The organism is Streptomyces sp. NPDC015144, from assembly GCF_043079735.1.
GTDB lineage: Bacteria > Actinomycetota > Actinomycetes > Streptomycetales > Streptomycetaceae > Streptomyces.
On the sequence record NZ_JBIBUU010000017.1, the window covers coordinates 122,102 to 172,501 of the forward strand.

The 50,400-nt window shown below is 72.8% G+C and carries 53 protein-coding genes; 23 read left to right on the plus strand and 30 right to left on the minus strand.

Translation table 11 applies throughout. The features are described 5' to 3' along the window. Nucleotides 1-202: 202 nt before the first annotated feature. The 7 genes from ACF08W_RS26240 to ACF08W_RS26270 form a co-directional block, all read right to left on the minus strand. On the minus strand, nt 203-1,864 hold the full coding sequence (locus tag ACF08W_RS26240; protein ID WP_392280718.1) for a dipeptide ABC transporter ATP-binding protein: 1,662 nt from the start codon (nt 1,862-1,864) through the stop codon (nt 203-205). After that, entirely contained in the window at nt 1,861-2,850 is a 990-nt protein-coding gene (locus ACF08W_RS26245) for an ABC transporter permease (protein WP_392280719.1), read from the minus strand. Before ACF08W_RS26245 ends, ACF08W_RS26240 begins: the two co-directional genes overlap by 4 nt. Beyond that, entirely contained in the window at nt 2,847-3,830 is a 984-nt protein-coding gene (locus ACF08W_RS26250) for an ABC transporter permease (RefSeq protein WP_392280720.1), read from the minus strand. The genes ACF08W_RS26245 and ACF08W_RS26250 overlap by 4 nt, the downstream gene beginning before the upstream one ends. Before the next feature lie 2 nt (nt 3,831-3,832). Continuing rightward, nucleotides 3,833-5,557, minus strand: a complete 1,725-nt coding sequence (locus ACF08W_RS26255; RefSeq protein ID WP_352278299.1) for an ABC transporter substrate-binding protein — start codon at nt 5,555-5,557, stop codon at nt 3,833-3,835. Between the two features lie 211 nt (nt 5,558-5,768). Further along, nucleotides 5,769-5,864: an Ms4533A family Cys-rich leader peptide gene (locus tag ACF08W_RS26260; protein WP_323180069.1), complete on the minus strand. Its 96-nt coding sequence runs from the start codon at nt 5,862-5,864 to the stop codon at nt 5,769-5,771. A 168-nt stretch (nt 5,865-6,032) separates the two neighbouring features. After that, nucleotides 6,033-7,352, minus strand: coding sequence for a DUF3152 domain-containing protein (locus tag ACF08W_RS26265; RefSeq protein WP_392280721.1), 1,320 nt, complete (start codon nt 7,350-7,352; stop codon nt 6,033-6,035). Between the two features lie 8 nt (nt 7,353-7,360). Next, complete coding sequence (locus tag ACF08W_RS26270; protein WP_385213997.1) at nt 7,361-8,323, minus strand: alpha/beta fold hydrolase; 963 nt, start codon at nt 8,321-8,323, stop codon at nt 7,361-7,363. A 113-nt stretch (nt 8,324-8,436) separates the two neighbouring features. Between ACF08W_RS26270 and ACF08W_RS26275 the strand changes: the two genes are divergently transcribed. From ACF08W_RS26275 to ACF08W_RS26290, 4 genes are all read left to right on the plus strand, one after another. Next, nucleotides 8,437-8,652 carry a hypothetical protein gene (locus ACF08W_RS26275; protein ID WP_392280722.1) on the plus strand — a complete coding sequence of 72 codons (216 nt, stop codon included), beginning with the start codon at nt 8,437-8,439 and terminating at the stop codon, nt 8,650-8,652. Nucleotides 8,653-8,820: 168 nt separating this feature from the next. After that, entirely contained in the window at nt 8,821-9,462 is a 642-nt protein-coding gene (locus ACF08W_RS26280) for a TetR/AcrR family transcriptional regulator (RefSeq protein WP_352278293.1), read from the plus strand. A gap of 141 nt (nt 9,463-9,603) precedes the next feature. Continuing rightward, on the plus strand, nt 9,604-9,831 hold the full coding sequence (locus tag ACF08W_RS26285) for a DUF3107 domain-containing protein (protein WP_352278291.1): 228 nt from the start codon (nt 9,604-9,606) through the stop codon (nt 9,829-9,831). 243 nt (nt 9,832-10,074) lie between these two features. Continuing rightward, on the plus strand, nt 10,075-10,344 hold the full coding sequence (locus tag ACF08W_RS26290; RefSeq protein WP_385214005.1) for a hypothetical protein: 270 nt from the start codon (nt 10,075-10,077) through the stop codon (nt 10,342-10,344). A gap of 32 nt (nt 10,345-10,376) precedes the next feature. Here the strand turns inward: ACF08W_RS26290 and ACF08W_RS26295 are convergent, their stop codons facing one another. Next, the gene (locus ACF08W_RS26295) at nt 10,377-11,111 is read right to left on the minus strand and encodes a ferritin-like fold-containing protein (protein ID WP_352278288.1); all 735 of its coding nucleotides are present in this window, start codon (nt 11,109-11,111) and stop codon (nt 10,377-10,379) included. A gap of 484 nt (nt 11,112-11,595) precedes the next feature. Between ACF08W_RS26295 and ACF08W_RS26300 the strand changes: the two genes are divergently transcribed. Continuing rightward, the gene (locus tag ACF08W_RS26300) at nt 11,596-13,443 is read left to right on the plus strand and encodes a DEAD/DEAH box helicase (RefSeq protein ID WP_392280723.1); all 1,848 of its coding nucleotides are present in this window, start codon (nt 11,596-11,598) and stop codon (nt 13,441-13,443) included. Between the two features lie 121 nt (nt 13,444-13,564). Continuing rightward, a complete protein-coding gene (locus ACF08W_RS26305; RefSeq protein ID WP_392280724.1) occupies nt 13,565-14,416 on the plus strand; it encodes an alpha/beta fold hydrolase in 852 nt (283 codons plus the stop codon). Nucleotides 14,417-14,437: 21 nt separating this feature from the next. Here the strand turns inward: ACF08W_RS26305 and ACF08W_RS26310 are convergent, their stop codons facing one another. Next, entirely contained in the window at nt 14,438-15,325 is an 888-nt protein-coding gene (locus tag ACF08W_RS26310) for an NYN domain-containing protein (protein WP_352278285.1), read from the minus strand. A 211-nt stretch (nt 15,326-15,536) separates the two neighbouring features. Between ACF08W_RS26310 and ACF08W_RS26315 the strand changes: the two genes are divergently transcribed. Continuing rightward, nucleotides 15,537-15,689: a hypothetical protein gene (locus ACF08W_RS26315; RefSeq protein ID WP_352278284.1), complete on the plus strand. Its 153-nt coding sequence runs from the start codon at nt 15,537-15,539 to the stop codon at nt 15,687-15,689. A gap of 76 nt (nt 15,690-15,765) precedes the next feature. On the opposite strand, the gene ACF08W_RS26320 is transcribed toward ACF08W_RS26315, so the two are convergent. The 3 genes from ACF08W_RS26320 to ACF08W_RS26330 all read right to left on the minus strand — a co-directional run bounded on the left by ACF08W_RS26320 (nt 15,766) and on the right by ACF08W_RS26330 (nt 18,169). Then, nucleotides 15,766-16,371 carry a MarC family protein gene (locus tag ACF08W_RS26320; RefSeq protein ID WP_385214015.1) on the minus strand — a complete coding sequence of 202 codons (606 nt, stop codon included), beginning with the start codon at nt 16,369-16,371 and terminating at the stop codon, nt 15,766-15,768. A gap of 169 nt (nt 16,372-16,540) precedes the next feature. After that, nucleotides 16,541-17,407, minus strand: a complete 867-nt coding sequence (locus tag ACF08W_RS26325; RefSeq protein WP_385214018.1) for a PHP domain-containing protein — start codon at nt 17,405-17,407, stop codon at nt 16,541-16,543. 123 nt (nt 17,408-17,530) lie between these two features. Further along, the gene (locus ACF08W_RS26330; protein ID WP_385214020.1) at nt 17,531-18,169 is read right to left on the minus strand and encodes a DUF6758 family protein; all 639 of its coding nucleotides are present in this window, start codon (nt 18,167-18,169) and stop codon (nt 17,531-17,533) included. A gap of 167 nt (nt 18,170-18,336) precedes the next feature. Here ACF08W_RS26330 and ACF08W_RS26335 point away from each other — a divergent pair, with 167 nt between their 5' ends. Next, the gene (locus tag ACF08W_RS26335) at nt 18,337-19,566 is read left to right on the plus strand and encodes an MFS transporter (protein WP_392280725.1); all 1,230 of its coding nucleotides are present in this window, start codon (nt 18,337-18,339) and stop codon (nt 19,564-19,566) included. A gap of 86 nt (nt 19,567-19,652) precedes the next feature. Here the strand turns inward: ACF08W_RS26335 and ACF08W_RS26340 are convergent, their stop codons facing one another. Then, nucleotides 19,653-20,237 carry a suppressor of fused domain protein gene (locus tag ACF08W_RS26340; RefSeq protein WP_392280726.1) on the minus strand — a complete coding sequence of 195 codons (585 nt, stop codon included), beginning with the start codon at nt 20,235-20,237 and terminating at the stop codon, nt 19,653-19,655. 447 nt (nt 20,238-20,684) lie between these two features. Between ACF08W_RS26340 and ACF08W_RS26345 the strand changes: the two genes are divergently transcribed. Both ACF08W_RS26345 and ACF08W_RS26350 read left to right on the plus strand, forming a co-directional pair. Further along, a complete protein-coding gene (locus ACF08W_RS26345; RefSeq protein ID WP_385214028.1) occupies nt 20,685-21,800 on the plus strand; it encodes a magnesium and cobalt transport protein CorA in 1,116 nt (371 codons plus the stop codon). Between the two features lie 43 nt (nt 21,801-21,843). Then, a complete protein-coding gene (locus ACF08W_RS26350) occupies nt 21,844-22,365 on the plus strand; it encodes a hypothetical protein (RefSeq protein ID WP_392280727.1) in 522 nt (173 codons plus the stop codon). Nucleotides 22,366-22,376: 11 nt separating this feature from the next. On the opposite strand, the gene ACF08W_RS26355 is transcribed toward ACF08W_RS26350, so the two are convergent. After that, the gene (locus ACF08W_RS26355) at nt 22,377-23,138 is read right to left on the minus strand and encodes a hypothetical protein (protein WP_385214034.1); all 762 of its coding nucleotides are present in this window, start codon (nt 23,136-23,138) and stop codon (nt 22,377-22,379) included. A gap of 204 nt (nt 23,139-23,342) precedes the next feature. Here ACF08W_RS26355 and ACF08W_RS26360 point away from each other — a divergent pair, with 204 nt between their 5' ends. The 3 genes from ACF08W_RS26360 to ACF08W_RS26370 are packed head-to-tail and all read left to right on the plus strand — an operon-like array spanning nt 23,343 to nt 26,346. Beyond that, nucleotides 23,343-24,611: a magnesium transporter MgtE N-terminal domain-containing protein gene (locus tag ACF08W_RS26360; RefSeq protein WP_392280728.1), complete on the plus strand. Its 1,269-nt coding sequence runs from the start codon at nt 23,343-23,345 to the stop codon at nt 24,609-24,611. Continuing rightward, complete coding sequence (locus ACF08W_RS26365) at nt 24,601-25,158, plus strand: DUF1003 domain-containing protein (protein WP_352278268.1); 558 nt, start codon at nt 24,601-24,603, stop codon at nt 25,156-25,158. Before ACF08W_RS26360 ends, ACF08W_RS26365 begins: the two co-directional genes overlap by 11 nt. Nucleotides 25,159-25,212: 54 nt before the next feature. After that, the gene (locus ACF08W_RS26370) at nt 25,213-26,346 is read left to right on the plus strand and encodes an Mrp/NBP35 family ATP-binding protein (protein WP_385214037.1); all 1,134 of its coding nucleotides are present in this window, start codon (nt 25,213-25,215) and stop codon (nt 26,344-26,346) included. Nucleotides 26,347-26,443: 97 nt separating this feature from the next. On the opposite strand, the gene ACF08W_RS26375 is transcribed toward ACF08W_RS26370, so the two are convergent. From ACF08W_RS26375 to sigE, 5 genes are all read right to left on the minus strand, one after another. Continuing rightward, nucleotides 26,444-27,130: a hypothetical protein gene (locus tag ACF08W_RS26375; RefSeq protein ID WP_392280729.1), complete on the minus strand. Its 687-nt coding sequence runs from the start codon at nt 27,128-27,130 to the stop codon at nt 26,444-26,446. 120 nt (nt 27,131-27,250) lie between these two features. Then, nucleotides 27,251-27,727, minus strand: coding sequence for a sec-independent translocase (locus ACF08W_RS26380; RefSeq protein WP_385214040.1), 477 nt, complete (start codon nt 27,725-27,727; stop codon nt 27,251-27,253). A gap of 102 nt (nt 27,728-27,829) precedes the next feature. Next, a complete protein-coding gene (locus tag ACF08W_RS26385) occupies nt 27,830-29,464 on the minus strand; it encodes a S1C family serine protease (RefSeq protein ID WP_392280730.1) in 1,635 nt (544 codons plus the stop codon). Nucleotides 29,465-29,573: 109 nt separating this feature from the next. Continuing rightward, nucleotides 29,574-30,590: a zf-HC2 domain-containing protein gene (locus ACF08W_RS26390; RefSeq protein WP_392280731.1), complete on the minus strand. Its 1,017-nt coding sequence runs from the start codon at nt 30,588-30,590 to the stop codon at nt 29,574-29,576. Then, entirely contained in the window at nt 30,587-31,348 is a 762-nt protein-coding gene (gene sigE / locus ACF08W_RS26395) for an RNA polymerase sigma factor SigE (protein ID WP_352278258.1), read from the minus strand. The genes ACF08W_RS26390 and sigE overlap by 4 nt, the downstream gene beginning before the upstream one ends. Before the next feature lie 182 nt (nt 31,349-31,530). Here sigE and ACF08W_RS26400 point away from each other — a divergent pair, with 182 nt between their 5' ends. Next, the gene (locus tag ACF08W_RS26400) at nt 31,531-32,196 is read left to right on the plus strand and encodes an O-methyltransferase (RefSeq protein WP_352278256.1); all 666 of its coding nucleotides are present in this window, start codon (nt 31,531-31,533) and stop codon (nt 32,194-32,196) included. A gap of 94 nt (nt 32,197-32,290) precedes the next feature. On the opposite strand, the gene ACF08W_RS26405 is transcribed toward ACF08W_RS26400, so the two are convergent. After that, a complete protein-coding gene (locus ACF08W_RS26405) occupies nt 32,291-32,458 on the minus strand; it encodes a DUF3117 domain-containing protein (protein WP_003966491.1) in 168 nt (55 codons plus the stop codon). A 312-nt stretch (nt 32,459-32,770) separates the two neighbouring features. Here ACF08W_RS26405 and ACF08W_RS26410 point away from each other — a divergent pair, with 312 nt between their 5' ends. Continuing rightward, the gene (locus ACF08W_RS26410; protein WP_385214520.1) at nt 32,771-33,583 is read left to right on the plus strand and encodes an enoyl-CoA hydratase/isomerase family protein; all 813 of its coding nucleotides are present in this window, start codon (nt 32,771-32,773) and stop codon (nt 33,581-33,583) included. Nucleotides 33,584-33,598: 15 nt separating this feature from the next. Here the strand turns inward: ACF08W_RS26410 and ACF08W_RS26415 are convergent, their stop codons facing one another. Beyond that, nucleotides 33,599-34,186 carry a DNA-3-methyladenine glycosylase I gene (locus ACF08W_RS26415; protein ID WP_392280732.1) on the minus strand — a complete coding sequence of 196 codons (588 nt, stop codon included), beginning with the start codon at nt 34,184-34,186 and terminating at the stop codon, nt 33,599-33,601. Beyond that, nucleotides 34,183-34,668, minus strand: coding sequence for a cell division protein DivIVA (locus tag ACF08W_RS26420; protein WP_385214053.1), 486 nt, complete (start codon nt 34,666-34,668; stop codon nt 34,183-34,185). The genes ACF08W_RS26415 and ACF08W_RS26420 overlap by 4 nt, the downstream gene beginning before the upstream one ends. 147 nt (nt 34,669-34,815) lie before the next feature. Here ACF08W_RS26420 and folP point away from each other — a divergent pair, with 147 nt between their 5' ends. Then, nucleotides 34,816-35,688 carry a dihydropteroate synthase gene (gene folP, locus ACF08W_RS26425; protein WP_352278251.1) on the plus strand — a complete coding sequence of 291 codons (873 nt, stop codon included), beginning with the start codon at nt 34,816-34,818 and terminating at the stop codon, nt 35,686-35,688. Nucleotides 35,689-35,738: 50 nt separating this feature from the next. Here the strand turns inward: folP and ACF08W_RS26430 are convergent, their stop codons facing one another. Further along, nucleotides 35,739-36,488, minus strand: a complete 750-nt coding sequence (locus ACF08W_RS26430) for a TIGR00730 family Rossman fold protein (protein ID WP_352278249.1) — start codon at nt 36,486-36,488, stop codon at nt 35,739-35,741. Nucleotides 36,489-36,590: 102 nt separating this feature from the next. Further along, nucleotides 36,591-37,670 (minus strand): succinyl-diaminopimelate desuccinylase, encoded by a 1,080-nt coding sequence (dapE, locus tag ACF08W_RS26435; RefSeq protein WP_385214057.1) that lies wholly within the window; start codon nt 37,668-37,670, stop codon nt 36,591-36,593. A 118-nt stretch (nt 37,671-37,788) separates the two neighbouring features. Here dapE and ACF08W_RS26440 point away from each other — a divergent pair, with 118 nt between their 5' ends. Beyond that, complete coding sequence (locus tag ACF08W_RS26440; RefSeq protein ID WP_392280733.1) at nt 37,789-38,748, plus strand: hypothetical protein; 960 nt, start codon at nt 37,789-37,791, stop codon at nt 38,746-38,748. Between the two features lie 310 nt (nt 38,749-39,058). Beyond that, nucleotides 39,059-39,430, plus strand: a complete 372-nt coding sequence (locus tag ACF08W_RS26445) for an ATP-binding protein (RefSeq protein WP_352278244.1) — start codon at nt 39,059-39,061, stop codon at nt 39,428-39,430. 64 nt (nt 39,431-39,494) lie between these two features. On the opposite strand, the gene dapC is transcribed toward ACF08W_RS26445, so the two are convergent. Both dapC and fdxA read right to left on the minus strand, forming a co-directional pair. Beyond that, a complete protein-coding gene (gene dapC, locus ACF08W_RS26450) occupies nt 39,495-40,589 on the minus strand; it encodes a succinyldiaminopimelate transaminase (protein ID WP_385214065.1) in 1,095 nt (364 codons plus the stop codon). A 112-nt stretch (nt 40,590-40,701) separates the two neighbouring features. Beyond that, nucleotides 40,702-41,022, minus strand: coding sequence for a ferredoxin (gene fdxA, locus ACF08W_RS26455; protein WP_014048159.1), 321 nt, complete (start codon nt 41,020-41,022; stop codon nt 40,702-40,704). A 117-nt stretch (nt 41,023-41,139) separates the two neighbouring features. Between fdxA and ACF08W_RS26460 the strand changes: the two genes are divergently transcribed. Both ACF08W_RS26460 and ACF08W_RS26465 read left to right on the plus strand, forming a co-directional pair. Beyond that, complete coding sequence (locus ACF08W_RS26460; RefSeq protein WP_385214069.1) at nt 41,140-42,141, plus strand: GNAT family N-acetyltransferase; 1,002 nt, start codon at nt 41,140-41,142, stop codon at nt 42,139-42,141. An 18-nt stretch (nt 42,142-42,159) separates the two neighbouring features. Then, complete coding sequence (locus tag ACF08W_RS26465) at nt 42,160-42,999, plus strand: transglutaminase-like domain-containing protein (protein WP_352273280.1); 840 nt, start codon at nt 42,160-42,162, stop codon at nt 42,997-42,999. Here ACF08W_RS26465 and ACF08W_RS26470 read toward each other — a convergent pair. The 3 genes from ACF08W_RS26470 to ACF08W_RS26480 all read right to left on the minus strand — a co-directional run bounded on the left by ACF08W_RS26470 (nt 42,992) and on the right by ACF08W_RS26480 (nt 46,963). Continuing rightward, nucleotides 42,992-43,534, minus strand: coding sequence for a hypothetical protein (locus ACF08W_RS26470; protein ID WP_392280734.1), 543 nt, complete (start codon nt 43,532-43,534; stop codon nt 42,992-42,994). The genes ACF08W_RS26465 and ACF08W_RS26470 overlap by 8 nt on opposite strands. 79 nt (nt 43,535-43,613) lie before the next feature. Beyond that, nucleotides 43,614-45,629 carry a GTP-binding protein gene (locus ACF08W_RS26475; protein ID WP_392280735.1) on the minus strand — a complete coding sequence of 672 codons (2,016 nt, stop codon included), beginning with the start codon at nt 45,627-45,629 and terminating at the stop codon, nt 43,614-43,616. A gap of 623 nt (nt 45,630-46,252) precedes the next feature. Continuing rightward, nucleotides 46,253-46,963 carry a hypothetical protein gene (locus ACF08W_RS26480; RefSeq protein ID WP_392280736.1) on the minus strand — a complete coding sequence of 237 codons (711 nt, stop codon included), beginning with the start codon at nt 46,961-46,963 and terminating at the stop codon, nt 46,253-46,255. A gap of 27 nt (nt 46,964-46,990) precedes the next feature. Between ACF08W_RS26480 and ACF08W_RS26485 the strand changes: the two genes are divergently transcribed. The 3 genes from ACF08W_RS26485 (at nt 46,991) to ACF08W_RS26495 (ending at nt 49,611) form a co-directional block, all read left to right on the plus strand. Further along, nucleotides 46,991-47,104: an MYXO-CTERM sorting domain-containing protein gene (locus ACF08W_RS26485; protein WP_352273284.1), complete on the plus strand. Its 114-nt coding sequence runs from the start codon at nt 46,991-46,993 to the stop codon at nt 47,102-47,104. Nucleotides 47,105-47,279: 175 nt separating this feature from the next. Then, entirely contained in the window at nt 47,280-47,999 is a 720-nt protein-coding gene (locus tag ACF08W_RS26490) for a class F sortase (RefSeq protein WP_352273285.1), read from the plus strand. Nucleotides 48,000-48,123: 124 nt separating this feature from the next. After that, entirely contained in the window at nt 48,124-49,611 is a 1,488-nt protein-coding gene (locus tag ACF08W_RS26495) for an FG-GAP-like repeat-containing protein (protein ID WP_392280737.1), read from the plus strand. 29 nt (nt 49,612-49,640) lie between these two features. Here ACF08W_RS26495 and ACF08W_RS26500 read toward each other — a convergent pair whose 3' ends face one another. Beyond that, nucleotides 49,641-50,252 carry a response regulator transcription factor gene (locus ACF08W_RS26500; RefSeq protein ID WP_352273287.1) on the minus strand — a complete coding sequence of 204 codons (612 nt, stop codon included), beginning with the start codon at nt 50,250-50,252 and terminating at the stop codon, nt 49,641-49,643. Nucleotides 50,253-50,400 lie beyond the last annotated feature (148 nt).

Sequence of the window (50,400 nt, forward strand, 5' to 3'; positions counted from 1 at the left end):
CCCACCCGCCCGTGGGCCCCGCGGTGCGCCCGGGGGGGGGCCCCCCTAAAAACCCGGCGGCACCCCGGGGCAATATTTTAGGCCAACCCCCGGGGGGGGGGGGGGGGGGGGCCCCCCCCCACCACCGAAAGGGGTGAACCGTCGTAACTTTCCCGCCCTGACAACGTTCTGTTGTGCTGGGCGTACGGAAGGTCACGGGGCGTCAGGCAGCGGCCAGCTCCTTGCGGGCCGCGCGGCGCACGGCCGCCAGCGCCGGGTCGAGCGCGGGCACGGCCGCGAGCAGCTGCCGGGTGTAGGGGTCCTTCGGGTCCCCGTAGACCTGGTCCACCGTGCCCTGTTCGACGATCCGGCCGCGCCGCATGACCACGACCCGGTCGCTGACCTGGCGGACGACGGCGAGGTCGTGGGCGATGAAGACCAGGGCGAGCCCCAGTTCCCGCTGGAGCCGGGCCAGCAGCGCGGTCACCTGGGCCTGGGTCGTCACGTCGAGCGCGGAGACGGCCTCGTCGCAGACGATCAGCTCCGGCTCGGCGGCCAGCGCGCGGGCGATCCCGACGCGCTGGCGCTGCCCGCCGCTGAACTCGTGGGGGTAGCGGTCGTAGCCTTCCGGGTCGAGTCCGACGCGGGTCAGCAGCTCGCCGACCCGGGCCCTGATCGCCTTCTCGTCGCGCCGGCCGGCGGCCCGCAGCGGGTCGGCGACCGACTCACCGACCGAGCGGCGCGGGTTGAGCGAGGAGACCGGGTCCTGGAAGACCATCTGCACCCGGGCGTCGCGGGTGAGCCGGCCCGAGGTCGGCTCCAGCAGCCCGACGAGCATCCGGCCGAGGGTGGTCTTGCCGCTGCCGCTCTCGCCGACGACGCCGAGGGTCTCACCGCGCCGCACGGCGAGCGAGACCCCGTCGACGGCGGTGAACGCGCCCTTCCCCCGGCCGAAGACCTGCCGTACGTCGACGGCCTCGACCAGCACGTCGGCGTTCGGGTCCGGCTTCCTGGCACTGTCGGCGTTCTGGTCCGGCTCCGCGAGGTCGCGGAGGCCCCCGACCGGCACCTCGGCGTCGGCCGTCGGCTTCGCGTCGGGAGCGGGGCGCTCCCCCGTCACCCGGGGCACCGCCGCCAGCAGTTCCCGGGTGTACGGCTCGCGCGGGGCCACCAGCACCCGGCCCACCGGGCCCCGTTCCACCGCCCGCCCGGCGCGCATGACCAGCACCTCGTCGACGGACTCGGCCGCCACGCCCACGTCGTGGGTGACCAGCAGCAGCCCCATCCCCGTCTCCCGGCGCAGCCCGTGCAGCAGGTCCAGGATCTGGGCCTGCACGGTGACGTCGAGGGCGGTGGTGGGCTCGTCGGCGATGAGCAGCCGGGGTTCGCAGGCCAGGGCCATCGCGATCAGCGCCCGCTGGCGCATCCCGCCGGAGAACTCGTGCGGCCGGGACCGGGAGCGCCGGGCGGCGTCGGGGATGCCGACCCGGTCCAGCACCTCCACCGCACGGGCCCGCGCGGCCCGCCGGGATGCCTTGTTGTGGACCCGGTACACCTCGGCGATCTGGTCGCCGACCGCGTAGTACGGGTCGAGCGAGGAGAGCGGGTCCTGGAAGACCATCGCGGCCCCGGCGCCCCGCAGGGCCCGCAGCTCCGCGTCGCTCGCGGCGGTCACGTCCACCCCGGCGACCCGGATCGAGCCGGTGACCTTGGCGCCGGTGCCCCGGTGCAGTCCGAGCAGGGCGTACGCCGAGGCGCTCTTGCCGGAGCCGGACTCGCCGACCACCCCGAGCGCCCCGCCGGGCTCCAGCGAGAACGACAGCCCGTCCACCGCCCGTACGTCGCCGAACGAGACGGACAGATCGGAGACTTCGACCAGGCTCATGCCAGCACCACCCGTCGGTCGGCCATCGCCTGGAGGATGTCGGCGACGGTATTGGCGAGGACGACGAAGAACCCGGTGACGAGCACCAGCCCCACGACGACCGGAAGGTCCACGTGCTTCACGGCGTCGACCAGTTCGCGGCCGACCCCCGGGATCCCGAAGAGCGATTCGGTGAGCACGGCACCGCCGAACATCGAGCCGATGTCCAGCGCGCCGAGCGCGATCACCGGCCCCAGCGCGCCGCGCAGCGCGTGCCGCCCGACGAGCGCCCGCTCGCCGACCCCGTACGCCCGGAAGGTCCGCACATGGTCCTCGGCCAGGGTCTCCAGCATCGAGGCCCGGGTCATCCGGGCGTACGGCGCCGCCGACACCAGGGCCAGCGAGATCCACGGCAGCAGCAGGTTCCACGCCCACTGCTCCGGGTCCTCGGTGAACGGCACGTAGTCCGGGAAGGGCAGGATCTGGAGCGCCGTGACCAGGACGATGATCAGCAGCAGCCCGATGACGAAGACCGGGGTGGCCATCCCGGCGAGGGTGATCCAGGTGAGGAAGCGCTCGGTGAGCCGGCCCCGCCGCCACACCGAGAGCAGCCCGGTGCCGACGCCCAGCAGCATCCACAGCACGAAGGCGCCCAGCGCGAGCGAGGCGGTGGCCGGGAGCTTGGCCAGGATCAGCTCGGTGACCTGCTGGTCGCTCTGGTAGGAGAGCCCCAGGCACGGCGCCTGGCAGTGCAGCACACCGGTGCCGGTCGAGTAGTCGCGGCCCGCGAAGAGCCCCTGGAGGAAGTGCGCGTACTGCGTGTACAGCGGGTCCCCGAGGTTCAGTTGCTCGCTGACCTGGGCGACCTGGGCGGGCGAGCAGCGCGGTCCGCAGGCGATCTGCGCGACGTTGCCGGGGGCGACGTAGAAGGCGGCGTAGACGACGACGCTGAGCACGAACAGGACGAGCACCGCCCCGCCGAGCCGTCTGAGCAGGAACCACTTCACGCGTCGGCCTCCTTCTTCCGGCCGGTGCCCACCCGCAGCCGGGACTCGGCGCGCGGGTCGAGCGCGGTGCGGACGCCCTCGCCGAGGACGGTCAGCGCCAGCACGGTGATGAAGAGCAGCAGCGCGGGGATGAGCAGATAGGTGGGTGCCGCCTGGTACCAGGTGTCGGCGTCGCTGAGCATCTGCCCCCAGGACGGGGTGGGCGGTTTGATGCCCACGCCGAGGAAGGACAGGGCCGCCTCGACGACGATGTTGCCCGGGAAGAGCAGCACGGCGTACGTGATGACCGGGGCGGCCAGCGAGGGGAGCAGTTCGCGCCGGGCGATCTGCCAGGAGCCCCAGCCGCTGAGCCGGGCGGCGGCGACGTGGTCGCGCGATTTCAGCGACAGGGTCTGGGCGCGCACGATCTTCGAGATGCCGGACCAGCCGACCAGGCCGATGATCACGGCGATCAGGACGGGGCGGGGGAAGCCGGCGGGTACGACGGCGAGCGCGCCGAGCGCGATCACCATGACCGGCAGCGCGACCACCACGTCGGTGACCCGGCTGAGCAGTTGGTCGACGAGGCGGTTGCCGAGCCCGGCGGCGAGACCGACGGCGACGCCGATGACCACCTGGAGCAGGGTGGCGGCCAGCGCGACGCCGAGCGAGACCCGGGCCCCGTACACGACCCGGGCGAACAGGTCGCGTCCGGTGAGCGGTTCGACGCCGAGCCAGTGCTCGGCGCTCATCCCGCCGAAGGAGCCGAGCGGCACCCCGCCGGTGGCGGAGTCGACGAGGTCCGGGTGGTACGTGGTCGGGTCCTGGCCCTCGACGGCGGCGAGCAGCGGGGCGGCGAGCGCGGCCAGGACGAGCAGGGCGACGACGGCCGCGGCCACCAGCGCCGAGGGCCGGGCGCGCAGCCGCCGCCAGAACGGACGGGCCCCGGAGGCGGGGGCCGCCACGGCCCCCGCCTCCTCGGCCGCGGATACGTCGGCCATGGTTACTTGACCGCTACCTGCGAGATGTCGAGGACGCCGGTCCAGTCGCTGATCACGACGTTCTTGATGTCCTCGCCGTACAGGCGCTTGTAGACCGGGTGGAAGAGCGGCACGGTCAGGGCCTGCTCACCGACCTTCTCGTCCAGGGCGCCCCAGCGCTTCGCGGCGGCCTCGAGGTCGGTCAGCTTGTTGATCTCGTCGATCTCCTTGTTGACCGCGGGGTCGTTGAGCTGGCCGGAGTTGAAGTTGTAGCCGGCCCTGACGATCTGCCGGCCGTCGAAGATCGGCGCGAAGAACGGGCCGCCGGACGGCCAGTCGGCGCCCCAGCCGCCGAGGAAGAAGCCGGGCTCGCTCTTCACGTTGTAGACGGTGTCGGAGTAGTCGTTGCTCTCCAGGCCCTTGAGCCGGACGGTGATGCCGGCCTTCTTCAGGGCCTCCTGGAGCGCGGTGGCGATCTCCGGGCCGGTGGCGAAGTCCTTCTCGTTGGAGTGGGTGAGGGTGACGGTCAGCCCGTCCGGGTGGCCGGCCTCCTTCAGCAGCTCCTTGGCCTTGGCGGCGTCGCCGTTCTTCCCGGCCGGAAAGTGGTCGTACGGAGTGTGGCCGAAAGCCGCCTGCGCGGGCAGGAAGGTGGTGGCGGGTTCGGCGAGCGAGGAGCCACCGGCCGCGTTGATCACGGAGGAGCGGTCCACGGCGTAGGCGATGGCCTGACGCACCTTCGGGTCGTCGAAGGGCTTCACCTTCGGGTTGAAGGCGATGTAGTTGGTGTAGCCGAAGTGTCCGGTGCCGACGCGGGCGGCGAGCTTCTTGTCGCCGGTGACCTTGGCGAGTTCGGCCGGGCCGAGGTTGGTGTCGGTGGTGACGGCGGCGGCGTCGGCGCCCTGCGAGGCGGAGAGCCGCTGGTTGATGACGGCGGAGTCGAGCCCGGAGCGGACGTCGATCCGGTCGGGGTAGGCCTTGCGCTGGTCGTCGGTGGCGGCCGACCAGTGCGGGTTGCGCTCCAGGACGAGCCGCTCGCCGTCGCCCTCGTTGCGCACCACCTTGTACGGGCCCGAGGAGACCGGGTGCTCCTCGTACTTGGTGCCGGTGTCCTTGGCCTTCGGCACCGGGGTGGTCTGGGTCTGGGTGGCCAGGAAGGGGAATTCGCCCTCCGGCTTGTCGAGGTGGAAGACGATGGTCTTCTCGTCGGGCGTCTCGATCGAGTCGAGGCCCTTCTTGTCCTTGTACGGGCCCTGGTAGTCGGCCCCGCCGATGAGCCAGTCGCGCAGGTAGGGGGCGCCGCCGGAGAGTTCGGCGGCGAAGGAGCGCTCGATGCCGTACTTGATGTCGGCGCTGGTGATCGGGGTGCCGTCCTCGTACTTCAGCCCGTCCTTGAGCGTGTACGTCCACACCGTGGCGTTCTTGCTGGGGCGGCCCAGGTCGGTCGCGAGGTCGGGGACGACCTTGGCACCGGCCGCGCCGTCGGCCCGGTTGCGGGTGGTGAGCGTACGGAAGACCAGGGACGGGACGTTGCCGCCGCCGGAGGTGTAGAGCCGGGCGGGGTCGAAGTCCGACTGGGGCTTGCTGTTGAGGACGGTGAGCGTGCCGCCCTTCGCCGGCTTCCCGGCCGCTCCGGCACCGCTGTCGCCGCCCTTCTTGTCCTCGGGCCCGCAGGCAGCGACACTCGCGGCGACGACGAGTACGGCGGTGGCCGCTGCCACGCGGCGCGATATGACGGACGGTTGACGCATCGGAAGATGACCTCTCGGACGTACTGCCTGAAAACGGGAGAAAACAAGTCCGCGCGGGCAGCGGCGAGAGGGCGGCCGGAGGGCCGTGGAGGGCCGGGGGGACACCGGTGGCTGCCGCGCCTGCGGACGGAGGGGTCCGGCGCGGCGGCACCACGGGGCGGGACGGGCCCCTCAGGGCCGGACCGCGGGCGGACGCGCGCTCGGACGGGCGTCAGCAACAGTGGATGTCGGCGACACTGTGCCCGGTCACGCCGATGAGCGCCAGTTCGATGACTGCGCGATCGGGGAGGACGGGGCCGTGTGACATGCCGAGAAATATGGTGGAGCGCCCAGATGATGTCAACGCGATTCGAGACGGCGATCTCAATATGCGGACAGAACAGGGGCGTGTGCAGCCGTTACTCCGAGTACGGCGAGAAGGCGCGGACGGTCCGGAAGTGGGCCCGCGGCGTCCGCGGACCCACCCGGCGCGGCGTCAACCCTTGGGGTACACCCAGGAGTTGGGGCGGCACTTGATGCCGTCGATGTCCAGCGACTTGGTCTGCTGCTGCATCACCGGGGCGAGCGCCCCGGGCGTGCGGCAGCTCACATGGTTGTGTCCCAGCCGGTGGCCCACCTCGTGGTTGATCAGCATCCGGCGGTACGCGAGGAGCTTGTCCGGCCCGAAGGTCGACGAGCCCTGCGCCCAGCGGTAGGCGTTGATCATGACGCGCTCGGTCGCCGCGGAGTCGCAGCTCACGTTGTCCACGGTCGTGTCCAGCCCGGACTTGGCGCACCAGTCGCCGGTGGTCCCGGGGCTGGCCAGAGTGATCACGAAATCGGTGTGGCCGGTGGAGACCCGCTCGAAGGTCATCGCCCCGTCGTGCGCCCAGCTGCGGTCGTCGTTGAGCGTCTCCTGGACGGCCCGCGCGAAGAGCGCGGTGTCGAGACCGAGCCCCTTCTCGACGTCTATCCGGTAGCGGTACGTGCGGCCGCGCCCGGGGGCCTTCGCCTTACCGGGCACGGTCTCGAACTTCCCGGACGCCTTGAGCTTCGGGTCCAGCGGATAGGCCCTGGCCATCTTCTCGGCGTACGAGAGCGGCTTGACCGCGGCCTCCTGCGGGGTCGGCGTTCCCCGGCCGTCCGAGCGGGAGGCACCGTCGGCGCCGCCCCGGTCGACGCCGGAGGGCTGGGCGGCGCTGCTCCTGGACCCGTCGTCCTGGGCGACCTGCCCGGCGACGACCACCGCGAGCACGGTGGTCACCGCGGCGGCGGCGATCCCGGCGAAGGCCCGGCCCTTGCCCCCCTTGTCGCCCTTGGCCGGGGCGTCGTCCGAGGGCGGGGGCGGCTCCTCGTCCCACTCACCGACCGAGGCGTACGGATCGGCGGGGCGGGCCGGGGGCAGGGAGGTCCCGCGCGGCGCGGCCGGTGCGTCGAACGCCTCGACGAACTCGCGCCGCGGTCCCGGTATCAGCGGCCGGGTACCGGTCGGCGGCTGCCCCGGGGCCGTGCGCCGGGCCGGGGGGCGCGGTGCGGCGGGTCCGGCCCCGTCGGCCCGGAGACGGGGCTGCGGGCCGGTGCCCCAGCCGCCGCCCGGCTCGTGCTGCTCGGGGTGGCCGCCGCGCACCTGGCCGGTCTGCTGGAACGGGTCGTGTCCCCCGGAACCGGCCGGTGCGTCCGCCTCCGCCGGCTTGCGCCGACGCCCACTGCCGGGGACCGGCGATCCGGTCGCCCCCCGCTCGCCGTCCGCCTCCGCGGCGGCGGCCTCGCTCTCGGACCCCGAGGGTCCGGGGCCCTTTCGACTATGTCGTCCCACGCCCCGGATCAGCTCCCGCCGCGTTCGTCCAGCAGTTCCCGGAAGGCCTGGGCGACCGCCTCCGGGTACTCCATCATCGCCACGTGCCCCGCGTCGGGCAGCGTCAGCAGCCGCGCGTCCCGGAAGGCCGCGGACGCCTTGCGTGCCATCCGGTACGAGACGAGCTGGTCCCGTCCGCCGTACACCAGCAGGGTCGGTGCGAGCACCCGCTCGGCCTGGCGCCACAGTCCTTGCTGCCCCCCGAGCGTGTACGCATCGACAATGCCACGTGCCGAGCGCGCCATCGCGTCCCAGAAGTACGGCAGCGCGATCCGGCGTTCCATTTCGGCCACCGCGTCCCGGAAGCCGGCCTCGGTGACCCGGGACGGGTCCCCGTAGCAGAGCGCCATCACGCCGCGGGTGCGGTCCTCCGCCGTCCAGTCCCGGGACATCCGGGCGAACAGGGCGGCGATCCCGGGCACCGCGAGCAGCCCCGTCGGCACGGCCGTCCGCTGCACCCGGAGTTCGGGCAGCGCGGGCGAGACCAGCGTGAGCGTGCGCACCAGGTCGGGCCGGACGGCGGCGACCCGGGTGACCACGGCGCCGCCGAGCGAATTGCCGAAGAGGTGGACCGGGCCGCGCTCGGCCGCGTCGAGGAGGCGGATCACGGCGCGGGCGTGGCCGGTGACCGAATAGTTGCCGTCGTCGGGCGGCGGGGAGTCGCCGAAGCCCGGGAGGTCGACCGCCTCGCCGTCCACCACGTCCTGGAGCAGCGGCATCAGCGCCGACCAGTTGAGCGAGGAGCCGCCGAGCCCGTGCACATAGAGCGCGGGCGGCAGCCCGGTCCGCCCGGCGGGCCGGGACCGGACGGTCAGCGTCAGCCCGGGAAGGGTGACGGACCGCAGCTCCTCCTCCGCACCCCCGTCGGCACCGGGCGTCGGGGACACCGCGGCGGTAGCGGCACGGACTCCCGGCAGCTCGGTCGAAGACATGCGGCAATGTTACGAGACGATCACACCTCGATTCATGTGTTCGCGGTCACAGGCACCCCATGGCGGACCGCCGGGACAGCTCCTACGCTCGAAGGCGAGGAAGGGAGTCACCCATGACGGTCGACCCCAGCGACCCGGAGACCTTCGCGGACGTGCAGCCGGACGAGCCGGACCAGGAGACCCCCCGCGCGGACGCCGCCGAGCAGCGCGCCGATCTCCAGCAGCGGGACGACGAACCGCTCACGGACGTGGACCCGGACGCCGCGAACGAGGCGGACGCGGTGGAACAGACCCGCGTCGTGGCACAGGATGAGGACGATTACCGCTGATACAAGCTGTTTTGTCCCGGTGGCCGGGGAATCCATGGCTACCGCAGCCGTCCGGTCCATGAAATTCTGCGTCCGCGCCACGCATGGCCGGGTTACCCAAAAGTACGATGGCCGCAGGGCGCAGCGTGTACGGAAGGGCTGAGTCAGATCACACACTTGGGAGGCGGCGTGACAGCCATCGAGCAGACCGAGGCGGCGCGCCCGCGGGGCACTCGCCTGCCTCGCCGCGCCCGACGCAACCAGCTGCTGGGCGCCGCGCAGGAAGTCTTCGTGGCGCAGGGTTACCACGCCGCCGCGATGGACGACATCGCCGAGCGGGCCGGGGTCAGCAAGCCGGTGCTCTACCAGCACTTCCCCGGAAAGCTGGAGCTCTATCTGGCCCTGCTCGACCAGCACTGCGAGTCGCTCCTCCAGGCGGTCCGCACGGCCCTGGCCTCGACCACCGACAACAAGCTCCGGGTCGCCGCGACGATGGACGCCTACTTCGCGTACGTCGAGGACGAGGGCGGCGCCTTCCGGCTGGTCTTCGAGTCCGACCTGACCAACGAGCCCGCGGTGCGCGAGCGCGTGGACCGGGTGTCGTTGCAGTGCGCGGAGGCGATCTCCGACGTCATCGCCGGGGACACGGGGCTCTCCAAGGACGAGTCCATGCTGCTCGCGGTGGGCCTGGGCGGTGTCTCCCAGGTCGTGGCCCGCTACTGGCTCTCCAGCCGGTCCGCCATTCCGCGCGACACCGCGGTCCAGCTGCTGACGTCCCTGGCCTGGCGGGGCATCGCCGGTTTCCCGCTGCACGGCATCGAGCAGCACTGACGCGGGCCGCCCGGCGCGGCCGCCGTCCGTGTTCGCTGCGGGCGTTGCCCGCCGACGCCGACGGCCCCGCTCAGCGGGCTAATGTGTGGTGCGTACGGCGCGGCTCACCGCGCAGGGACTGACCGTCGGAGGGACATAGCCGTGGAGGTCAAGATCGGGGTGCAGCACTCGCCCCGCGAGATCGTTCTGGAGAGCGGGCTTTCCGCCGAAGAGGTCGAGAGCACCGTCGCAGAGGCGCTCAACGGCAAGGCGCGGCTGCTCAGCCTCACGGACGAGAAGGGCCGCAAGGTCCTGGTGCCGGCCGACCGGATCGCCTACGTGGAGATCGGCGAGCCCACCGCGCGGCGCGTGGGATTCGGCGCGCTGTAGACCACGCGCTCCGAGCGACGGACGGGCGGCGGCCCGGTGGGACGACCACCGGGCCGCCGCCCGTCCGCGTGCGTACCGCGGGTCCGCGGCGCGCGGCGGGATTCCGGTTGCGGAGGCGGCGCGGAGGAGGGTTGCGTTCCGGCCACCTCGGGTAGGACCACCAACGACCGTATCCGGGGGTCCGTCCGGCACGAACGCGCCGGTCGCCCCCTGACCGCCCCGCTATCCGCGAGGTGATCCACCGTGATCCTGGAACCGCTCGGCGCCGTCGCCCTCGGGCTCGTTCTCGCCTGGCTGGCGCTCCGCTCACTGCCCGATCGACTGCCGTCCCGCCGCACCGTCCTCACCACCGGCGCGCTGGGCGCGCTGTTCGGTGTCTACCTCATGCATTCGATGCTGGGGCCGGGCCATGCCGTGGCCGCGCTGATCGGCTCGGCGCTGATCGGAGCCGTGACGCTCTCCCTGCTGATCCGTCCGCGCAGTCAACGGCTGAGCCGATCAGCGGCGGCCTGAGGCCGGCCCGCCGGCCGGCCCCGGCGGACCGCCTACGCCGCGAGTCCGAGCGCGGCCATGCGCTTGGTGTGTGCCTCGGTGATCCGCGAGAACATCCGCCCGACCTCCGCGAGGTCGAAGCCGTCGGCCACACCGCCGACGAGCATCGTCGAGAGCGCGTCGCGGTCGGCCACCACGCGCTGGGCCTGGGAGAGCGCCTCGCCCATCAGCCGGCGGGCCCACAGCGCGAGCCGGCCGCCGACGCGCGGCTCGGCCTCGATCGCGGCGCGCACCTTCTCCACGGCGAAGTTGCCGTGTCCGGTGTCGTCGAGCACGGCGAGGACCAGCGAGCGGGTGTCGGAGTCGAGCCGGGCGGCGACCTCGCGGTAGAAGTCGCTGGCGATCGAGTCGCCGACGTACGCCTTGACCAGGCCCTCCAGCCAGTCCGACGGCGCGGTCTGGCGGTGGAAGTCGTCGAGCGCCTTGGCGAACGGCTCCATCGCGGCGGTCGGGTCCGTCTCGATCTCGGCCAGCCGCTCGCTGAGCCGCTCGAAGTGGTGGAATTCGGCGGAGGCCATCTTCGCCAGCTCCGCCTTGTCGGTCAGCGTCGGCGCGAGCTTGGCGTCCTCGGCAAGCCGCTCGAAGGCCGCCAGTTCCCCGTACGCGAGCGCTCCCAGCAGGTCCACGACGGCTGCCCGGTACTGCGGGTCCACCGACGCGGTGGCCCAGTCCTGGGCGGCGATTCCGGTGGGTTCGGGGGTTTCAGTGGCGTTGTCAGGCGTCTCCATGGAGCGCAGAATAGCCCGCCCGGAGGTGTGTGGAAGGGCCCGGCCAACCAGTGACATCACACCGTTCCGATGAATTCGCCCAACACACATGCGCGAATCCGAGGTACAGTGGTATTGCGCCTACTGAGTATTTTGGACGTACCGGTGGCGTGAAAAAGGTGAAAACGAATGAGGATGCCCGGTCGGTGGCCCGATCGGCTCCGACCCGACAGCCCTCCGCGCGAGTCGTGCGACACGTACGACCGCAGATGAGGGACCCCCTCAGCGGCACGAGCGCTCGAGCGACGGCAGTGGTCCCGCGCCACCCGGCCCATCCGCGGCCGGATGACCCATACCGGCGTGGTACGACCCCCAGCGTTCGCCTCGGGCCGCGTCTCACAGAAGAGGCAGCACCCTGACTACGTTCCGTGACCTCGGGATTCTTCCCGAGACAGCCGAGGCCCTCGAAGCCGTCGGCATCGTGTCCCCGTTCCCCATCCAGGAGATGACGCTTCCCGTCGCGCTCTCCGGTTCCGACGTCATCGGGCAGGCCAAGACCGGCACGGGCAAGACTCTCGGTTTCGGTCTGCCGCTGCTGGAGCGCGTCACCGTCCCGGCCGACGTCGAGGCCGGGCGGGCCGCGCCCGAGGAGCTGACCGAGGCGCCGCAGGCGCTGGTCGTCGTCCCGACCCGTGAACTCTGCCAGCAGGTGACCAACGACCTGCTGACCGCCGGCAAGGTCCGCAACGTCCGCGTGCTCGCGATCTACGGAGGCCGGGCGTACGAGCCGCAGGTCGAGGCGCTCAAGAAGGGCGTCGACGTGATCGTCGGCACCCCGGGCCGCCTGCTCGACCTGGCCGGCCAGCGCAAGCTCGACCTCTCGCACGTCCGCGCCCTGGTGCTCGACGAGGCCGACGAGATGCTCGACCTGGGCTTCCTGCCCGACGTCGAGAAGATCATCACCATGCTTCCGGCGAAGCGGCAGACGATGCTGTTCTCGGCGACCATGCCGGGCGCGGTCATCGGTCTCGCCCGCCGCTACATGTCGCACCCGACGCACATCCGCGCCACCTCGCCGGACGACGAGGGCGCGACCGTCGCGAACATCTCGCAGCACGTCTACCGGGCCCACTCGATGGACAAGCCGGAGATGGTCTCCCGCATCCTCCAGGCCAACGGCCGGGGCCTCGCGATGATCTTCTGCCGCACCAAGCGCACCGCGGCCGACATCGCCGAGCAGCTGGAGCGGCGCGGCTTCGCGTCCGGCGCGGTCCACGGCGACCTCGGCCAGGGCGCCCGCGAGCAGGCGCTGCGCGCCTTCCGCAACGGCAAGGTCGACGTGCTGGTCTGCACCGACGTCGCGGCCCGCGGCATCGACGTCGAGGGCGTGACCCACGTCATCAACTACCAGTCGCCCGAGGACGAGAAGACCTACCTGCACCGCATCGGCCGGACCGGCCGCGCGGGCGCCAAGGGCATCGCGATCACGCTGGTCGACTGGGACGACATCCCGCGCTGGCAGCTGATCAACAAGGCACTCGAACTCGACTTCAACGACCCGGTGGAGACCTACTCCACCTCGCCGCACCTCTTCGAGGAGCTGGACATCCCGGCGGGTACCAAGGGTGTGCTGCCGCGTTCCGAGCGGACCCGGGCGGGGCTGAAGGCCGAGGAGATCGAGGACCTGGGCGAGACGGGCGGCCGGGGCCGCAAGTCCGCGGCGTCCGCCGCGCCCGCCGCACGCGAGGAGCGCGCGCCGCGTACGCCGCGTCAGCGCCGTCGCACCCGGGGCGGCTCGGCCGTCGCCGCCGAGGACGCCACCGCCGCCGCTCCGGCTCCGGCCGAGGCCGCGCCCGCCGACGCCCCGGCGGAGCCGCGTACCCCGCGCCGCCGTCGCCGTACCCGGGTCTCCGCCGCACCGGAGGCCGCGGCCGAGGTGGTGCTGAACACGGTCGAGGCCGTGATCGAGGTGGAGCCGCAGACCGCCGCGGCGCCGGAGCCGGCCGCCGAGGAGGCCCCCGCGGCCAAGCCGCGCCGCCGCCGCACCCGTGCGGCCAAGCCGGCCGAGACCGAGGTCGACTTCCAGATCGCGCCCGCCGCCGAGCCGGCCGCCCCGGCGCAGACGGTCACCAAGCCGCGTCGCCGCCGGGTCGTCAAGCCCGCCGAGGACGAGGTCGACTTCCAGATCGCGCCGATCTCCGAGCCGGTCCAGGAGAGCAGGCCGCGCCGCCGTACCCGTGCGGCCGCCAAGCCGAAGGCGGAGGTCGTGGTCGAGGCCCCGGCCGCCGAGGGCGAGGCGAAGCCGCGCAGGCGCCGGGCGCCGCGTGCGGCCGCCGCCAAGACCGAGGGCTGAGCCGCACCACCGCTCCGCCCCGATACGCCGGACGGGCCCGAGGGACGACCTCGGGCCCGTCCGGCGTTTCCGGCGCCCTCCCGCCCGGCCTCCCCGGCGCACCGCGGCATACCCTCCTCCCATGAGCCGGCCGCACACCTTCACCCCGCCCCCCTGCGCCCACGCCCGTCAGCTCCGCACCCCGCGCGGCGACTTCGCGGTGCTGGACGCCTCGCCGAGCGGCGCCGTGCGCGGCACCGCCCTGCTGCTGCCCGGGTACATGGGCAGCAAGGAGGACTTCGTCGCGCTGCTCGAACCGCTCGCGGCCGCCGGGTACCGCACCGTCGCGGTGGACGGCCGCGGGCAGTACGAGACCCCGGCCGGTACGGACCGTCCGGAGGAGTACGCCCAGGGCGAGCTGGCCCTGGACGTACTGGCCCAGGCCACCGCGCTCGGCTCCGACGGGGCGGGCACCGTCCATCTGCTCGGGCATTCGCTCGGCGGCCTGATCGCCCGCGCCGCGGTGCTGCTCGACGCCGCGCCGTTCCGTTCCCTGACGCTGATGTCGTCGGGGCCCGCCGCCGTCGTGGAGGACCAGCGGCGCAAGACGAAGGTGCTCGGCGACGCCCTCGCGACGATGAGCATGGCCCGGGTGTGGCAGGCGATGCGCGCCCTCGATCCGCCGGAGGACACGGTCTCGGGCGGCGAGGCGCTGCGTCGGCGCTGGCTGCTGAACCGGCCCGCCCAGCTGATCGCCACCGGCCGTCAGCTGGCGACCGAGCCGGACCGGGTGGCCGAGCTGGCCGCCCTGGACCTGCCAGTCCATGTGCTCTCCGGGGAGAGCGACGACACCTGGCCGGTGCCGGTGCTCGACGAGATGGCGGTCCGGCTCGGCGCGCACCGTACCCGGATCACCGGCGCCGGGCACTCCCCCAACACGGACCGCCCGGCGCCGACGGCCGCCGCCCTCGCCGCGTTCTGGGACGGCCGGTAGGGCGGCGCTCCCCCGGAGCCCTCAGTACTGCGACTGGAGGTGCTGCCAGAAGCCGTCGCGCAGCGCCCGGCGCAGGTGCGCGTGGCCGCGCAGCGAGTGCTGGAGCAGCCGTTCGGCCTCGACCAGCAGGTCCTGGTCGACGGAGCCGGGCAGATAGGGGTGGCCGGGCAGCAGGTCGGCGAGGGATTCCCGGCCCCGGGCGGCCAGCCAGGCCGCGGCGATCTGCGCGCCGACGAAGCGGACGTCGTCGCGCGGCGGCGCCGGGGTGTCGTCCTCGAAGGTGGTGACGGGCCGTCTGGTGACGTACGGGCGGCAGAAGTCCAGGTCGAAGGTGCGCTGGCTGTCGACCTCCCAGAGCAGCGGTTCGGCCTGGTTGCGCCCCTCCCCGGCCTCGATGCCCCACAGGTGCACCCGAGCGCCGTACCCCTGCGCCGCCTCCACCGCGGAGACCAGGTCCTCGTCGCCGCCGACCAGGGCCGCGTCGCTGATGGCACGGTGGCGGGCGAGCGATTCGAGGTCGGTGCGGATGAGCGAGTCGACGCCCTTCTGCTGGTTGTTGGCGTTGAGGTTGCCGAGTCTGACCTTGACGTCGGGGAGTTCGGCGATGGACTGCTGCTCGACGGTGTGGATGCGCCGTCTGGCTCCGTCGTACCAGTAGACGCGGAGCAGTCTGCTGTCGGCGAAGATCGTCCGGGCCTTGTCGATGAAGGCCTCGATCATTCCCTCCGCGTCGAGGTCGAAGGAGCGGCGGTCCTCGGTACCGGTGACGAGCAGTCCGGCCGCGGCGTAGACGTAGCCCGCGTCGACGAAGATCGCGTGGGTCGAGGGCGTTCGCGACACCTCGGCAAGCACGCGTTCGAGCAGCTCGTTGGTGCGGTCCAGCCGCTCGCGGATCTCTTCGTCGTTCATCCGCGCCTCGTCGCGGTCGCCCGCCCGGTGACCAGCTGATACTTAGACATCCAAAAAATTTCCTTAGCGTAGGGAATGTTTGCTCCGGGCAAGCCGTTGTTACCCCTGTGGAGCGCGGGACAGCGGTGTCCGGCGCCCTCATCCTTGCGGACGGGTTTCATCCGTCCTCCCAGTAGTTCTCCATCAGGAGGATCAGACGAAGGGGAGCCTTATGCGCTTCGAGATCATGCGCCTGGACGATGTCGACGGTACCGCCGTCGACAGCACCGTCGTGGACGCCGCCTCCGTCAACCGGATCGTGCAGCAGGCCGCAGCCACCGGCCAGCGCATCTACATCCGCCCGGCCGAATCCTCGGCTTCGTAACGCCGTACGACGTACAAAGACGAAGCGCCCCCGCACGGAAGGTCCGTGCGGGGGCGCTGTGGTGTCCACCGGGCGGTCAGGAGCCCTGTATGACCTGGGTGACCCCGTTGATGATCTGCTGGACGGCGATGGCGGAGAGCATCATTCCGGCGAGCCGGGTCACCAGCACGACACCGCCGTCCTTGATGACCCGGATGATCAGCAGCGAGTAGCGCATGGCCACCCAGAGCACCAGGTGCATGGCTATGATCGCCGACCAGACCGAGAGCTGGCCGCCGACACCGTCGGCGTGCTGCACGGCGAGTATCACCGACACTATGGCGCCGGGGCCGGCCAGCAGCGGCATGCCCAGCGGCACGAGCGCCACGTTGACGTCCTTGGTCTGCGTCGGCTCGTCGGTCTTGCCGGTCAGCAGATCGAGCGCGATCAGCAGCAGGAGCAACCCGCCGGCGATCATCAGGGCGGGCACGGAGACATGCAGATAGCCGAGGATCTGCTGGCCGAGCACACCGAAGACGACGATCACCCCGAAGGCGACCGCGACCGCCTGGAACGCCATCTTGCGCTGCGTCTTGGCGGGGCGGCCCGCCGTGAGCGCGAGGAAGATCGGCGTGATCCCAGGCGGATCCATAATCACAAATAGCGTGAGAAAAAGGGACCCAAAGACAGCGACGTCGAACACAGTGAGCCTTGCGGGAGGAGGGGGCGAGCAGAAGGGCGGGACAGGAGGGCCCCGAGGGGCGCATCGCGGAGCAATGATCGACCGGTTGGCCGGGCGCGCGACAGCGGTGCGCGGTGACGGGTCGAGGTAAGAGGGACGCGGCGGGGTACGTGCCCCGGCGCGTGTGCCGTTACGCCGGGCGGGGTCCGCCGGCCCCGGGCACGGGGAAGGCTCCCGTGGCGCGCCGGGTGATCTCGCCGTAGATCTCGGGGTCGGTGACGCACTCGCCGAGTCCGACGGTCTTGCGGCTGCCGTGGTAGTCGCTCGACCCGGTGGTCAGCAGCCCCAGGTCGCGGGCGATCCCGCGCAGCCTGGCCCGGGTCGGCTCGTCGTGGTCCGCGTGGTCGACCTCGATGCCGTCGAGCCCGGCGGCGGCGAGCCGCTCCATCGCGGACTCGGGCACCACCCGGCCCCGTTTGACGGCGGCGGGGTGGGCGAAGACCGCGACACCGCCGGCCGCCTTGACCAGCCGGATCGCCTCGAAGGGGTCGAGCTCGTGCTTCTCGGCGTAGGCGCGTCCGCCGTCGGCGAGCCAGTCGGGCGTGAAGGCGTCGGAGACGGTCTCGACGACGCCCAGCTCGACCAGGGCGGTGGCGATGTGCGGCCTGCCGACGGAGCCGTCCCCGGCGATCGCGGCGACCCGCTCCCAGGAGACGGGCACGCCCAGCTCCTGGAGCTTGCGCACCATGGCCCGGGCACGCGGCACCCGGTCGTCGCGCAGCAGCTCGCGCTCGCGGGCCAGCTCGGGCTCGTCCGGGTCGAAGAGGTAGGCCAGCAGATGCATGCTCACGCCGTCGAGCCGGCAGGACAGCTCGGCTCCGGTGACGAGGGTGAGCCCCTCGGGCAGGGCGGCGATCGCCTCGGCGTGGCCGCGCACGGTGTCGTGGTCGGTGAGGGCGACGACGTCCAGCCCCGCGGCGGCGGCGCCGCGCACCAGCTCGGCGGGGGTGTCCGTGCCGTCCGAAGCGGTGGAGTGGGTGTGCAGGTCGATGCGCACGACGCGTACTCCAGAGTTCGGGGCCGGACAAGGGGACATTCAAGGATAACCGGCGTTCGAACACCTTTGGGACGGATGTGACGGGCGTGACGGGCGGCCGGAACGGGACGCCCGGCGCGGGTATCAGCCGAGCAGGCGGGGGGTGAGCGCCCCGCAGGGCACCAGGTCCATCTCACCCCCGGCCTCCCGCAGATCGGCGAGGACCAGCTCGTCGTACATCAGCAGTCCGGACTGCTCGGGCCAGACGATCGCCCAGAGCCAGAGGCCGCGCGCCTCGCCCGCGAAGACCGCCCGGTCGGCCGGGGCGCCCTTGACGTTCCAGAGCGGGGTGGGGCGGCCGGCGGCGAGCATCTTGACGTCCGGCGGGCCGTCGACATCCAGGTACGGGGCGGGGTCGGGGCCCTCGACCCCGGCGTAGCGCGCGCCGAGGCCGACGCCCAGGTCCTCGGTGACGAGCAGCAGCTCGCCGATGCCGCCGACCGGGCCGGGACCGGAGCAGGCGACGGCGGTGGCCCGGCCTCCGCTGCGGTCGTCGCCCGCGCTCGCCACTCCGGTGAACAGCCAGCCCACCGGCAGCGGCCAGGGCATCCACACCGGGACCTTCGCACGGCGCACCACCACGCCCAGGGCGTCGACACTGGGCGGGATCACCGGCTGGAGCGGCTGCACACTGCCGTGCTCGGCGCACTGCCAGGTGTCGGCGAACAGACCGGGCGCCCTGACCCGGCCTCCGCACTTCGGGCAACTGGGTTCGCCCCTCATAGCGACCAACGGTCCTCCACGACCGCCGCCGCGTCAAGCAAGATCACCCGTACGCGGCGGGCACCTCACCAGCAGAAATAGATGTAACTTGCATTCATTAGATTGCCTAACTTATTCTGTGCATAGCGCAGCTACCCAGGGCGATCAATCGGAGAGCGAGAGGGCCCATGACAGAGGATCCGTTCGACCAGGGCGCGGGCAGCATCCTGCGGCAGCCGAAGGCCGTCTGGGCCACGGCGGGCGCGTCCGTCGTGGCGTTCATGGGGATCGGGCTGGTGGACCCGATCCTGCCGTCCATCGCGAAGGGACTGGAGGCGACACCGAGCCAGGTGTCCCTGCTCTTCACCTCGTACTTCCTGATCACCGCCGTGGCGATGCTCGTCACCGGGTTCGTCTCCAGCCGGGTGGGCGGCCGCAAGACGCTGCTCCTCGGCCTCGCGCTGGTGGTCGTCTTCGCCGGGCTCTCCGGCACCTCGTCGTCGGTCGGCGAGCTGGTCGGCTTCCGGGCCGGCTGGGGGCTCGGCAACGCGCTCTTCGTCTCGACCGCGCTGGCCGTGATCGTCGGCGCCGCGGCCGGCGGCAGCGCGGCGGCGATCCTGCTGTACGAGTCGGCGCTCGGCCTCGGCATGGCCTGCGGGCCGCTGCTCGGCGCCGTGCTCGGGGACGCCAGCTGGCGCTACCCGTTCTTCGGTACGGCCGCGCTGATGGCCGTCGGCTTCGTCTGCATCACCGCGTTCCTGAAGGAGCAGCCCCGGCCCGCGCGGAAGACCTCGCTGCTCGACCCGGTGAAGGCGCTCGGCCACGGCGGGCTGGCCTCGGTCGCGGCCTCGGCGTTCTTCTACAACTACGCGTTCTTCACGATCCTGGCGTTCACCCCGTTCGTGCTGAACATGACGCCGTACAAGTCGGGCGCGGTGTTCTTCGCCTGGGGGCTGCTGCTCGCGGTGTTCTCGGTGCTGGTCGCGCCGCGGCTCCAGGAGCGGTTCGGCTCGCTGAAGGTGCTGGGCGCCTCGCTGGTGCTGCTCGCCGCCGACCTGCTGGTGCTGGGCTACGGCGACCACACCGCCGCGATCGTCTGCACGATCGTCTCCGGCGCCTTCATCGGCATGAACAACACGGTCTACACGGAGCTGGCGCTCGGCGTCTCGGACGCGCCGCGTCCGGTGGCCAGCGCGGGCTACAACTTCGTCCGCTGGTTCGCCGCGGCCGCCGCCCCCTACCTGGCGCCGAAGATCGAGGAGTGGAGCGACATCCACATCCCGTTCGTCGTCGCCGCGGCCGCCGCCGTGATCGGCGCGGTCGTCGTCTGGCTGCGCCGCTCGGCCCTGACCCACGAGGCCGAGGAGCTGGCGCCCGGGCACGCCACCAAGGACGGGGTCACGGTCTTCGCCGACTGAGGACCCCGCTCCCCCGTACCGCCCCGCCCGCGGTTCCCCCTCCTTGGCCGCGCGGCGGGGCTTCCCCATGTACACGGAAGCCCGGCTCAGTCCAGCGGCACCGAGCCGCGCAGCGGGTCGCGCAGGTCCGTACCGTGCGAGAGCCACCGCTCCTGGAGCTCCTGCGCGCCCCTGACCCGCTTCCACGCCGCCTCGTTGGGCGTCATCGGCAGCAGCGGCAGGAAGCGCACCGGTTCCCTCGGCGCGTCCAGCTCCAGATCCTCCACCAGCCCCCCGGACTCGGCGACCAGCACCGAGTCGAACGGAGCCCCCGGCCAGAGCGGACCGCCGAGGTCCAGCGAGGCACCCGGCACCACGACCACCCCTTCGACCTGCGGCGACGCCGCCAGCACGGCCAGCGGGCGCAGCACCGCGTCGGTGTCGGCGAGCCCGGCCCGCACGGAGAGGACCAGCTCGGCGCGCGGCCCCTTCAGCGGGTCCACGACCGCGGCGGTCGGATCGGCCATCGGCTGTGCCGACATCCCGAGCGTGGCGTAGCGCACCACGTCCCCGTCGAAGAAGCGGAGCACCTCGATCCGGTCCGTGCCGAGGAAGGTCACCGAGGCGCGTGCGTCCGGTTCGCCGAGGGCCGTGCGCAGCCGTGCCTCGACCAGAGCAAGAATTTCTTCCATCCCGCGAGCATAGGTCGCGTATGGAACGGGCAAAGTAAGGGATTGACCGTCAGTCGGCTGATAGTGTTGGCCGCTGTTCGGGGCAGCACGCAGAAGCGTCGCTCTCCGCCCCGACGAGACGTCATCCCCCACGGGGGACCGGCTGGAGGAGGTGGGGCTGTCATGGATCGAAGTCGATCGTGCAGTACCAACCGCCCTTCCGCCCCTCGCCTCCCTCGGTGACCCGAGGCCCCACCGGCCGAGGTTCGAAGCACCGCGCCACACCCCCGGCCCCGTGCCCGGAGTACATGGCGTCGCGCACGACGGAAGAGCACTCCCCTTCTGCCTGTCCGTAGCGAACGCCGTCGTCGTGCCGCCGCGGTGCCGCCCGCTTTGCGGACGTGGGTCCACGTCCCCATTCCGGGCTGTTCCACGTGCCCGCCGACGGCCCTCCGTGAAGGAGCCAGCATGTCGATGATCCGCGACCTCCGCGCCGCCGTCCGGCCGTCCCTGCGCAGGACCGGCCCCCTGCACAACAGTTACGACACCACCCGTGACCCCTCCGCCTCCAGCGCGGTCGTCGACTGCGCGGTCTACCGCGACGGGCGGCGCCTGGAGCGTGCGAACTGCCTCACCCCGCACGAGGCGATGCTCCAGGTGCGCGAGGAGGGCGGCTTCGCCTGGATCGGCCTGCACGAGCCGACCGAGGAGGAATTCGCCGGTATCGCGCGGGAGTTCGGCCTTCACCCGCTGGCCGTCGAGGACGCCGTCCACGCCCACCAGCGGCCCAAGCTGGAGCGGTACGACGACACCCTCTTCACCGTCTTCAAGACCATCCACTACGTCGAGCACACCGAGCTCACCGCGACCAGCGAGGTCGTCGAGACCGGTGAGGTGATGTGCTTCACCGGCCGGGACTTCGTGATCACCGTGCGGCACGGCGGCCACGGCTCGCTGCGCGCGCTGCGCCATCGGCTCCAGGACGACCCCGAGCTGCTCGCCAAGGGCCCCTCCTCGGTGCTGCACTCCATCGCCGACCACGTCGTGGACGGGTACATCGCGGTGGCGGGCGCGGTCCAGGACGACATCGACGAGGTGGAGATCGGGGTCTTCTCGGCCCCGGCGAAGGGCAGCCCGCGCGGCACGGACGCCGGGCGGATCTACCAGCTGAAGCGCGAGGTCCTGGAGTTCAAGCGGGCGGTGTCGCCGCTGCTGCGGCCGATGCAGCTGCTCAGCGAGCGGCCCATGCGGCTGATCGACCCGGACATCCAGAAGTACTTCCGGGACGTCGCCGACCACCTGGCCCGCGTCCACGAGGAGGTCATCGGCTTCGACGAGCTGCTGAACTCGATCCTCCAGGCCAGCCTGGCGCAGGCGACGGTGGCGCAGAACGAGGACATGCGCAAGATCACCTCCTGGGCGGCGATCGTCGCCGTACCCACGATGATCTGCGGTGTCTACGGCATGAACTTCAAGCACATGCCGGAGCTGCGCTGGACGTACGGCTATCCGATGGTGCTGGGCGTCATCGGGGTGGTCTGCTTCTCCATCCACCGCACCCTCAAGCGCAACGGCTGGCTCTGAGCCTCGACGGCGGCCCTGCCGCCCGGTCCCTTAGAGTGCGGGCATGACTGCTGCTGCCGCCGATACGCCGCTGGCCCGGGCCCTCGTCGAGGAGGCCACCAAGAAGTCCGGCCTCGTCTGGGTGCGGGGCACCGGTCCCGCACGGGCGGTGTGGCACGTGTGGCACGAGGGGGCGGTGCATCTGGTCGGGGACGGCCCCGGCGAACAGCCGCTGCCCGCCGGGCTCACCGACGGCTCCACCGCCGAGGTGACCGTGCGCAGCAAGGACAAGGGCGGTCGACTGGTCGCCTGGACGGCCGCCGTCGCCGAACTCGCACCCGGATCGCCCGCGTGGGAGGCGGCGGTCGGCGAGCTCAAGGGCAAGCGGCTGAACGCGCCGGACGCGGAGACGATGACGGAGCGCTGGGCCCGCGAGTGCCGGGTGCTGCGGCTGACGCCGGGCGAGGTCCGCACCGGTCTGCCGGACGGCTCGCTGGCCGCCGCCCCGCTGCCGACGCCCGCCACCACCCGGCGGCCGGTGCCGGCCGGGCTGCCCCGCCTGCTGAAGCGCGGCCTCAAGGGCTGAGCGCCGCCCGTTCAGGACCCCGTACGGGGCAGCTGCTTGCCGTAGTCGACCGTGTCCACCTCGGACGGGGCCTCCAGCGGGAAGTCCTTGCCCCAGTCCGCGAAGGTGACGGTCCCCGCCTCGCCGCCGCGCGCGAAGCGCAGCGGGTACGCGGTGCCCTCCAGTGAGACGTCGAGCGTGCCGCCCTCGCCCGCGCCGCCCATGATCTGGACGGTCCGGGTGCCGCCGACCGTGTCCCGGTCGCCCTTGTTGAGGGTGCCGTGCAGGCCGAGCAGGCCGTCGAGCAGGGTCTTCTTGTCGGTGAAGCCCCGCAGTTGCTGGTAGACGGGGTCGCCCTCGGGGACCTTGACGTACTTGTTCCGCAGCTTGTCCGCCGCCGCGCCGCCCGCCTCGCTGTCGGCGCCGGACTTCTCGTCGTGGTTCCAGAACCCCGAGTCCGCCTTCAGATAGAGCTCGTCGCCGATCCGCAGCAGCTCGAACCTGCTGTCCTTGGACACCACGGAGCCGGTGCCGCCCTCGGCCTTGAGCCGCATGTTCAGCTTGTACGTACCGCCCTTGCTGACCAGCGTCCCGGCCAGCCGCACCGTGTCGGCGGCGTTCGCCGCGGACTGCGTCTTCTTCTCGATCTGCGCGGCGGTCAGCTTGCCGACGCCGTTGGTCCCCTCGTCCGGGTCCTCGCCGCACGCCGTGGCGACGGTGGCCAGCCCGGCGCAGAGCAGAACGGCCAGGGCGGTCCGGTGTCGGGCCCGGACGGGCGGAACGGAGGAGGTCACAGGTGCACTGCCTCTCAGCTGCATCGCGGGGGGTGGCTGACGGCAGCGTACCCGGGCCGCCCGGCCCGTTCGGCAGGGAGCCGGACGGACCGCTCGCCGGGGCACCCCGGAGCGGTACGGGCTAGCCTGATCACGTCATAACGGTCTATTCAACATCCAATCGGACTGACCGGTGACGTCCCGTACGGAGGAAGGAGGCGCGCGATGGCGGCAGGCACCCCCCGGGTCTTCGTCTCCCACCTCGCCGGCGTCCCGGTCTTCGACCCCAACGGCGAACAGGTGGGACGCGTCCGCGACCTGGTCGCGATGCTCCGGGTCGGCGGTCGGCCGCCCCGGCTGCTGGGCCTCGTCGTCGAGGTGCTCAGCCGCCGCCGGATCTTCCTCCCGATGACCCGGGTCACCGGCATCGAGTCCGGCCAGGTCATCACCACCGGCGTGGTCAACATGCGGCGCTTCGAACGCAGGCCCACCGAACGCCTGGTGCTGGGCGACTTCCTCGACCGGCGGGTCCGCCTGGTCGAGACCGGCGAGGAGGTCACCGTCCTGGACGTCTCCATCCAGCAGCTCCCGGCCCGCCGCGACTGGGAGATCGACAAGTACTTCGTGCGCAAGGGCAAGGGCGGGGCGCTGCGCCGCAAGGGCGAGACCCTGACGGTCGAGTGGTCGGCGGTGCGCGGGTTCTCCCTGGAGGAGGAGGGGCAGGGCGCGGAGTCCCTGGTCGCCACCTTCGAACAGCTGCGCCCGACCGACGTGGCCAACGCGCTGCACCACCTGTCGCCCAAGCGGCGGGCCGAGGTCGCCGCCGCGCTCGACGACGACCGGCTCGCCGACGTCCTGGAGGAGCTGCCCGGGGACGACCAGGTGGAGATCATCAGCAAGCTCCAGGAGGAGCGCGCCGCCGACGTCCTGGAGGCGATGGACCCGGACGACGCGGCCGACCTGCTGTCCGAGCTGCCCGAGGAGGACAAGGAACGGCTGCTGACCCTGATGCGCCCGGACGACGCGGCCGACGTACGGCGCCTGATGTCGTACGAGGAGCGGACGGCGGGCGGCCTGATGACCACGGAGCCGGTCATCCTGCGGCCGGACGCGACGGTGGCCGACGCGCTGGCCCGGGTCCGGCAGGCCGACCTCTCCCCCGCGCTCGCCGCCCAGGTGTACGTGTGCCGCTCGCCGGACGAGACGCCGACCGGCAGATACCTGGGCACCGTCCACTTCCAGCGGCTGCTGCGCGACCCGCCGTACACCCTGGTCAGCTCGGTGGTGGACAGCGATCTCGTCCCGCTCGGCCCGGACACCCCGCTGCCCGCCGTGACGAGCTATCTGGCCGCGTACAACCTGGTCTCGGTGCCCGTGGTGGACGAGAGCGGGTCGCTGCTCGGCGCGGTGACGGTCGACGACGTGCTCGACCACCTGCTGCCCGACGACTGGCGGGAGACCGACTTCCACGCGGAGGCCCCCCATGGCCGGTGAGGACCGCGGGAAGCCCGCGTCCACGGGGGCCTCGGGCGTCGTGCGTCCGCCCCGCACCCGCCTCGACCAGCCGAAGCTCCCCAAGCGGCGGCTGGTCCCGGAGTACGACGCGGAGACGTTCGGCAGGTTCTCCGAGCGGATCGCCCGCTTCCTGGGAACGTGGCGCTTCATCGCCTGGATGACGCTGTTCATCATCGCGTGGCTCGTCTGGAACGTCTTCGCACCGCAGGACTGGCGGTTCGACCCGTACCCCTTCATCTTCCTGACACTGATGCTGTCGCTCCAGGCGTCCTACGCCGCCCCGCTGATCCTGCTCGCGCAGAACCGGCAGGACGACCGCGACCGCGTCACCCACGAGCAGGAACGCAAGCAGAACGAGCGCTCCATCGCGGACACCGAGTACCTCACCCGGGAGATCGCGGCGCTGCGGATCGGGCTCGGCGAGGTCGCCACCCGCGACTGGATCCGCTCCGAGCTGGAGGACCTGGTGCGGGACCTGGACGACCGGAGGGAACTGTTCCGGGCCGAGAGTGACGAAGACCGCTGACAGCCGCTACTCGCGCGTAGCAACCAGCGCCGCGCGCCCCCGTACTATCGAGGTATGGCTACGGAAGACGCGGTGCTTGAGGCACTGGCGACAGTGAACGACCCGGAGATCCACCGCCCGATCACCGAACTCGGCATGGTGAAATCGGTCGAGATCGACGCTGACGGTGCAGTCGCTGTCACGGTCTATCTCACGGTCTCCGGCTGCCCGATGCGCGAGACGATCACCAAGAACGTGACGGACGCGGTCGCCCGCGTCGAGGGCGTCTCGCGGGTCGACGTCACGCTCGACGTGATGAGCGACGAGCAGCGCAAGGAACTGGCAGCCTCGCTGCGCGGCGGTACGGCGGAGCGCGAGGTGCCGTTCGCCAAGCCCGGCTCCCTGACCCGCGTCTACGCCGTCGCCTCCGGCAAGGGCGGCGTCGGCAAGTCGTCCGTGACCGTCAACCTGGCGGCCGCGATGGCCGCCGACGGCCTCAAGGTCGGCGTCGTGGACGCGGACATCTACGGCCACAGCGTGCCCCGGATGCTCGGCGCGGACGGCAAGCCGACCCAGGTCGAGAACATGATCATGCCGCCGTCGGCGAACGGCGTGAAGGTCATCTCCATCGGCATGTTCACCCCGGGCAACGCCCCGGTGGTCTGGCGCGGGCCGATGCTCCACCGCGCGCTCCAGCAGTTCCTCGCCGATGTGTACTGGGGCGACCTGGACGTGCTGCTGCTCGACCTGCCGCCGGGCACCGGCGACATCGCGATCTCCGTGGCGCAGCTCGTGCCGAACGCCGAGATCCTGGTCGTCACGACCCCGCAGCAGGCGGCGGCCGAGGTCGCCGAGCGGGCCGGTTCGATCGCGGTGCAGACCCACCAGAAGATCGTCGGCGTCGTCGAGAACATGTCGGGCATGCCCTGCCCGCACTGCGACGAGATGGTCGACGTGTTCGGCACCGGCGGTGGCCGGAAGGTCGCCGAGGGGCTGACGAAGACGGTCGGCGCGGAGGTGCCGGTGCTGGGTTCCATCCCGATCGACGTACGGCTGCGCGAGGGCGGCGACGAGGGCCGGCCGGTCGTGCTCTCCGACCCGGACTCCCCCGCCGGCAAGGCGCTGCGCACCATCGCGGACAAGCTGGGCGGCCGTCAGCGCGGCCTGTCGGGCATGTCGCTGGGCATCACCCCGCGCAACAAGTTCTGAGCGAACGGGGGGGGGGGGGGGGGGGGGGGGGCCCCCCCCCCCCCCCCCCCCCCCCCCCGCCCCCGTTCCGAACCTCTTCGAGCCGCTTCGCGCGGCTTCAGGCGTACGTCCCGATGTCCTCGATCACCGAGAAGCCCAGCCCGTACGCGCTCATCCCGCGCCCGTACGCCCCGAGGTGGACGCCCTCGGGCGTGGAGCCCGCCAGCACCCAGCCGTACTCGGACTCGCGGTAGTGGAAGTGCACCGGGACGCCGTCCACCGGCAGCGACAGGGCCGACCAGGCGGGTCCGTCCAGGTCGTCGGCGAGCTCGAACGCCGTCTCCGTCTGCTGGTCGAGCCAGTCGTCGCGCAGCGCGTGGTCCATCTGGGCGGGCCAGGTGCAGGCGAGCAGGCCGGAACCGGCCAGCCAGGCCGCGGACGACACCGTGGTCGCGTCCAGCACCCCCGTACCGTCGCCGCTGTGCCGCACCGGGCTGCTGGCCATCGACACCACGACCGCGAACCGCTGCTTCTCGGCGCCCGCCTCCCGGACCGACAGCTCGTCGCCGTGACCGATGGAACCGTGCTGCACCGTGCCGTCCGCGGCGGTGCCCACCTGCATCAGCCGGCGCGGGCCGGTGAAGGCCGCGTCCAGCCCGTACCAGGGGAACGTCGCCGCGAGGAAGCCGTCGACGACCGTACGCCGGGCGGCCGACACTCCGTCCGCGGTGGCCGTGCCCTGCGGGTCTTCCGCGGTGGTTGTGTCCGGCGCGGTTTCCGCGCCCACCCGACTCGTCGTCTCCATCTGCCCGGCCGCCTCCTCGATCCGTTGGGTCCGGAACGGCCCGCCCCCCGGCGGGCGTACTCACAACCGGACAGATGGAGAATAGCCATAGCCTCCGGACGAGCCGGGATTGGCAGGGGGTCAGGTGGCGTCGGCGTCGAACGGCGGACGGTCGTCCTTGCCCGGCTGGTCACGCTTCTTGAGCAGGTCGGGAGCGCCGGCGGAGCCGTTGGCGGCGGTGATCGCCGAAGCGCCGGACACGCTGCTGCGGGAGTCGGCGGACTCCACCTCCCGGCCGTTCACCGCGTCGGCGACCTCGCTCAGGTCCTTGCGGAGGTCGAAGCTCTCGCGGATCTCCTTCAGCCCCAGGTCGTCGCCGCCCTCCATGAGCTGCTTGCGGACGAACGTCTTGGGGTTGAGGTCCTCGAACTCGAAGTCCTTGAACTCCGGCCCCAGCTCCGTGCGGATGTCCTGCTTGGCGTTCTCGGAGAACTCACGGACCTTGCGGATGAAGCGCGAGGCGTCCTGGATGACCTTCGGCAGCTTGTCCGGGCCGAAGATCAGCATGCCCAGAACCGCGATGGTCACCAGCTCCAGTACGCCTATGTCATTGAACACCCTGTTGCTCCCTGTGTTCTCCTCCGAGACCTTGTCGGTCGAGGTCCGGACTCGGGCCACGGTACCCGTCGAAACCGCCCACGCGGTAGCGCGCCGGACCCGTCACGTTCCGCTGGCGGAGCCGAGTGTCAAAGAGATGGACAGGTCTTTACCACCACGGGTCAGCTTCAGCTCCAGACGGTCGCCGGGGCGGTGCGCCCGGATCTTCACGATCAGTTCCTCGCCGCTGTGCACCCGCCGGCCGCCGACCTCGGTGATGACGTCCCCGGGCCTGATCCCGGCCTTGGCCCCGGGGCCGCCCGGCGTCACCGCGGGCGTCCCGCCCGCACCCTTGGCACCGACCCTGGCGCCGTCCCCGGCGTACTTCATGTCGAGCGTGACGCCTATCACCGGGTGGGTGGCCTTCCCGGTGTTGATCAGCTCCTCGGCGACCCGCTTGCCCTGGTTGATCGGTATCGCGAAGCCGAGACCGATGGAGCCCGCCTGGCCGCCCTCCTCGGACGCGCTGCTGTCGGCGGCCCGGATGGCGCTGTTGATGCCGATGACATGGGCGGCGGCGTCGACCAGCGGACCGCCGGAGTTGCCCGGGTTGATCGGCGCGTCGGTCTGGAGCGCGTCGACATAGCTGATGTCGCTGCCGTCGCCCTTCTCGCCGCCCGCGGTGATCGGCCGGTCCTTGGCGCTGATGATGCCGGAGGTGACGGTGTTGGACAGGTCGAAGGGGGCGCCGATGGCCACCACCGGGTCGCCGACCCGCACGTTGTCGGAGTTGCCCAGCGGCAGCGGCTTGAGGCCGGAGACCCCGCTGACCTTGACCACCGCCAGGTCGTAGCCGCTGTCCTTGCCGACGACCTCGCCGCGCGCGGTCTCCCCGCCGCTGAACGTGACGGTGATCCGGCCGCCCCGGCCGGCCGGGGCCACGACATGGTTGTTGGTGAGGATGTGGCCCGAGGAGTCCAGGACGAAGCCGGTGCCGGTGCCGGACTCGGTGGAGCCGCTGACGTGCAGGGTGACCACGCTGGGCAGGGCGCTGGCGGCGATTCCGGCGACGCTGTCGGGGGCGCGGCCGCCGGTGTCCCGGGACGCCTGCGGGAGTTCGACCCGGGTGAGGCCGCCGTTGCGCTCGATGTAGGCGCCGATGCCGCCGCCGATGCCACCCGCCACCAGGGCGAGCAGCAGCCCGCCGACCAGCAGGGAGCCGCCGCGGCCCTTCTTCCGGCCGGCCCCCGCCCCGGACGGCGGGCCCGGGTTGGTGAGCGGCTGCCCGGGGGCGCCCCAGGGGTCGTACTGGAGCCACTGCGCGGGCCCCGGCTGCGGCTGCTGGGGCTGCGGCCCGGGGACGGAAGCCGGCACCGGCGGAACCGGAACGGGCGGCGCGGCCGATGGCGGTACGGGGATGCCCGCGCCGTTCGTCCCCGGGTACTGCGGGGGTACGGGGGTGCCGTGCGCCGGGGTGGGGACCGGCCGCTGCACGGGAGGCGCGGGGGCCCAGGGGCCGGGGCCGCCGTAGGGCGGGGTGCTGTACTCGTCGGGCTCGTGCAGCGGCTTCACCGGCCGGGCCGCCGGTACGTCGGACAGCGCCGGGGGCGCGTCGGCCGGCGGCGGGGCCGGTACGTCGGCCGGGGGCGGTGTCTCCGCGGGGGCGGGCGGCTCGTCCGACGCGGTGCGGGTGGCGCCCACCGGCGTGGGCCTGCTCCACCACTTCGCCTTCGGGCCGGTGGACTTGCCGTCTTCCATGCTCTCCCCGCAACTGCCGCGACTGGCCTGTGCACGCCCCACCAGGGAGCGTCCTCCCGGAACTGCTCCCGGAATTCAACCAGGTTTGCGAATGCTTGCGCAGACCCCGTCAGCGCCGGGCGGAGAGCGGCAGGCGGAGTTCGGCGGGGGTGGGCAGGGCCGAATCCGACGGCTGCGCCCCCGGCTGCGGCGCGGCGGACGCCGAGGGCCGGGCGGCCAGCCGCCCGAAGACCTCGGCGAAGAGCGGGGTGGTAGTGGTCGGACGTATCAGCGGCGGCGCGGGCACGCTGTTCAGCATCCCCGTGGTGAACGGGGAGCCCGCGAGGCTCTCGCCGGAGAGCACCGCCGGGGTGACGGCGGTGACGGGCCGCACCGCGGTGGCGGCGTCCGGCGCACCGGACGGGGCCGCGACGGACGGGCCGCCGCCCGATTCGCGCACCCTGAGCAGGCCCTGACCACCGCTGTTGCGGCGGCTGACCGAGCCGGTCTTCTCGCCCCTGAGCGTGGAGTCGAGCGGAGTCACCGCGTTCCCGCCGCCCGCCGCGCGCGCGGACGTGCTCGTACCGGACCCCGAGGGCAGCGCGCCGCCGAGGGCGATCGCGGCCAGCGAGACGGCGCTCGCCGCCGCGAAGGCGAACCTCCGGCCGCGCCAGGGCGACCGCTCACCCTCCCGCCCCACCTCGTGGATACGGAAGCCGGAACGGGCGGGGGCGGCCGGCAGCACGGCGGACGAGCCGTGCGGAACCGGAAGGTAGCCGAAGCCGCCGAGCGGCCCGTCCACCGGTGCGTCGGGGCGGCTGCCGGACGGCCGGGTCACGGGGAAGAATCCGTCGGCGATCCGTCCGGAGCCGCCGAATGGTCTGCCCGGCCCGCCGTCGTCACCTCCCGGTCCACCGGGAAGGCCCTGCAGCCGGGCGAGGAAGCCCTCGGACGGCGACGGCGGGGCGGACTGGGCGAAGACGTTCTTGAGGCGCCGCTGCGCCGCGGCCTCCGCCTTGCACTTGGCGCAGGTCGCGAGGTGGGCGAGGACCCGCTCCCGGGCATCGTGCTTCAGCTCGCCGTCGACCAGCGCGGCGAGACGGTCCCCCAGATGCTGTTCCGCGGGGGTCGGACCTGTGCCACTCACGCCGTTCCGCCCTCCCCCGCCAGGACCGCGCCCGCCAGCGAGCGCTGCTCGGCGCGGGCCTCGGGCGAACGGTGCCGCAGGGCCTTGCGCAGATGCGAGCGCCCGCGGTGGATGCGGCTGCGCACGGTGCCGAGCTTCACGCCCAGCGTCGCGGCGATCTCCTCGTACGAGAGGCCCTCGATGTCGCAGAGCACGACGGCGGCCCGGAACTCGGGCGCGAGGGTGTCCAGCGCCTGCTGCACGTCCGCGTCGAAGTGGGTGTCGTTGAAGACCTGCTGCGGGGAGGGCTCACGGCTCGGCAGCCGCTCGGCGGCGTCGTCACCGAGGGAGTCGAACCGGATCCGCTGCTTGCGGCGGACCATGTCCAGGAACAGGTTGGTCGTGATGCGGTGCAGCCAGCCCTCGAACGTGCCCGGCGTGTAGGTCGACAAGGACCTGAACACCCGGACGAAGACCTCCTGCGTGAGGTCCTCCGCGTCGTGCTGGTTGCCCGTCAGCCGGTAGGCGAGGCGGTAGACCCGGCCGCTGTGCGTGCTGACGATCTCTTCCCAAGAGGGCGGTGTCCACGCCTGGGATTCCGCGTCGGAGGCGAAGGTCGCGGTCGTTGCGGAGTCGTTGGAAGAACGGTCAGCGATGTTGGTCACGGATTTCGGCTCACCCGCCGACCTGAGAAAGCGCCGCAGCACTCCTCCCCGATCCACAGGCGCAGCCGCACCTCCCCTATCGGCTCTGGTGGTGTCCAGTGGAGCCCCTACCATAGCGACCTCGCCCGTTAGCTCCGGATAAGCCTTATTCCTGCTGGGGCCGGGGGTCACCCCGGGAACCGCCGGCCCGCGGAAAGCCGACCCGATCCACGGGCCGTTTCCACGGGCTTTCCCCCGCCCCTGCATAACGCCCGGTCCCATCTGCGGGTTCCCGGGCACAGCGGATACAGTCACCGTTGCGCCAACTAAGGGGACAGGAGAGGGTCATTACCGCCAACCGGCAGACGAGCTGGGCGTTCGCCGACGCCTTTGTCGCCGAGGACGAACCACTGCTCTGGGCCCGCGACCGGGCCCACGAGACGGGGCTCCGCCCGGTGTCGCCAGGTACCGGCGCCGCGCTGCGTCTGCTCGCCGGTACGACGGACGCCAAAGCGGTGGCCGAGATCGGCACCGGCACGGGCGTGTCCGGGCTCTACCTGCTGGCCGGGATGCGGCCGGACGGCGTGCTGACCACGGTCGACCCGGAGCCCGAGCGCCAGCAGTTCGCCCGCGAGGCGTTCCGGGCCGCGGGCTACGCCGCCAACCGGGCCCGGTTCATCCCGGGCCGCGCCCTGGACGTGCTGCCGCGCCTCGCCGACGGCGGCTACGACCTCGTGTTCTGCGACGGCGACCGGCTGGAGACCCTCGAATACCTCGCTGAATCGTTGCGCCTGCTGCGCCCCGGCGGCCTGGTCTGCTTCGAGGGCATGTTCGCGGACGGCCGGACGGTCGACTCGGCGGCGCAGCCCGCCGAGGTGCTGCGGGTGCGGGAGCTGCTGCGCGCGGCGCGGGAGAGCCAGGAGCTGATGGCGACGCTGCTGCCGGTGGGCGACGGGCTGCTGTGCGCGGTGCGCCGGGGCTGAGCCCGGCCCCGGCGGATACGGACTGCTTCGAACATGCCACTGCCCCGGTACGGACGACGTACCGGGGCAGTGGCGGAAGTCTGGGCTCCTGGGTTCAGCCGACGACCTTCTTGAGAGCGTCGCCGAGCGCATCGGCCTCGTCCGGCGTCAGCTCCACGACAAGCCGACCGCCGCCTTCGAGCGGAACTCGCATGACGATGCCCCGCCCCTCCTTTGTCACCTCGAGCGGGCCGTCGCCCGTCCGCGGCTTCATGGCCGCCATGCTCGTTCCCCTTCCTGAAACCAGCTCATTGCAACCGGCGGCCCCAATGAAAGGCGCTGTGTCACCGGCATCGAACACATTGCTTCCAGGCCATTATCCCGCATCATCGACCCCAATGACCAACATCGGTCTGCATCTCTTGTGCAACGCGCTCTCGCAAAACCACCCAATTCGGCGATCGGCCTGCGATACTCCGGCCCTCGCACCCCCACGACGGGGCGCGAATATTAGACGCAGGTCACATGTCGGCCGTCGCCGGAGTCGGCCATGCTTGCCTGGACAGGCATGGCCCAGGTGCGAAGGGACGACGAAATGGCCGACCACATGGCGGACAGCGTGCTCTGCGAAGTGAGCGACGGACTGGCGACGATCACGATCAACCGCCCCGATGCGATGAACGCCATGAACACCGCGGCCAAGGAGGCTCTGCGGGACGCGCTGGAGGCCGTGGCCGCCGACACCGCCGTACGGGCCGTGCTGCTCACCGCGACCGGGCGGGCGTTCTGCGTCGGTCAGGACCTGAAGGAGCACGTCGCCACGTTGGAACGCACCCGGGAGGCGGGCGGCGGCAACGCGCTGAGCACCGTACGGGAGCACTACAACCCGATCGTGCGGGCCATCACCGGCATGGCGAAGCCGGTCGTGGCCGGGGTGAACGGGGTGGCCGCCGGAGCGGGCTTCGGCTTCGCGCTCGCCTGCGACTACCGGGTGGCCGCCGACACCGCGTCGTTCAACACCTCCTTCGCCGGGGTGGCCCTCACCGCGGACTCGGGCGTCTCCTGGACGCTGCCGCGGCTGATCGGCCAGAGCCGCGCCGCCGACCTGCTGCTCTTCCCCCGCTCGATCTCCGCGAAGGACGCCCACGAGCTGGGCATCGTGAACCGGCTGGTGCCCGCGGCCGAGCTGGCCCCGGAGGCCGCGGCGGTGGCCCGCGCCCTGGCCGACGGGCCGACGGTGGCCTACGCGGCGCTGAAGGCGTCGCTCGCGTACGGGGCGGACCACGGCCTGGCCGAGGCGCTGGAGAAGGAGGACGAGCTCCAGACCCGGGCGGGCGCCTCCGAGGACCACACGATCGCGGTGCGGGCGTTCCTCGGCAAGGAGAAGCCGAAGTACCTCGGCCGGTAGCCCCCGGCCCCGCCCCTACGCCCCGGTGCCGCGCGCCACGCAGTCGGCGAGGTGGTCGTCGACCAAACCGCACGCCTGCATCAGGGCGTAGGCCGTGGTGGGGCCGACGAAGCGGACGCCGCGCTTCTTCAGGTCCTTGGCGAGGGCGGTGGACTCCGTGGTGACCGCGGGGACGTCGCCCGTGGAACGCGGGGCCGGGCGGCCGGCCGGATCCGGGGCGTGGGACCAGATCAGCTCGTCCAGCTCGCCGGGGCGCCAGCCGGCCAGCGTCCGGGCGTTGGCGAGGGTCGCGTCGATCTTCGCGCGGTTGCGGATGATGCCCGCGTCGGCGAGGAGGCGCTCCCGGTCGGTGTCGGTGAACTCCGCGACCTCGGCGATCCGGAAGCCCGCGAAGGCGGTACGGAAGCCCTCCCGGCGGCGCAGGATCGTCAGCCAGGAGAGGCCGGACTGGAACGCCTCCAGGGAGAGCCGTTCGAACAGGGCGTCGTCGCCGTGGACGGGGCGGCCCCACTCGCTGTCGTGGTACGCGAGGTAGTCCTCGGTGGACAGGCCCCAGGGGCAGCGCGGCGCGCCGTCCGGGCCCTTCTCCGTGCCGCCGCTCATCGCCGGGGCTCCTCTCCGGACTCGTCCGTGGGCCGGGGCCGCTCGGCGGGCGCCTCCCAGGGGGCCCTCGGCCGGTCCTCGGGGAGGAGCGGCCGCTCCTCGGGGATGTGCTCGCGCGCCTCTGCCCCCGTCCCCTCGACGAGGCCGGGATCGACGAGGCCGGGGCCGCCGACCGCCGTGGCCTGCACACCGGCCAGCGCGGACTCCAGCTCCGCGATCCGCGCGTCCCGCTCGGCGAGTTCGGCACCGAGCCGGTCGAGCGCGACGTCGACGTCCATCATCCGGTAGCCGCGCAGGGCCACCGGGAGCCGCAGGGCGTCGAGGTCCGCCCGGCCGACCGGGCGGTTCTCCGGCAGCGGGTCGGTCAGCCGCTCGGGCGCCACGTCCTGGAGGATCGCCGTTCTCCCCCCGCCGACCACCGCCAGGGTGACCGCGGCCACCACCACGACCATCGTCACCAGCAAGAACCAGAACACGCGCATCTCCCCGGAAGCGGAAACCTGTCCGGGTCCGATCGTGCCATGCGGCACCGACAGCCGGTGCCGGACGGGGCGACCGGCCCTGCGGCGCTCCCCGATCGCTTAGGGTCACAGGCGACCCACGGGCGACGGAGCAGAGGAGAGACCCGGATGCGAAGCGGTGCGCTCAGGCTGGGGCGGCGCGAGTTCGGTGCGCACGAGCCGGTGATCATGGCGATCGTGAACCGTACCCCGGACTCCTTCTACGACCAGGGCGCCACCTTCCGGGACGAACCGGCGCTGGCCCGGGTCGAGCAGGCGGTCGCGGAGGGTGCGGCGATCGTCGACATCGGCGGGGTGAAGGCGGGCCCCGGCGAGGAGGTCACCGCCGAGGAGGAGGCGCGCCGCACGGTGGGCTTCGTCGCGGAGGTGCGCCGCCGCCATCCGGACGTGGTGATCAGCGTCGACACCTGGCGCCACGACGTGGGCGAGGCGGTCTGCGAGGCCGGGGCGGATCTGCTGAACGACGCCTGGGGCGGCGTCGACCCGAAGCTCGCGGAGGTCGCCGCGCGGTACGGGGCCGGTCTGGTCTGCACGCACGCGGGCGGCGCCGAGCCGCGCACCCGGCCGCACCGGATCGCGTACGACGACGTGATGGCGGACATCCTGCGGGTGACGGTGGGGCTGGCCGAGCGGGCGGTGGCGCTCGGGGTGCGGCCCGACGGGATCATGATCGACCCCGGTCACGACTTCGGGAAGAACACCCGGCACTCCCTGGAGGCGACCCGCCGGCTCGGCGAGATGACGGAGACCGGATGGCCGGTTCTCGTCTCCCTGTCCAACAAGGACTTCGTCGGCGAGACCCTGGACCGGCCGGTGAAGGAGCGGGTCATCGGGACGCTCGCGACCACGGCCGTGTCCGCCTGGCTGGGCGCGCAGGTCTACCGGGTCCACGAGGTGGCCGAGACCCGGCAGGTGCTGGACATGGTGGCGTCCATCGCCGGGCACCGGGAGCCCGCCGTCGCCCGGCGCGGCCTCGCCTGACAAGCGCGCCGGGGCCGGGACCGCCGCTCCCGCGACGGTCCCCGCGCCGCCTACCGGCCGACCTCCTTGGTGACGAGCGCGACCGCCTCGTCCACGTCGTCCGTGACGTGGAACAGCAGCAGGTCGTGCTCGGACGCCTTGCCCTGGGCCACCACCGTGTCCCGCAGCCAGTCGACCAGCCCGCTCCAGTACGCCGTGCCGAACAGCACGATCGGGAAGCGGGTGACCTTGCGGGTCTGGACGAGGGTGAGGGCCTCGAAGAGCTCGTCCAGCGTGCCGAGGCCGCCGGGCAGCACGACGAACCCCTGGGCGTACTTCACGAACATCGTCTTGCGGACGAAGAAGTAGCGGAAGTTGACGCCGATGTCGACGTGCGGGTTGAGGCCGGACTCGAAGGGCAGCTCGATGCCGAGGCCGACCGAGACGCCCTTCGCCTCCCGCGCGCCCTTGTTCGCCGCCTCCATCGCGCCCGGACCGCCGCCGGTGATCACCGCGAACCCGGCCTCGACCAGGGCCTTGCCGATCCGTACGCCCGCCTCGTACTCGGGCCCGTCGGGCCGGGTGCGGGCCGAGCCGAAGACGCTGATCGCGCTCGGCAGTTCGGCCAGCGCGCCGAACCCCTCGACGAACTCCGACTGGATGCGCATCACCCGCCAGGGGTCGGTGTGGACCCACTCGGAGTCGCCCTCGGTGTCCAGCAGCCGCTGGTCGGTGGTGCCGGGCTGCACCTGTTCCCTGCGGCGCAGTACCGGTCCGAGCCGCTGTTCCTCGGGGACGCGCGTTCCCTCGGGGTTGCCCATGACCTGCTCCCTCCGACGACGATGGGCGGCCGTCGGGCGACGGCCGCCCCTGGTCAGGTCAGGGTAGATCGCCGGAGGTTACGGGCGGGGGAATGCGGTGGGTCAGGCGGTGAGCCAGGAGCGGAGCCGCTCCTCGCAGTGGGTGATCCGCTCGGTCCGCACGTGCTCGTCCCGCTTGTGGGCGAAGAGCGGGTCGCCCGGTCCGTAGTTGACCGCGGGGATACCGAGGGAGCCGAAGCGGGAGACGTCCGTCCAGCCGAACTTGGGCCGGGCGGTGCCGCCCACCGCCGCCATGAACGCGCGGGCCACCGGGTGGGAGAGGCCGGGCATCGCCGCGCCCGAGTGGTCGTCGACGGTGAACTCGGCGACGCCGCAGTCCGCGAAGACCTCCCGGACGTGGGCCAGCGCCTCCTCGGGGCTCCGGTCGGGCGCGTACCGGAAGTTGACGACGACGGTGCAGGCGTCCGGGATGACGTTGTTGGCGACGCCTCCCTCGATCCGGACCGCGTTCAGGCCCTCGCGGTATTCGAGCCCGTCGATGACCGGGCGGCGCGGCTCGTAGGCGGCGAGCCGGGCCAGGATCGGGGCGGCGGCGTGGATGGCGTTCGACCCCATCCAGCTGCGCGCGGAGTGGGAGCGCTCGCCCTCGGTACGGAGGAAGACCCGCAGGGTGCCCTGGCAGCCGCCCTCGACCTCCCCGTCGGAGCCCTCCAGCAGGATCGCGAAGTCGCCCGCGAGCCAGTCGGGGTGGGCGTCGACGACGTGGCCGAGCCCGTTGAGGTGCGCGGCGACCTCCTCGTTGTCGTAGAAGACGAAGGTGAGGTCGCGGTTGGGCTCGGGCACGGTCGCGGCGATCCGCAGCTGGACGGCGACGCCCGACTTCATGTCGGAGGTGCCGCAGCCCCACAGCACCCCGTCGTCGTCGAGCCGGGAGGGCACGTTGTCGGCGATCGGCACGGTGTCGATGTGCCCGGCGAGCACCACCCGCTCGGCCCGGCCCAGGTTCGTCCGGGCCACGACGTTGTTGCCGTACCGGTCGACGGTCAGGTGCGGAAGGGGGCGCAGGGCGGCCTCGATGGCGTCCGCGAGGTCCTTCTCCTGACCGCTGACCGACGGGAGGTCGACGAGCCGGGCGGTGAGCGCCGGGCCGTCGAGGGTGAGGTCAAGTGTGGTTTCGGGCATGGGACCGACCCTAAAGGACCGGACTTGGGCGGTGCTGCCCCGGAACATGGGCCCGGCGTTCCCGAACAGGGTCCCCGGGCCCTCGGAGCCCGGGCGGACTCTCCAGTACGGTGGGCGCGTGCCCCGGACCACCTCCCCCACCCGTCGCAGCCGTCTCGCGCGCATCACTGCCGCACTCGTCGTTCTCGCCGCGCTCTGCGGCTACATGACCGTGCAGTACATAACGAGCAGCAAGGTCGTCGACGGCTGCGTCGTGGAGTCCGCCGACGGCTCGGCGGGCGAGCGGCGGACGTTCCGGATGAGCCCGGAGCAGGCCGTCAACGCGGCGACGATCGCGGCGGTCGGCACCTCGCGCGGGATGCCGGAGCGCGCCGTGACGATCGCGCTGGCGACCGCGCTCCAGGAGTCCGGGCTGCGCAACATCGAGCACGGCGACCGGGACTCGCTGGGGCTCTTCCAGCAACGCCCCTCGCAGGGCTGGGGCACCGGGAAGCAGATCCTGGACCCGGTGTACTCCGCCGGGGAGTTCTACCGCCACCTCGCCGAGGTCCCCGGCTACTCGCGGCTTCCGCTGACGGTCGCCGCGCAGCGGGTCCAGCGCAGCGGCTACCCCCAGGCGTACGCGAAGCACGAGCCGGACGCGGCCCTGCTGTCCGCGGCGCTGACCGGCCGTACGCCCGCCGCGCTGAACTGCTCGCCGCCCCGGGCCACGGCCGCCGGTGCCGACCCGGCGAAGGTGCGCGCGGAGCTGGTGCGCGCCTTCGGCAAGGACGTGCTGCCGGCCGCGGACAAGGCGCCCGCGGAGGACGCGGGCGCGGCCGGCTCGACGGCGGCCGGCATCGTCTCGGTGCCGGTTCCCCCGGCCCCGGAGTCCGCGGAGGGCTCCGGGAAGGACGCCGGGAGCGGCGGTGCGGACCGGCGCGGCTGGGAGCTCGCGCACTGGGCGGTCGCCCAGTCCGAGGCGCTCCGGCTGGACCGGGTCTCGTACGGGGGCCGGGTGTGGGAGGCCGGGGCGGGCTGGCGGACGGAGCGCGACGGCACGGGCGGAACGGACGTCCGGATCCGGCTCGCACCGTAGACCACCCCCGTACCGAACGGGGGTTCGCAAGGTCGCCCGAGGGGTGTGCTCCGGTCCGTTTCGAGCGCCCCCTCGCGCACCCCTCCCACCCTCACGCGGCGGTTCACACGTTCCCTTGCGGGAGCGGTGGAGTGACGGTTCGCCACGCCTCGCGGGAATGCCGCGTTCGCCCGGTTTCCTCCGGCGCGGACCGCGTGTCGCATTACCGACTCTTTACCTCGACCCACCGCAACCTCCCCCGCCCTTTCGACGGTTGTCATTGCGTCCGATCAACGGACAGACTCATTTCTCACTCCGTCGAAGGAGCATCATGTCCCTCCCCCTGACCCGCCGGATCGCCCGTGCCGCGCTGCTGATCGCCGCAGGCGCGGCCCCCGTGGTCGGTGCGGCCGGAGCCGCGGGCGCCGCCGAGCTCCCGCAGACCCCGGACCTCGGTGGCCTGACCAGCGTCGACGGCTCGCAGCTGGGCAAGACGGTCGACGGTGCGGCCAAGCAGGGCAACCGGGTCGCGGGCGACACCGGCGGCCGCCTCGTCGGTACGGCCCTCCCGGCCGCGCAGCGGACCGTCGGCGGCGCCGCCCCGACCGTGCAGAAGGCGGCCGGTGGCGCCGCCGGTACCGCGGGCCAGCTCCTCGGCAACGCGGCCGGTGCCGCCACCCAGGGCGGCCTCCCGCTCGGCTGATCCGTTTCCTGCGCGAGGGGCCCCGGGAGTGCGCACTCCCGGGGCCCCTCGCGTACGGGACGGATCAGGCCAGCCGCTTGACGGCCGCCGCCACCCGCTCGTCCGTGGCCGTGAACGCCACGCGGACGAAGCGGTCGCCGGCCGGGCCGTAGAAGTCGCCCGGCGCCACCAGGATGCCGAGCTCCGCGAGGTACGCCACGGTCTGCCAGCACGGCTCGTCGCGGGTCGCCCACAGGTAGAGGCTGGCCTCGCTGTGCTCGATACGGAAGCCGTGCGCCTCCAGCGCGCCGCGCAGGGCGGTGCGCCGCTCCGCGTACCGGGCCCGCTGCTCGGCCACGTGCGCGTCGTCGCCGAGCGCCGCGACCGCCGCCGCCTGGACCGGGGCCGGGGTCATCATGCCGCCGTGCTTGCGGATCTTCAGCAGCTCACCCAGGACCGCCGCGTCGCCCGCGACGAAGGCCGCGCGGTACCCGGCCAGGTTGGAGCGCTTGGACAGCGAGTGGACGGCGACGACGCCCTCGTACGTGCCGCCGCAGACGTCCGGGTGGAGGACGGAGACCGGCTCGGCCTCCCAGCCCAGCTCCAGGTAGCACTCGTCGCTGAAGACCAGCACCCCGTGCTCGCGGGCCCAGGCGACGATCCGGGTCAGCTCCTCCTTGGGCAGGACCCGGCCGGTCGGGTTCGACGGCGAGTTGAGCCAGAGCAGCTTCAGCCCGGCCGGGTCCAGCTCCGTCGGGTCGTCGTAGACGACGGGCTCGGCGCCGCAGAGCCGGGCGCCCACCTCGTACGTCGGGTAGGCGAGCCGGGGGTAGGCCACCTTGTCGCCCGCGCCCAGGCCCAGCTGGGTCGGCAGCCAGGCCACCAGTTCCTTGGAGCCGACGACCGGCAGGACGTTCTCGTGGCCGGCCCCGCGCGCGCCGAGCCGCCGCTCCAGCCAGCCGGTGATCGCGTCGCGCAGCTCGGCGGTCCCCCACACCGTCGGATAGCCGGGGCTGTCCGCGGCGGCGACCAGCGCCCGCTGGATCAGCCCGGGCACCGGGTCGACGGGCGTGCCGACCGACAGGTCCACGATGCCGTCCGGATGGGCCTCGGCCGTCGTCTTGTAGGGCGTGAGCCTGTCCCAGGGGAAGACCGGGAGGCGGGAGGAGACTGCGGACACGGATCTCTGCTTTCTCGTACGTCTGGTACGTCTCGTACGGGGCTGAAAACGCCTCGGTCCCGCACGGTGACGAGCCGTGCGGGACCGGGGCGGCGCACCTGGCGGCCGCCTGCTACTGGTTCTGCGGCGGGAGCGCGGCGACGAACGGGTGGTCACGCTCGATCAGGCCGAGCTTGGAAGCACCACCGGGCGACCCGAGGTCGTCGAAGAACTCGACGTTCGCCTTGTAGTAGTCCTTCCACTCCTCCGGGGTGTCGTCCTCGTAGAAGATCGCCTCGACCGGGCAGACCGGCTCGCAGGCTCCGCAGTCGACACACTCGTCCGGGTGGATGTACAAGGACCGCTGGCCCTCGTAGATGCAGTCGACGGGGCACTCTTCGATGCAGGCCTTGTCCTTGACGTCGACACAAGGCTGCGCGATGACGTAGGTCACGCTGTCGTTCCTCCTCGGTAGGGCGTTGGCTCTCGCGCGGGAGCGCGGCGTCGTCGATGCCCGCCCCTAGTATCTCCGTTCCGGGGCACGAACCGAACAGGAGGGGCGTACAGAGCTGTGGAATTCACCATCGGCGGACAGCTCACGGTCCGAATCACACCTGCTGACGTGGGCAAACGAGTATCAGTCCGGCGTATGTACGAGAGTGGATCACAAAGGGCGCTCTTCACCGACACGGTAGGCGTTCTCACATCGTGGGACGACGGTGTGCTCTCGATCACACCCAGGAACGGTGAGCCGGTCCGGATCGCCGAGGCGGATCTGGCGGCGGGCAAGGTGGTGCCCGCGGCCCCGGCCCGGCGGCGGGGTCCGGCGGCCTCCTTCGAGGAGCTGACCGCGGCCGGTGCCCGCGCCTGGCAGCCGGTGGAGAGCGAGCCGTTGGGCGACTGGCGGCTGCGCTCCGCCCACGGCTTCACCCGGCGGGCCAACTCCGTCCTGCCGCTCGGTGATCCCGGCCGCCCGCTCGACGAGGCCCTCGCCCACGTGCGCCAGTGGTACGGGCGCCGGGGACTGCCCCCGTACATGCAGGTCGCGACCGGCGCCGAGGGCACCCAGGAGGTGCTCGCCGCCGAGCTGACCGGGCGCGGCTGGCGCCGCGAGGTGACGGCGGAGGTGCGGGTGGCCGGGCTGGCCCCGGTCGGCGACCTGGACGCGGAGGTGTCCGCGGTACGGCTGGACCGGGAGCCGGACGGGAGCTGGCTCGCCCGCTACCAGCGCGCCTCCGCCCCGGGGCCGCATGTCCTCGCGGTGCTGCGCGGCGGGCCCTCGGTGTGGTTCGCCTCGGTGCCCGGCGACGAGGAGGGCGCGCCGCCCGCCGCGATCGGGCGGTGCGTGGTGGACGGGCGGTGGGCCGGTTTCATGGCCGTCGAGGTCGATCCGGCGCAGCGGCGCCGGGGGCTGGCCACCGCCGTGATGACCGCGCTCGCCCGCCGGGCCCTGGCGGAGGGCGCCTCGGCGGCGTGGCTCCAGGTGGAGCAGGACAACCCGGGGGCGCGGGCGCTGTACGACGGCATGGGCTTCGCGGTGCACCACCTCTACCACCACTTCCGGTCGGCGTGAGTGGGGCGGGCGGCTGCGATGGGTGCTGAGGCCGAGGGGCGGGAGGAGTGGTTCCGGCAGTTCGCGGAGGAGGCGCGGGCCGAGCGCCCGGACCTGGCGCTGCTCTGCCTGCTGCTGGGCGCGGTGGCCGATCCGGGGCTGGACGCGCACGGGATCGACGCGGCGCAGATCGAGCTGGACGAGCTGGCGGGGCGGCTGCCGTACGGGATCCGGGGCGGCCGGGCCTGGGCGTCGGCGCTGGCCGAGCTGCTCGGTGAGCGGTGCGGTTTCGCGGGGTCGTCGGCGGACTACCGGCGGCTGGAGTCGTCGTTGCTGCACACGGTGCTCCGCAGGCGTCGCGGGCTGCCGATCCTGCTGTCGGTGGTGTGGATCGAGGTCGCGCGGCGGGCGGGCGCCCCGGTGTACGGGGTGGCGCTGCCCGGCCATTTCGTCGTCGGCTTCGGCGATCCGGACGAGCGGGTGCTGGCCGATCCGTTCGACGGCGGACGGCCGATGACCGGCCAGGACGCGGAGCTGCTGGCGGCGGGGGCGACCGGCCGGCCGCTCGACGCCTCGGTGCTGGAGCCCGCGCGGACCCTGGACATCGTGGGGCGGATCCTGAACAACGTCCGCGTCTGGGCGGCGACCCGGCCGGAGCGTACGGACGTGGCGCTGTGGGCGGTGGACCTGTCGCTGCGGCTCCCCTCGCACCCCGCCCGGCTCCGCTACGAACGGGCCCAACTCCTCGTACAGAGCGGGCAGTTCATGCGGGGTGCGGCGGAGATGGAGGAGTACGCGGACGTGGTCGACGGGGTCGAGCCCGTGGCGGCGGAGGCGATCCGCCACCGGGCCCGGGCGGCCCGGTCGCTGCTCAACTAGTTCCGGACCCCTGGTCGGACCACCGGCGCAGCAGGCGTTCCCGTTCGGCGCTCCGGGGCGCCCCGCCCTCGGTGCGGCCCCACTCCGCCATGGCGGCCAGGGTCGTGGACATCGTCGCGGCGCCCTCGGTGAGCCGGGACAGGACGGCCCCGGAGAGGGCGGTCTCGGTCTCGGAATAACCGGCCGCCGCGGCGGCGTACGCGTGCAGCAGGCGCCCGGAGCCGCCCGACTCCACCCGCAGCGTCATCAGCGGCGGCGCCTCGCCCGACCGGAGCGGGCGCTCGGGCAGGACCAGGTTCAGCACCGTCTCCACGGCCACTCCCCCGACGATCCCGGCCTGCCGCAGCAGGGACTTCATGGGGACGTCGGCCACGGTCAGGGCCGTCACGTCCTCCCAGAGGAGAAGGCTGGACTGCCCCTCGCCGAGACCCAGCACGCCTTCGGGCGTCAGCCGCACCCCGGGGGCCGGGCCGGACGGCTTCGCGCCCAGGTAGACATCGCCCTCGGCTATCCAGAACAGGCCCACCATGGCCATCGGCCGCTCACTCCCCGTCGGTCGGTCCGGGCCGCCCAACCGTGCGGCCCGGACCGATCCTAAGGGGTGTCCTGGCTGGTCAGCGCGGGTCCGCACCGGCGGCGACCCCGCGCGTGGTGCGCAGCAGGTACTCCTTGCGGTGCAGCGGATCGCGGTCGGTGCGCGGCCGGTCCGGGGGTGTGCCGACGACGGGCCGGTGGCGGGCGAAGCCGGATTCGAGCACCCCCTCACCCCGGGTCAGGGACGGCAGCAGCTGCTGGAGCCCATGGACGCCGGCCGCCGGGATCTCCCCCTCCAGCACGCAGACGTCGCCGTGCGGGGCGGGCGTGCCCGGGACGGCCCGCAACCGGGCGAGTACCGGCAGCACCGGGCCGAGCAGCTCCGCGGGCAGCTCCAGCCGGAACCGGTGGATCGGCTCGTGGACGGTGGTGCCGGCCCGCCGCAAGGCGTCCATCAGCACCAGCGGGGTCAGATTGCGGAAGTCGCCCGCGGTGCTCGACATGCTCTTGTCGAAGGTCGCGTGGGAATGGCTCTGGCGGGGCCAGTATCCGGAGTGCGTCAGGGTGACGACGCAGTCGGTGACCCGCCAGCCGTGGATTCCCTGTTCCAGGGTCTCCCGAACGGTATCCTCCACCGCCCTCATCAGGGACGAGGGCATCGATCCGAGTTCCACCTCCAGCCGGTAGGAATTACCGCTCCCGGCCGGCGCGGGATCGACCCGCAGTCCCACGGTCGCCAGAAAGGGATTGTCGCCCTCGTCGATGATCTCGTGCGCCGCGCCGGTGCCGTTCGGCCGTTCCAGGCAAATGGTGGTGGTCTCACGGAAGGTGACGCCGATTCCGAATTCGTCGGCCAGCGTCGCCTGGACCACCTCCTTCTGCACCTCGCCGTAGAGCGAGACGGACACCTCCTTGCGGACGTCGTCCTGGCGCAGGTCGATCAGCGGGTCCTGCTCGGCGAGCCGGGCGAGCGCGGCGTGCAGCTCGCCCCGGCCCGCCGGGGGAACCGGGACGACGACGGACTCCAGCGTGGGCGGCGCGAACCAGCGGTCCGGAACCGACGCGTCCGGCAGGCCGACCGGATCGCCGATCCGGATGCCGTCGAGCCCCCGGAGCCTCGCGATCCGGCCCGCGCCGACCGCCGTGCCGCGTACGGCGGAGCCCTGGTCGAAGAGGTCGATCCCGGTCACCTTGGCCTCGGCGCGCCGGTCGTCCCGGCCGAAGGGCAGCCGGTCGCGGAGCCGGACGGTGCCGGAGAACATCCGCACGTAGGCCGTCCGCTCGCCGCCCGGTCCGCGCTCCACCTTGAAGACCGTGCCCGAGACCGGCCCGGCGGCGTCGCCCCGGCTCGCGGGGAGCAGCTCCCTGACCCCGTCGACCAGGGCGTCCACCCCGGCGCCGGTGATCGCGGAACCGAAGTACACCGGATGCACCAGGGCCCGCCCGGTCTGCGCGGCCAACTCCTCGCGGAGCCGGTGGTACGGGAGCGGCGCGGTGTCCTCGACGTACGCGGCCAGCAGCGTGTCGTCGTGGTCGGCGAGCAGTTCGGCGAGCCGGTCCGTGTGGGCGGTGTCGGCGCCGGTGTACGGCACGCAGCGGGCGCCGGGGGTGCCGGGTTCCTCGACGCGGCCCATGGCGAGCACGGCCGGGGTGAGCTTTTCGGCGACGGCCCGCAGCACGGCCCCGTCCCGCGCGCCGCCCCGGTCGACCTTGTTCACGAAGATGAGTGTCGGGATGCGCAGACGCCGCAGCGTCCGCATGAGCACGCGGGTCTGCGCCTGTACGCCCTCCACGGCCGAAACGACCAGGACGGCGCCGTCGAGCACGTTCAGTACGCGCTCGACCTCGGCGATGAAATCGGGGTGCCCGGGGGTGTCGATCAGGTTGACCGTGGTGTCCCCGACGGCGAACGAGACCACGGCGGATTTGATCGTGATGCCGCGTTGCCGTTCCAACGCCAGGGAATCGGTCCGGGTGCTGCCGTCGTCGACGCTGCCGATTTCGTCGATGACTCCGGCGGTATGGAGCAGTCGCTCCGTCAGGCTCGTCTTACCCGCGTCGACATGCGCCAGGATTCCGAGGTTCAGCGTGTGCACGAATCTCCATGTATTCGAAGTCGGTGATGATTCCCGCCTGAATGAACATGGGAGTTCCGCGCATGATCCGCTCCTTGGGTCGGTCGTTGCCGGCGACGAGTAGAGCAGGGGCCGGATCGCCGCACAACCGGTTTTACCGGGCGCGGCTCCGGCCCCCCGGTCCGCCCCGCCGTCGTCGCTCCGCACACCTGTGGGCGCCGGAAGCAAGGAAGCGGCGTTGCGGCGCGTCGGGCCCTCAGGGGCCGTCCGGGAGGCGGATCGGTGACGCTGCGGGGGCGGAGCGGGCGCGGGGCCCGGGTGCGGCGGGACGCGTCGTGGTCCGGGGGCGATCCACGGATCGCGCGTCAATTACCGCTGGGCGCACGCGTGTTGACGAACGCCGGAGGGAGCGTACGGGGCGCGCGGGGCGTTTCGGGCGGCGGATCGGGCGCGGCAAACGGGTGGCGGCCCGCCGCCCAAACCTCCCGCACCGCCGCCGTGCAGTCCAACGGGTGATTATCGGCCCCACACCACCCGAAGAGCCCACGCGACGGCTCCCTGGCGGCTCTCTCCGATGGCGCGCACCGGCATTCCGACTGACGGTGGATCACGTCGCCACTGCGCCACATTGAGTCGACAACCAGTCACTCTGCGCAGTTGCACGGAAGGAATGTGTTCAGATGCGCTCTGCCCGCACACTGTTCGCTTCGGCCGCTGTCACAGCGGTTCTCGCCATCACCGGCCCGGCCGCCTACGCCATGGCGACGTCCGGCGACTCGGGCCACGACAACGGCTACTCGTCCTCGCGGGGCGGCGACCACGGAGACCGCGGCGGTGACCACGGCGACCGCGGTGGCGACCGTGGTGGAGACCGCGGCGGCCGCGGCGGCGACCACGGGGACCGTGGTGGTCGTGGCGGTGACCACGGAGACCGTGGTGGCCGTGGCGAGCACGGCCGCCCGCACGGCGGCATGCACACCGGTGGCGGCTTCATGGCCCGCGTGATCACCGGAGAGAACGGCCCGGACGACGGCGGTGACCGCGGCGGCGACCGCGGTGGCTACGGCGGCGACCGTGGCGGAGACCGCGGCGGACGCGGCGGCGACCACGGACGCGGCGGCCACGACCGCGGCGGCCGTGGCGACCACGACCGTCCCCACGGCGGCATCCACACCGGCGGCGGCTTCATGGCCGCTGCGGTCGCCGGTGAGAACGGCCCCGACGACGGTGGCGACCGCGGTGACCGCGGTGGCGACCGGGGCGGCTACGGCGGCGACCGGGGTGGCGACCACGGGCGTGGCGGCGACCGGGGTCACGGCGACCGTGGTGGCCGTGGCGAGCACGGCCGCCCGCACGGTGGCATCCACACCGGCGGTGGCGGCATGGCGATGACCGGTGGCGGCATGGCCGCCGGCTCGGCGCTCCTGCTCGGCGGTCTCGGCGTCGGCGCGTACAAGCTGCGCCGCCGCCAGTCCACGGGCGGTGCGATGGCCTGACCGGGCCACCTCTCCCGCCAGTCGTTTCGTTGTCGCGGCCGCCGCCCCTCGGGGTGGCGGTCGCGGCGGCTGCGTTTCCCCCGGGGGGCCGGTTCGCCGTCGCCTCCCCGTACCGCCGTACCGCCCGTACGACGCCGCCTCTCTTCCTCGCCGCACAATCGAAAGGCACGTTCACATGGCCGCCCCGAAGTCGACCGACTCCACCCCCGCCCGGCCCTCGCCCCGTTCGTCACTGGTCCGGGCCCTGATGTGGCCCGCCCTGGCGGCCGGGCTCGGCATGGTCCTGATCTACAACTCCTTCGGCACCCCGGTGAGCAGCAGCCGGACGGCCCCGCCGGTGGCCATCTCGTCCCCCTCCCCCGAGATCCTCGGCCACCACGCCGCCCCCGCCCCCGCGATGACGCCGAAGGCCCCCGTCGGCCCGTCGATGTCCCGTTCCGAGCCGACCCGGCTGGAGATCGACTCCCTCGGCATCGACGCGCCGTTCACCGGCCTCGCGCTCGGCGCCAACGGCCAGCTGGACGCGCCGCCGCCGGACGACAAGAACCTCGTCGGCTGGTACAAGGACGGCATCAGTCCGGGTGAGCGCGGCACGTCCATCGTGGCGGGACACGTCGACACGAAGACCGGCCCGGCCGTGTTCCTCCCGCTCCAGACCATCCAGCCCGGGGCCGAGGTCGACATCACCCGCGCCGACGGCTCGGTGGCGGTCTTCAAGGTCGACGGCGTACGGCAGTACAGCAAGGCGGACTTCCCGAACGACCTGGTCTACTCCGACAGCGACTTCGCCGACCTGCGCCTGATCACCTGCGGCGGCAACTACAACAAGACCGTCAAGGACTACGAGGACAACGTGGTCGTCTTCGCCCACCTCGACAGCTACACGAAGGGCTGACCCGGCGGCCGCCCGGGACGGCGGCCCGCACAACCATCCACCGGGCCGCGAGGTCGAACGGGGCAGTACGGAACCCGCTCCCGTACTGCCCCGACCCACTTACCGAGCACCGGAGTTGATCGACGTGCCCGCTCTTTCCCCCCACCGCAGGCTGGTGCTGGCGACCGGAATCGCCGTGCTCGCCGGAGCCCTGGCCGCCCCGGTCGGCCACGCCGCCACCGCGAAGGCGCCGGACACGAAGGCGCCGAGTGCCAAGCGGCTGCACGACGACTTCAACGGCGACGGCTACCCGGACGTGGCCGTGGGCGCCCCCATGGCCACCGTCGGCGGCTTTGAGGGCGCGGGCGCGGTGAGCGTCCTGTACGGCGGACCCGGCGGCCTCACCCCCACCCGCAAGCAGGTGCTGACCTGGCCGAACCGCCCCGGCATCGAGCAGCCCGGCGACGCCCGCTACGGCACCGGCCTGCGCGCCGCCGACCTGGACGGCGACGGATACGCGGATCTCGTCGGCCGCCTCTGGGCGACCACCACCGACGGCGACCAGGGCACCGTGCTGGCCGTCAACTGGGGCGGTCCCTCCGGGCTTTCCGCGAGTGCCACCCTGCTGAAGCCGGTCCCCGGCGACCAGGTGGACGGCACCGGTGACCTGGCCGTCGGTGATGTGGACGGCGACGGCCGCCCCGACATCGCGGTGGGCGACATGCGGCGCGGCGGCCATGTGCTGCACGGGCCGTTCACCCGTACCGGGGCGTGGAGCCGGGCCGACGCGTTCTCGGTCGACGGCACGGCCGTGCTCGACACCTCCACGATCGCGCTCGGCGACCTGACCGGAGACGGCGCGGACGATCTGGTGATCCTCGGCTTCGGCCCGGACGACCCGTGGCAGCAGCACACGTACCTGCTGAGGAGCGGCACCGGCGGATTCGCCGCCCCGGTCGAGATCCTGGACGCCGACGGGGCCCCGGTCGGCGGCGACTCTGCGGGCATCGCCGACCTGGACCAGGACGGCCACGGGGACCTCGTGATCGGGCGGGCCGACGAGTGGGCGCAGGTGGACCCCCCGGCGAAGAAGGGCGGTGCGCTCTTCATCGCGTACGGCGGCCCGGGCGGGGTCGGCACGGGCCGCGCGCCCGTCTGGATCAACCAGGACACCGAGGGCGTCTCCGGCACCGCCGAGTACCACGACCGGATGGGCTACAGCCTGGCGCTGGGCGACACGGACGGCGACGGCTACCCGGACATCGCCACCGGTCTGCCCGGTGAGCGCATCAACGGGATCGGCGAGGCCGGCCGGGTCCTGGTCCTCAAGGGCGGGCCGCAGGGCGTGAGCGGCGCGGGCTCCAAGGAGTTCGGCCAGTACACGGCCGGGGTGCCGGGGGTCGCCGAGGCGGGCGACCAGTTCGGCGAGGCGCTGGCGCTGGGCGACCACGACGGCGCGGGCCGCACGGAGATGGTGGTCGGCGACCCGTCGGAGAACTCGGCGCACGGCGCCCTGTGGACCTTCCGTACGGACGCCACCGGGATCGTCGCCCAGGGCTCCGCCTCGTTCGGTGCGGCCACCCTCGGCGCCCCGACCGGGCCGTCCATGTTCAGCCAGTACCTGACGCACTGACGTCGGCGCCCGCGAGCGGGGCCGGGGCCCTACAGCCAGCCCTTCTCGCGGGCGATGCGGACCGCCTCCGCGCGGTTGCGGGCGGCCAGCTTCTGGATGGCCGTGGAGAGGTAGTTGCGGACCGTGCCCTGCGAGAGGTGGAGGGCGGCGGCGATCTCCGCGTTGGTGGAGCCGTCCGCCGCCGTGCGCAGGACGTCCCGCTCGCGTTCGGTGAGCGGGCTCGCCCCGTCGGCGAGGGCGGCGGCCGCGAGCGTGGGATCGATGACCCGCTCCCCCGCCAGCACCTTCCGTACCGCTTCGGCCAGTTGGGCGGCCGGGGCGTCCTTCACCAGGAAGGCGTCGGCGCCCGACTCCATGGCCCGGCGCAGATAGCCGGGGCGGCCGAAGGTGGTGACGACGACGAGCTTCACGGCCGGGAGTTCGCGCCGCAGCAGCGCCGCCGCGTCGATCCCCGTCATGCCCGGCATCTCGATGTCCAGGAGCGCCACGTCGATGTCGTGCGCCCTGGCCGCCTCCAGCACCTCGTCACCCCGCGCGACCTGGGCGACCACCTCGATGTCCGGCTCCAGGCCGAGCAGCGCCGCGAGGGCCTCGCGCACCATGGACTGGTCCTCGGCCAGAAGAAGTCTGATCATGCTCATTCCGTGGATCCTAGGGCCTGAGGGCGGGGCCGGCGGATCACGGCCGGACCCGTACTAGGACCTGTCTTCAAACTGCCGTCGTCCGGCCGGAGGCCGGGCCGTGCGGTGTCCGGTGCGTGCGATCGCAAGGCGGAGGGTCGCTCCGATA

Bases quoted from the DNA above. Each gene is read 5' to 3' on its own strand.
- ACF08W_RS26240 (WP_392280718.1), bottom strand. From the start codon at position 1,864: ATGAGCCTGGTCGAAGTCTCCGATCTGTCCGTCTCGTTCGGCGACGTA.
- ACF08W_RS26250 (WP_392280720.1), bottom strand. From the start codon at position 3,830: ATGGCCGACGTATCCGCGGCCGAGGAGGCGGGGGCCGTGGCGGCCCCC.
- ACF08W_RS26255 (WP_352278299.1), bottom strand. From the start codon at position 5,557: ATGCGTCAACCGTCCGTCATATCGCGCCGCGTGGCAGCGGCCACCGCC.
- ACF08W_RS26260 (WP_323180069.1), bottom strand. From the start codon at position 5,864: ATGTCACACGGCCCCGTCCTCCCCGATCGCGCAGTCATCGAACTGGCG.
- ACF08W_RS26270 (WP_385213997.1), bottom strand. From the start codon at position 8,323: ATGTCTTCGACCGAGCTGCCGGGAGTCCGTGCCGCTACCGCCGCGGTG.
- ACF08W_RS26275 (WP_392280722.1), top strand. From the start codon at position 8,437: ATGACGGTCGACCCCAGCGACCCGGAGACCTTCGCGGACGTGCAGCCG.
- ACF08W_RS26295 (WP_352278288.1), bottom strand. From the start codon at position 11,111: ATGGAGACGCCTGACAACGCCACTGAAACCCCCGAACCCACCGGAATC.
- ACF08W_RS26300 (WP_392280723.1), top strand. From the start codon at position 11,596: ATGACGCTTCCCGTCGCGCTCTCCGGTTCCGACGTCATCGGGCAGGCC.
- ACF08W_RS26305 (WP_392280724.1), top strand. From the start codon at position 13,565: ATGAGCCGGCCGCACACCTTCACCCCGCCCCCCTGCGCCCACGCCCGT.
- ACF08W_RS26310 (WP_352278285.1), bottom strand. From the start codon at position 15,325: ATGAACGACGAAGAGATCCGCGAGCGGCTGGACCGCACCAACGAGCTG.
- ACF08W_RS26315 (WP_352278284.1), top strand. From the start codon at position 15,537: ATGCGCTTCGAGATCATGCGCCTGGACGATGTCGACGGTACCGCCGTC.
- ACF08W_RS26330 (WP_385214020.1), bottom strand. From the start codon at position 18,169: ATGAGGGGCGAACCCAGTTGCCCGAAGTGCGGAGGCCGGGTCAGGGCG.
- ACF08W_RS26335 (WP_392280725.1), top strand. From the start codon at position 18,337: ATGACAGAGGATCCGTTCGACCAGGGCGCGGGCAGCATCCTGCGGCAG.
- ACF08W_RS26340 (WP_392280726.1), bottom strand. From the start codon at position 20,237: ATGGAAGAAATTCTTGCTCTGGTCGAGGCACGGCTGCGCACGGCCCTC.
- ACF08W_RS26345 (WP_385214028.1), top strand. From the start codon at position 20,685: ATGTCGATGATCCGCGACCTCCGCGCCGCCGTCCGGCCGTCCCTGCGC.
- ACF08W_RS26350 (WP_392280727.1), top strand. From the start codon at position 21,844: ATGACTGCTGCTGCCGCCGATACGCCGCTGGCCCGGGCCCTCGTCGAG.
- ACF08W_RS26360 (WP_392280728.1), top strand. From the start codon at position 23,343: ATGGCGGCAGGCACCCCCCGGGTCTTCGTCTCCCACCTCGCCGGCGTC.
- ACF08W_RS26365 (WP_352278268.1), top strand. From the start codon at position 24,601: ATGGCCGGTGAGGACCGCGGGAAGCCCGCGTCCACGGGGGCCTCGGGC.
- ACF08W_RS26370 (WP_385214037.1), top strand. From the start codon at position 25,213: ATGGCTACGGAAGACGCGGTGCTTGAGGCACTGGCGACAGTGAACGAC.
- ACF08W_RS26375 (WP_392280729.1), bottom strand. From the start codon at position 27,130: ATGGAGACGACGAGTCGGGTGGGCGCGGAAACCGCGCCGGACACAACC.
- ACF08W_RS26385 (WP_392280730.1), bottom strand. From the start codon at position 29,464: ATGGAAGACGGCAAGTCCACCGGCCCGAAGGCGAAGTGGTGGAGCAGG.
- sigE (WP_352278258.1), bottom strand. From the start codon at position 31,348: ATGGTAGGGGCTCCACTGGACACCACCAGAGCCGATAGGGGAGGTGCG.
- ACF08W_RS26405 (WP_003966491.1), bottom strand. From the start codon at position 32,458: ATGGCGGCCATGAAGCCGCGGACGGGCGACGGCCCGCTCGAGGTGACA.
- ACF08W_RS26410 (WP_385214520.1), top strand. From the start codon at position 32,771: ATGGCCGACCACATGGCGGACAGCGTGCTCTGCGAAGTGAGCGACGGA.
- ACF08W_RS26415 (WP_392280732.1), bottom strand. From the start codon at position 34,186: ATGAGCGGCGGCACGGAGAAGGGCCCGGACGGCGCGCCGCGCTGCCCC.
- ACF08W_RS26420 (WP_385214053.1), bottom strand. From the start codon at position 34,668: ATGCGCGTGTTCTGGTTCTTGCTGGTGACGATGGTCGTGGTGGTGGCC.
- folP (WP_352278251.1), top strand. From the start codon at position 34,816: ATGCGAAGCGGTGCGCTCAGGCTGGGGCGGCGCGAGTTCGGTGCGCAC.
- ACF08W_RS26430 (WP_352278249.1), bottom strand. From the start codon at position 36,488: ATGGGCAACCCCGAGGGAACGCGCGTCCCCGAGGAACAGCGGCTCGGA.
- dapE (WP_385214057.1), bottom strand. From the start codon at position 37,670: ATGCCCGAAACCACACTTGACCTCACCCTCGACGGCCCGGCGCTCACC.
- ACF08W_RS26445 (WP_352278244.1), top strand. From the start codon at position 39,059: ATGTCCCTCCCCCTGACCCGCCGGATCGCCCGTGCCGCGCTGCTGATC.
- ACF08W_RS26465 (WP_352273280.1), top strand. From the start codon at position 42,160: ATGGGTGCTGAGGCCGAGGGGCGGGAGGAGTGGTTCCGGCAGTTCGCG.
- ACF08W_RS26470 (WP_392280734.1), bottom strand. From the start codon at position 43,534: ATGGCCATGGTGGGCCTGTTCTGGATAGCCGAGGGCGATGTCTACCTG.
- ACF08W_RS26485 (WP_352273284.1), top strand. From the start codon at position 46,991: ATGGCGATGACCGGTGGCGGCATGGCCGCCGGCTCGGCGCTCCTGCTC.
- ACF08W_RS26490 (WP_352273285.1), top strand. From the start codon at position 47,280: ATGGCCGCCCCGAAGTCGACCGACTCCACCCCCGCCCGGCCCTCGCCC.
- ACF08W_RS26500 (WP_352273287.1), bottom strand. From the start codon at position 50,252: ATGAGCATGATCAGACTTCTTCTGGCCGAGGACCAGTCCATGGTGCGC.